Here is a 46,454-nt window from a genome sequence, read left to right as displayed (position 1 = left end):
CAGCGCGGTAGGCGTCGTCACTGAAGTTGGCGGCATCCCCTGCCCCCGACTCCACCGTGACAGTGAAGCCCAGCTTGATCAGCTTCTCCACCACATCGGGCACGGTGGCCACGCGCTTTTCACCGGGAAAGATTTCCCTTGGCACGCCGATACGCTGCGGCTGCGGGACGGGGCTTGTCTGCATCAGAGGTCTCCTCGAGTTTCGTAATCGTTATGCAAGGCCGCCAGGCAGGGGAGGACTGGCGCGCTAGGGTTTGGATGTGGGCGCAGGGAACGGGAAGGGCGGAATGGCCAGGTGGCCGTCCACCATGCCGGAGCTCAGGCGCACGGCCTGGGCCAGGTCACGCCCCCATTGCAGCGCGGGTCTTCCCGCCACAAGGAACTCCTCGTTATTGCGCGTAGCCGGACGCAACAGCCGCTGGTCCACCAAGGCATCGATCTTCACCCAGGCACCCGCCTCCGTCACGTAGCGATAGCTCAGATAGGTATAGGGCTGGGTCAGAGTGATCTGGCGGGTGCTGAGCCACTCGACAAGGTCCGGCCGGTTCTTGTCCAGCCACTGGGAACTGCTTCCCCACCGCTTGAGGCGCAGACAGTCTGCGCGCACGGGGCTGCCTGCAGCGCCATCCTCCACGGTGACGTCCTGCTGGGTGGGGCAATAACCGATGCCCTGCGGAGAACCACTCAGGTCTCCTGCGCGGTTGGTCTGCACGCGCAACACGGCCAGCCAGTCTCCCTGCGCATTCCGCAAGCCCACATCGCGGGTCTGGAGCGCAATACGTCCTCCGGAGCCTGCAATGGCTTCCTCGGAGGTACCCAGGTCCTGCCAGGCCCCCGGCGGCAGTACAAGGCGGGCACGCCCGACTGGATATTCGGACTTGGGAGGAACGGTCAGGGGCGCGCACGCCACCGTGAACACCGTCACAGCCAACACAGGCAACAGCCGCCGGAACTTTGAAATGGTCAGAGTCATAGAGAAAGGTTCATACGAATTCGCCTTCAATCATCCCACGGCACCCAAGTCCGTCCCTCGACGGCTTCTGCCATGCAACAACCAACTCGGTGTAGCTGGTGAAAAATGTGTTGAAAGCGCCCTGGTATCGGACACTTCTTGCGGCGCTGCCGGTGGGCAAGCTGACCACGAGCTTACATGAAGAAAATCTTGTCGCTGTCGCCTTTGTCTGCAGTAGAGGGAACTCCCCAGTCTCCCCCCGCAAACAGGCAAAAAAAAAGCCTGGCAGCACAAAGCAGCCAGGCTGGGCAGCGGCCCCGCAGGGCCTGGTGCCAACGATCAGTTCACCACTTGGGCCAGCGCACCCGAGGCGTACTGGGCGGCCACGGCCTGCAGGCTCAGGCCCTTGATCTTGCTGCCCTGGCCATCGCAGCCGAACTCCAGGTAACGCTGCTTGCACACCTGCTTGGCCGCTTCGCGAGCGGGCTTGAGCCATTCGCGGGCGTCGAACTTGTCGGGGTTTTCAAACAGGAACTTGCGCACCGCGCCCGTCATCGCCAGGCGGATGTCGGTGTCGATGTTGATCTTGCGCACGCCGTGCTTGATGGCTTCCTGGATTTCCTCGACGGGCACGCCGTAGGTTTCCTTCATCTTGCCGCCGTACTGGTTGATGATGGCCAGCAACTCGGCAGGCACCGACGAGGAGCCATGCATTACCAGGTGGGTGTTGGGGATGCGCTGGTGGATTTCCTTCACGCGGCTGATGGCCAGGATGTCGCCCGTGGGCTTGCGGCTGAACTTGTAGGCGCCATGGCTGGTGCCGATGGCGATGGCCAGGGCGTCCAACTGTGTGGCCTTCACAAACACGGCGGCTTCTTCGGGATCGGTCAGCATCTGGCTGTGGTCGAGCTTGCCGACGGCACCAATGCCGTCTTCTTCGCCCGCGTCCCCGGTTTCGAGGTTGCCCAGGCAGCCCAGTTCGCCTTCGACCGTAACGCCCACCTTGTGCGCCATGTCCACCACCTTGCGCGTCACTTCAACGTTGTAGTCGAAGGACGAAGGGGTCTTGCCGTCTTCCATCAGCGAGCCGTCCATCATCACCGAGCCAAAGCCCAGGTCGATGGCACCCTGGCAAATCTTGGGCGAGGTGCCGTGGTCCTGGTGCATCACCAGCGGGATGTGGGGGAAGGCCTCGACCGCCGCCTGGATCAGGTGCTTGATGAAGGGTTCGCCCGCGTACTTGCGCGCGCCAGCGCTGGCCTGCAGGATGACGGGAGCGCCCACTTCGTCCGCAGCAGCCATCACGGCCTGCACCTGCTCCAGGTTGTTGACGTTGAAGGCAGGGATGCCATAGCTGTTGGCAGCGGCATGGTCGAGCAGTTCGCGCATCGAAACGAGGGGCATGGTCGTGGGGTCCGTGGTGGGTTGATGAAGGAGGGGGCGAGGCGCTATAGCGCCCGGCAATGCGGTGGTAACCGCTTGGTAACTCGCAATTTTAACCGGGGGCCGACACGGAGGGCGATGGCAAATCCAACCGGTAGCAGGTGGTAAAGGGCGCCGGTGCAGGGGCTGCGCCAAAGTGCCCCCCGTGAATGTCCGCCACGCGGCGCAGGATTTCGTGCCCCAGATGCAGGCTGTCCACCGGCACCGCCGCCGCACGGCCCGGTGCGCCGCCGGCCTGCGGGCGCGCCCCGTCATCACACACCTGTAGCCACACGCCACCAGCGTCCGCCATGCCCAACTGGACGGCGATCTGGGTGCCTTCGGGCGTGTGCTTGAGCGCGTTTTCCACCAGATTGCGCACTGCGATGTCCAGCAACACCGCATGGCCGGGCACGGTGAGCGCGGGCGGGGCCGACAGGGCCAGGTCGTCGCCGCGTTTCCACGCCGCCTGGGCATAGTCGGCGCACACCGACCGCGCCAGTGCGCTCAGGTCCACGGGCGCCTTGGCTTCGTGCAGCTCGGCCCGGCTGGCGCGGGCCAGGGCCAGCAGCTGGTTGAGAACGTGACCCGCACGCAGAGCATCCTGGCCGATGCGCGCCAGCGACTGGGCCCGGGCCTCTTCCGTCAGCTCCCCCGCCAGGGCGCTGGCCTGCAGCGCGATGGAGGACAGCGGGGTGCGCAATTCGTGGGCCACCTCATTGGCCAGGCGGCGCTCGCGCACCATGGCGACCTGCTGGCGGTCCAGCAAGGTATTGATCGATGCCACGACCGACTCGAACTCGTTCCAGGCATGGCGCGATGCCAGTCGCTGGGTACTGGTCGGGTCCAGCGCTGCCACGTCGGCCGACAGCGCGTACAAAGGCCGCAAGCCGCGCCACAGCGCGAGCCCCAGAGCCAGAGACACCACAGGCAGCAACCACAGACCGGGCTCGATGAGCTGTCCGGCAATGTCATCCGCCAGCTCGTCCCGCTCGCGCAGCTCAAGCATCACCATGATCTTGCGGGTGCGCTCCGCATCCCATTGCGAGAAGCTGCGCCAGGCCACCTTGTCCGGGCCCAGCGTGAGGTCGGCAAACCCCTCGGCATCGCTGAAAGGCGGCTCGGGCACCGAACCCGTGAGGGATAGCACCCGCCCCTGCGCATCCCACTGCACCACGCTGATGGTCTGCTGGTAGTCGTGCGACTTGAGCCAGGGCGTGGGGGTGCGCTCGGTACGCTGCGGGCCTTGCATCGCCTCGGTGGCCCGCAGGTTGAGCAGCAGCGCGGCCACGCTGGCCAGGTGCCCGTCGGTCAGCTCGTCGGCCTCATGCACACCGGTCTGGTAGCCAATGAAGACGAAGCTGCCCCAGACAATGGCCAGTGCCCCCAGGGACCACAGCAACAGTTGCCGGGTCAGCGATGGGCGACGCGCTGGCGCCGGGCGAGGAGCGGTGGGTGCGTTCACGGGGGTTTCTCCTGCGGCATGAAGTAACCCACCCCGCGCATGGTCTGGATACAGGCACTGCCCAGCTTGCGGCGCAAGTGGTGGATGTGGACCTCGACCGCATTGCTCTCCACAGCGGCATCCCAGCTGTACAGGCGTTCCTCGATCTGCTGGCGCGACAGCACCCGACCCCGCGCCTCCAGCAGCACCAACAACACGGAAAACTCGCGCGGAGACATTTCCACGGGTTTGCCTTGCTGGCGCACCGTGCGGGTCGCTGGATCCAGCTCGATATCGCCCAGACGAATGGTGGGCGACGTCCGTCCCGCCGCGCGCCGCAGTAGCGCCCGCAAACGCGCGTCCAACTCATCCACATCAAAGGGTTTGGTCAAGTAGTCATCGGCGCCCTGGTCCAGCCCAGCGATGCGCTGGTGCACCTGGTCACGCGCCGTGACGATGAGGACCGGCGTAGCGGGGTCCGGCAGAGCTGCCGATGCAGCCCCGGTGGCGGGCGGGCTCAGGCGCAGACGCCGTAGCAGTTCGCTACCGTCACCGTCCACCAACCCCAGGTCCAGCAGCACAGCGTCAAAACGCTCGGCGCGCAGGGCACTCCAGGCACTGGCGACGCCGTCACTGACATCCACCGCATAGCCGCGTTGCTGCAGATTGCTGCGCAGGCCACTGGCTATGCCCGCATCGTCTTCGACCACGAGTATTCGCATGCAGGCATTGTCGCAGCCCATCGGACAGGGGCCGGACAAGGGCGGCACCGGCTTTAAGACGGCGTTAAGTACGCCCGCCTATCTTCCGGCACATGCAGCCTTCGCCCGTCGCGCCCTCCATCGCGCCCATCACACCCCACGCCCCCTCTCACCGCCACACGCTGCTTTTCTGGACCCTGGGCGCTCTGGCCTGTGTGGTGGCCTGGGATGCCGCAGGGCAGGACCTGGCGTTTGCGCAGGTGTTTGGATCGTCCAACGGGTTTCCGATGCGGGACCAGTGGTTTTTTGTGCAGGTGCTGCATGAAGGCGCCCGCCGTCTGGGCTGGCTGCTGGTGCTCCTGCTGGCGCTGAGCGTGTGGTGGCCGCGCGGCTTTCTGCGCAAGCTGGACGCCAGCGAGCGCCTGCAGATGGCCGTGAGCGCCCTGCTCTCGCTGGCCGTGGTCAGCATCACCAAGAACCTCAGCGCCACCAGTTGCCCGTGGGACCTCGCACAATTTGGCGGCGTGGCGCGCCATGTGTCGCACTGGGCGCTGGGCGTGCTCGATGGCGGTAGCGGCCGCTGTTTTCCGGCGGGCCATGCGTCGGCGGGATTCGCCTTTTTGGGAGGCTACTTCGCATTGCGCCACAAGGTACCGTCGGCCGCACGCTGGTGGTTGGCGGGTGCGTTGCTGGCGGGATTCGTGTTGGGTGCAGCCCAGCAGGTGCGGGGCGCCCATTTCATGAGCCACACACTGTGGACGGGCTGGCTGTGCTGGGTCACCGGCTGGCTTTGCGACCTGGCGGCCACGGCTCTGCGTCCACGCTTCCCGCATTTCGCCAGCACCACCACGCCACCGGACAGCTCCCATGCTTGAACTCGATCTGGTCCTGTTTCAGGCCCTCAATGCCGACGCCGCGACCTTGCCTGCCGTGGTGACGGTGGCACGGTGGGTGTCACAGCAACTACCCACCGCCATGGGCGGCCTGCTACTCGGCAGCTTTGTGCTGGGCAACGCAGCGCAGCGGCGCGCCCTGGCACTGGCGCTCGCGTCCATGGCCCTGGCGTGGGTAGGAGTACAGATGTTGCGACTGGCGGTGCCGGCGCCGCGGCCTGCGCAGCTGGGCATTGGCGTCCAGTGGATCGAGCACGCCGCGCGCGCAGGCTTTCCCAGCATGCATGTGGCGGGAGCCGCCGCGCTGGCGGCCAGTCTCGCCCTGCGGCCGGTCCGCGGGCTGACCTGGCTGGCCGCGGCGGTCACAGCCGCCATGGTGTGGAGCCGCGTCTGCCTGGGAGTGCACTTCCCGTCTGATGTGCTGGCGGGCCTGGTCACCGGTGGTCTGGCAGCGGCGGCCATCCACGCACTGGCCGCGCGCGCACCGCGCTGGCAAGCAGCCCTGCAGCACAAGTCGCCACAAGGCAACGCGCACTGACCGCCGCCCAGCGCCGCCGGACTCTTGCCCGGGACGCGGCCCCGCAGCGGTGAGGGTACAACCCCTCGATCGGTCAGCTGGCCACGCAGATCTTCAGCATGTTCGTGCCGCCGGGTGCGCCCATGGGCTCACCGCAGGTGATGGCGTACACGTCCCCCTTTTGCACGATGTTGCGGCTCTTGAGGTGGCGCTCTGCCTGATCCAGCGCGGTGTCGCGGTCGGCACTGGTGTCCATCAGCAAAGGGCGCACGTTGCGGTACATGGCCATCTTGCGTTGCGTGGCCACCTTGGGGGTCAGCGCATAAATGGGAATGCGGATGCTGTGCCGGCTCATCCACAGTGCCGTCGCGCCACTGTCGGTCATGGCGACAATGGCCTTGGCGCCCAGGTGGTGGGCGGTAAACAACGCGCCCATGGCAATGGACTGGTCGATGCGGCCAAAGGTCTGGCCGGTGAAGTCGGCATCGAGCTGGTGGTCTTCCGCCGCTTCGGCCGCTGCGCAGATGGTGGCCATCTCTTCCACGGTCTCGAGCGGGTAGCGGCCTGCGGCCGTCTCGGCACTCAGCATCACGGCGTCCGTGCCATCCAGCACGGCGTTGGCCACATCACTCACCTCGGCACGCGTGGGCACGGGGTTGGTGATCATGCTTTCCATCATCTGCGTGGCGGTGATCACGACCTTGTCCAGCTCGCGCGCCATGCGGATCATCTTCTTTTGCAGCGCGGGCACGGCCGCGTTGCCGACTTCTACCGCCAGGTCGCCACGCGCCACCATGATGCCGTCAGAGACGCGCAAGATGGCCTCCAGGTGCGGGATGGCCTCGGCGCGCTCGATCTTGGCGATCAGGCCCGGCTTGTGGCGGTACTCGGACGCGGCCACGTTGCACAGCTGGCGCGCCATCTCCATGTCGGTCGCGTTCTTGGGAAAGCTCACCGCTACATAGTCGGCCTGGAAGCTCATGGCCGTGCGGATGTCTTCCATGTCCTTGGCCGTCAAGGCCGGTGCCGTAAGGCCGCCGCCCTTCTTGTTGATGCCCTTGTTGTTCGACAGCTCGCCGCCCACCTTGACGGTGGTGTGTACTTCTTCGCCCCGCACCGCATCCACGGTGAGCACGATCAGGCCATCGTTGAGCAGCAACAGGTCGCCCGCCTTCACGTCGCGCGGCAGCTCCTTGTAGTCCAGCCCCACGCCTTCGATGTCGCCCAGCTCGGTGCGCGAGGCGTCGAGCACGAATTTGGCACCCGATTCCAGCTGCACCTTGCCCTCGGCAAACTTGCCCACGCGGATCTTGGGGCCCTGCAGGTCGGCCATGATGGCCACCTCGCGGCCTGCGCGCTGGGCGGCGGCACGCACCGTGGCGGCGCGATCGATGTGGTCCTGCGCCTTGCCGTGGCTGAAGTTCAGCCGCACCACGTTCACCCCCGCTCGGATCATCGCCTCCAGCAGCGCCGGGTCGCTCGATGCAGGACCCAGGGTGGCAACAATCTTGGTGGCGCGGCGGGTAGGCATGGACATGTCTCTTTTCTCTCGGTCGTTGGGGATGTAATCGAGTTTCAATTCTCACACGAAGCGGTTACATGCGAGTTACCCCGTGCAGCGGCACCGTGACTCGGCCTCTCAGAGCAGCGGAGATGACAGCAGATGTGCCAGCACGTGCGCAATGACCGCGGCCTCCAGGCCGTGGCGCGCATAGAGCCAGCCCGCCACCAGACCAAAGGCCGTGTTGCCCACCAGCACGAACACCACCACGGACACGGTCAACACTCCGGCCAACGCCTGCGCAGCAGGCAGATGCCCCACGGCAAACAACACAGCGCTCAATAGCACCGCCACAGCCACCAGCCCCTTGCCAGGTCTGCCCTGACCACGCTGCAACAGGCGCCAGCCCAGCCACAGCAGCAGGGTCATCACACCCCAGCGCACCAGCAGCTCTTCAGTAATGCCGCCGTACAGTAGCTTGACCACCAGCGGCATCGCACTGGCAGGATCGGAGGGCTGGAGCGCCGTGGGCGCCAGCCGGGACAGCGCCCACAGCCACGCTGCGCCCGCCACACCGCCCACGATGCCGGGCAGCAGTTGGGCCCCCAGTGCAGGCCCTGCGGGTCGGCCGGTCAACCAGGCAGACACGGCGGGCGCCTGCAGACCCACGCGGGGCGACAGCCACACCCCCAGCGCCACGGCCAGCGTCAAGAGCACCGACGTCTGCAACCCGCTGAGCAAAAGCACAACCTCTGGCGGCAGCGGCAGCAGGGCTGCGTTTGCCTTCAAGGTGGGCAGCAGCGTCCAGACCACCGCCACCACGCCGGGCATGCCCAGCAGCCACAGCGCACCGCCCAGCCGCCACTTGCCGGGTTGCGCCGGAGCGCGCGCCGCGTCTGCCCCGGCAGTGTTGTCCACGGCCCTGGTTTTGCCCACGCTCAGGCGCGCATCAGCGCTTCGATCTCGTCGGCCTTCACCGGGACACCGCGCGTGATCAGCTCACAACCCGTCTCGGTGACGATGGCGTCATCTTCGATGCGGATGCCGATGTTGTGGAACTGCTCGGGCACGCCGTCGGCGGGGCGCACGTAGATGCCGGGCTCGATGGTCAGCACCATGCCGGGCCGCAGGATGCGGCTGGGGCGATTGGTGATCGTTTCGCCCGAGAGCGGGTCTTTGCGTTCGCTGGTCTGGCCCACCTCGCCGGGCTCCACATAGCTGCCGCAGTCGTGCACGTCCATGCCCAGCCAGTGGCTGGTGCGGTGCATGTAGAACTGGAAGTAGGCGCGCTTGTCGATCACGTCCTGCGCGGTGCCCACCTTGTTCTTGTCGAGCAGGCCCAGGTCCAGCATGCCCTGCGCCAGCACGGCCACCGTGGCGTCGTGCGGGTCGTTGAAGCGGGCACCCGCCTTGGTGGCAGCCACGGCCGCGTCCTGGCTGGCCAGCACCAGGTCGTACAGCGCGCGCTGCGGGCCCGTGAACTTGCCGTTGGCGGGAAAGGTACGGGTGATGTCGCTGGCGTAGCTGTCCAGCTCGCAGCCCGCGTCGATCAGCACCAGCTCGCCATCGCGCACCGGGGCTGCATCGGCGCGGTAGTGCAGCACGCAGGCGTTGGCACCGGCGGCCACGATGGAGCTGTAGGCCGGGTACTGCGAGCCCGCGTCGCGGAACGCATGCAGCAGCTCGGCATCCAGGTGGTATTCACGCACATCCTCCCCGGCGCGCAGCATGCGGGCCGAGCGCTGCATGGCGCGGATGTGGGCCTGCGCACTGATGGCGCTGGCACGGCGCATGATGTCCTGCTCATGCGCGTCCTTGAACAGGCGCATCTCGTCGAGCAGCGTGCACAAATCGTTCTGCTCGGCAGGGCAGATGGCGCCGTAGCGCACACGCCCCCGCACCACATTGAGCCAGCCCTCCACGCGCGCGGCCAGACCGCTGTGCGTGGCAAACGGATACCAGACGCAGGCCGTGTTTTCGAGCAGGCGCGGCAGTTTGCTGTCCAGTTCGGCCATCGAATGCGCGGCGTCCACGCCCAAGGCCGCCGGCGCAGCAGCCGGCCCCAGGCGGTAGCCGTCCCAGATCTCACGCTCCAGGTCCTTGGGCTGGCAGAACAGCGTACTGCGGCCATCGTGCGCCAGCACCAGGCAGGCGCCAGGCTCGGTAAAGCCTGTCAGGTAGTAGAAGTAGCTGTCGTGGCGGAACAGAAAGTCGCTGTCCCGGTTGCGCGGGCGCTCCAGCGCCGTAGGAATGATGGCAATGCCCCCGGGGCCCAACTGGGCAGCAAGGCGCGCACGGCGCTGGGCATAGACGGAGGCAGGCACAGTGGTGTTCATGGCGCGTCGTGAGAATAGGAATTGAGTTCGGCCAGCCGCTCTGGCGTGCCCACATCGGTCCAGCGGCCGGTGTAGAGCTGCGCACTGACGCGGCCATTGTCCATCGCCCGGCGCAGCAGCGGCGCCAGCGGGGCTTTGATGCCGCCCGGATTGCCCGGCGGAATGTCACACCAGGGTGCTGCAAACAGCTCGGCGCGCAGCAGGGCGATGGTGCTGTAGGTGTAACGCGGTGCGGCGTCGTCGGCGGGTAGATTCAGCGCCAGGCCGTCGGCCGACAGGCCAAAGTCGCCACGCGGGTTGTGGGTGGGGTTGGGCGCCAGCCACAGGTGGGCCAGATGGTCGCTGGCCTCGAAGGCCGCCACCGCTGCGCTGTCGAACACGAAATCGGGCGCAAACACATCGCCTGCGGCCAGCCAGAACACCGGGCCGAGCTGCGGCAATGCACGGGCGATACCGCCAGCGGTTTCCAGGGCGCCACCAAAGTCCACCCCTTCGTGGGAGTATGAAATTGATAGCTGCTCAGGCATATTTTTCCTGCGCTTGGAGGCAAAAATGCTAGAAAAATGCGCGCTGATCTGCCCACCCAGCCATGCGGTGTTGATCACCGCCCTCTCAACACCCGCATCCAGCAAGGCCTGCAGGTGCCACTGCAGCAGCGGCTGGCCCTGCACCAGAAGCAGCGGCTTGGGCGTGGTGTCGGTCAGGGGGCGCATGCGTTCGCCCCGGCCGGCGGCCAGCAGCAGGGCTGGCACCTGGTGGTGAACAGGACTCATGCAGCCACCCCGCTCAACACACCCCGGTGCAGCGCGTGGCGATCCACGGCCGTGGGCTGGAACAAGGCCAGCAGCGCGTCCATCAGCGCATGTGCCTTGGCCGAATGGTCGGCGCCGAAGTTGCACACATACACATCCAGCGTCACCGCGCATTGCTCGGGCCAGGTGTGCACACAAAGGTGCGACTCCGCTAGCAAAACAGTAGCTGTCACCCCACCAGGGCCATGCGCTGTGGCCGGAAATTCATGAAACAACTGCCCCACGGCCTGCAGCCCGGCGGCGCGCACCGCATCGGTACAGGCCCGGCCCAGGGCGGTGGCGTCCAGCAGCCAGGCACTGGCGCAGCGGCAGCCCTGGAGATCGGCAGTGAGGTGCAGTCCTTGCATGGCCCGCACTGTAGTGCATTGACGCCCTGCGCCCTGCGCGCTGCTGGCCGATTCAGGCGGGTGAAAGCCGCGCCGGTAAAATGCCGGGTTTCCCCTGAACCTCCCACCCTGAACCACTCCCCCATGGCCAACACCCAGCAATCCCAACAGATGGCAAATGCGATCCGCGCATTGGCCATGGACGCCGTTCAACAAGCCAACTCCGGCCACCCCGGCGCCCCCATGGGCATGGCCGACATGGCCGTGGGCCTGTGGGCTCGCCACCTCAAGCACAACCCCATCAACCCCCAGTGGTTTGACCGCGACCGGTTTGTGCTGTCCAACGGCCACGGCTCGATGCTGCTGTACGCATTGCTGCACCTCACCGGCTACGACCTGCCCATCGGCGAGCTGAAGAACTTCCGCCAGTTGCACAGCAAGACCGCCGGCCACCCCGAAGTGGGCATCACCCCCGGCGTGGAAACCACCACAGGCCCGCTGGGCCAGGGCATCACCAATGCCGTGGGCTTTGCGCTGGCCGAAAAGCTGCTGGCTGCCGAGTTCAACCGCGAAGGCCACGCCGTGGTGGACCACCACACCTACGCCTTCCTGGGCGATGGCTGCCTGATGGAAGGCATCAGCCACGAAGCCGTGTCGCTGGCCGGCGCCTGGAAGCTCAACAAGTTGATCGCCCTGTACGACGACAACGGCATCAGCATCGACGGTCAGGTCGCTCCCTGGTTTGCCGACAACACCCCCCTGCGCTTCGTGGCCAGCGGCTGGAACGTGATCGGGCCGATTGATGGCCACGATGCCGACAAGGTGGCCGCAGCCATCGTCGAAGCCAAGAAGCAGACCGAGCGCCCCACGCTCATCGTGTGCAAGACACACATCGGCAAGGGCAGCCCCAACCGCGTGAACACCGCCAAGGCCCACGGCGAGCCCCTGGGCGCCGAAGAAATCAAGCTCACGCGCGAAGCACTGGGCTGGACCAGCGAGCCCTTCGTGATCCCCGAAGATGTTTACGCCGGCTGGGACGCCAAGGCCGCTGGCGCTGCCGCTGAAGCCACCTGGAACGAACGGTTTGCCGCCTACAGCAAGGCTTTCCCCGAGCTGGCTGCCGAATACACCCGCCGCATGCAGGGCGACCTCCCCGCCAACTTTGCGCAAGTGGCCGTGGACACCGTGGTGGCAGCGCACACCAAGGGCGAGACTGTGGCCAGCCGCAAGGCCAGCCAGCTGGCGCTGGAAGCCTTCACCGCTGCGCTGCCCGAACTGCTGGGCGGCAGCGCCGACTTGACAGGCTCCAACCTCACCAACACCAAGAGCACACCCAATCTGCGCTTTGACATGCAGGGCAACGTGGTGCAGACCGCGCTCGAAAACGGCCAAAAGATCGGTGGCCGCCACATCAACTACGGCGTGCGCGAATTCGGCATGGCCGCCATCATGAACGGCGTGGCGCTGCACGGCGGCTTCATCCCCTACGGCGGCACCTTCCTCACGTTCAGCGACTACAGCCGCAACGCCATCCGCATGGCTGCGCTGATGAAGCAACGCGTGATCCACGTGTTCACGCACGACTCCATCGGCCTGGGCGAAGACGGCCCCACGCACCAGTCCATCGAGCACGTGGCCAGCCTGCGCCTGATTCCCAACCTGGATGTCTGGCGCCCCGCCGACACGGCAGAAACCGCTGTGGCGTGGAGCGTGGCCCTGTCCAACCGCAACAAGCCCACCGCGCTGGCCCTGTCGCGCCAGAACCTGCCCTACGCGCCCAAGCGCGACCTGGGCGACATCTCGCGCGGCGCCTACGTGCTGAGCGAGCCTGCCGACGTGGGCCTCAAGAAGAAGCCCGTGGCCGTGATCATTGCCACCGGCTCTGAAGTGCAGCTGGCACTGAAGGCCCAGCGCCTGCTGGCCGACAAGAAGATCGGCGTTCGCGTGGTCTCCATGCCCAGCACGACCACCTTCGACCGCGAAGATGCCAAGTACAAGAGCAGTGTGCTGCCTGCGGGCGTGCCGCGCGTGGCCGTGGAAATGGGCGTGACCGACGGCTGGTGGAAGTACGGCTGCGCCGCCGTGGTGGGCATCGACACCTACGGCGAATCGGCCCCCGCGCCTGTGCTGTTCAAGCACTTCGGCTTCACCGAAGAGAACGTGGCCGACGCAGTGCTGGTGGCCATCGGCGCAGCCCGCCTGAAGCCCGCCAAGAAGGCCCGGTAAAACGCCCTTTGCCCGCTGCGCACCGCTGCCAGCGGGCGCGCGGCGGCCAATTCATGATTTCGACTTTGCAACTTTGAAGAGGCTCCCTATGACGATCAAGATTGGTATCAACGGCTTCGGCCGCATCGGCCGCAACGTGCTGCGCTCGGCCATCCAGAACTTCAGCGACATCGAAGTCGTGGGCATCAACGACCTGCTGGAGCCTGAGTACCTGGCGTACATGCTGCAGTACGACTCGGTGCACGGCCGCTTCAAGGGCACCGTGGCGGTCGAGGGCAACACCCTGATCGTCAATGGCAAGAAGATCCGCCTCACGCAAGAGCGCGACCCCGCCAACCTGAAGTGGAACGAAGTCGGCGCCGACGTGGTGATCGAATCCACCGGCCTGTTCCTGGACAAGGTCACCGCGCAGAAGCACCTGGACGCTGGTGCCAAGAAGGTCATCCTGTCGGCCCCCTCTAAGGACGACACCCCCATGTTCGTGTTCGGCGTGAACCACGACACCTACGCGGGCCAAGCCATCATCTCCAACGCATCGTGCACCACCAACTGCCTGGCTCCCGTGGCCAAGGTGCTGAACGACAAGTGGGGCATCAAGCGCGGCCTGATGACCACCGTGCACGCCGCCACCGCCACGCAAAAGACCGTGGACGGCCCTTCGAACAAGGACTGGCGCGGCGGCCGCGGCATTCTGGAAAACATCATCCCCTCCAGCACCGGTGCTGCCAAGGCCGTGGGAGTGGTGATTCCTGCCCTGAACAAGAAGCTGACCGGCATGTCCTTCCGCGTGCCCACCTCCGACGTGTCGGTGGTGGACCTGACGGTGGAACTGGACAAGGCCGCCACCTACGAAGAAATCAAGGCCGAAATGAAGGCCCAGTCCGAAGGCGCCCTGAAGGGCGTTCTGGGCTACACCGAAGACAAGGTGGTGGCCACCGACTTCCGTGGCGACACCCGCACCTCGATCTTTGATGCCGACGCTGGCATTGCCCTGGACGGCACCTTCGTGAAGGTCGTGAGCTGGTACGACAACGAATGGGGCTACTCGAACAAGTGTCTGGAAATGGTGCGCGTGGTCGCCAAGTAAGCTTTTCTGAAAAGTTGAAAAAGCGCTAGAAGCAACTACCCTGTTCAAGCCGGTCGCCTGCAAAGGCCGCCGGCTTTTTTTCGTCTGCGCGTTTGTGGTGGCTTGCACCGCCTCAGAGCAGGGCAGCGGCAGGCGCCTGCGGCGGCGCGCTGGCAATGTGCACCGTGCGGGTAGGAAACGCAAATTCCACGCCCATGGCTTTGAACTCGCGCAGCAGCCCCAGGTTGATGGACTGCTGCAGGTCCATGTAGAGGTTGTAGGCCGGGTCTTCGACGATGTAGACCACCTCATAGTCCAGCGAGTTGGTGCCCAGCGCCTTGAAATGTGCACGGTCAAAGCGCAGCTCCGGGTGCGCCTCGATGAGCTTGCGCACGACGCCTGGAATGGCCTCGGCCTGCTCGGGGGTGGTGCCATAGGCCACACCAAAGGTGAACACGATGCGCCGCCGCTCCAGCATGCGGAAGTTGCTGATGGTCTGCTTGAGCAGGTCGGTGTTGGACATCACGATCTGCTCGCCCTGCAGACTGCGGATGCGCGTGGTCTTGAGACCAATCACCTGCACGGTGCCCGACACATTGCCCACCACGATGAAGTCGCCCACCTCGAAAGGCTTGTCCACCGCAATCGCCAGCGATGCGAACAGGTCGCCCAAAATGTTCTGTACCGCCAGCGCCACGGCAATACCGCCCACCCCCAAGCTGGCGATGAAGGCCGTGATGTTCACCCCCACGTTGGACAAGATGGCCAGCAGTACCACGCTCCACAGCAGTGTGCGCAGCCCCCACGACATCAGCGTGGCCGAGGCGCTGACCTGCGTCATGCCACTGGACGAGTGCCGCTCCACATAGCGGCGTACGCCAATGCCAATCGCGCGCATGCCCCACAGGCCCATCTGCAGCGCCACGGCCACAAACCACAGCTGGCTCAGGCGGCTCTCCCAGCGGCCCGGCAGGTCGAGCAGGCTTGCGCCCACCAGCAGCGCCACCACCAGCATCAGCGTGCGGCTCGTGCCTTCCAGCACATCCACCAGGGTCAGCGCCATGCCACTGTGCGACTGCGTGGCCCACACCTTGGCGCGGCGGGTCAGCAGGTGCAGCACCACGAGGATGGCTGCGTAGGTGGCCACAGCCGCCGCCAGGGCCACACACAGGCTCCATAGCGGCACGCCCGCAAAGGTGGTCTCCTGGCCCCAGGTGAAAAAGGTGGATGGCGGCATGCAGTAACTCTCCTCTTCGTTGTGTTGCGGTGATGGAGCAGGCGTGCGCAGCGCCCGCGCAGAGGCCCGGCCATGGGACGTGGCGTACGGGTGAAGGGCACCCGCAACAACACGCTGCGTGCGCGTGCTGTCATTGATCGAGACGTGGGGGAGATGAGAGTTCCCGAACGCAACAAGCCACTCTCCTTCACGCAAATGGTGGGCGACTTGTTTGCAAGTGTTCGTAAGACATGCCCCACAGCAATACAGAGGCAGGGCCTACGCCTGCTTGCCGGGCGAGCCCCAACAATGCATCAACACCAGAACCCCCTGGTGGCCCGCCCGATACGTCGGTACGGCCTACCCAACCACCTCCAGAGGAGTCCACCACACCATGCATTCATCCGCATTGATCCGTACCGCCACAGCGGCACTCGCACTGGGCGCACTGGCCGCCTGTTCTTCCACCCCGGCGCCCACCGAACAGATGGCGGTCACCCGCACCACTGTCAACCGCGTGGCGGCTGCCCCGGCTGTGGCCACCAGCTCCCCCGTGCAGCTGCAGCAAGCACGCGAGAAGCTGATGCAGGCCGAAAAAGCGATGGCAGAGAAGGACTATGTGGCGGCACGCCGCCTGGCCGCTGAGGCCGAGGTAGATGCCCGTGTCGCTGAAACCCGCGCAGACGCGGCCAGCAATGCCGCCAACCTAGCCCAAGTGCAAGACGGTATCCGCGCACTGCAAGAAGAAATCAACCGCCGATCGCCCCGCTGAGCCAGCGCCAACCATGGGGCCACCGCGCCCCCTGGCTTCGCCTCAGGCACACACCGTTGAGGCCCCCGCGATTGCCCCACCCCATTTCAAGGAACACCTGACCATGCACCGCTTTTTTCACCGAACCACCGCCCTGTGCACCAGCCTGATTGCCGTTGGCCTGCTGGCCGCCTGCGCCAGCACCACCCCATCGCCCGCGCTGGAAGAGGCCCGTACCGCAGTGAGCACCGCTGCAGGAGACCCGGCCGTCAACCAGTACGCGCAGCTCGAACTGAAGCAAGCCACCGACGCACTGGCCAAGGCCGACCGCGTGTGGGCCGATGACCGCGACACGTCCGAGACCAACCACCTGGCGTACATCGCCCGCCAACGCGCCGAGATCGCCACCAATGCAGCCCGCGCACGCCAGCTCGATGCCAACATCAAACAGGCAGGCAGCGAAGCCGACCGCATCCGTCTGCAGGCCCGCACCCAAGAGGCTGACGCGGCCCGCCTGCGCGCCCAGCAAGCCCAGCAGCAGGCGATGAGCGCCGAGCAACGCGCCGCACAACAGCAGGCGCAAGCCACCGCTGCCATGGCCCAGGCCAATGCGGCACAAGACCGCGTGCGCGCACTCGAAGCGCAATTGCGCGAACTCGAAGCCCAGCAGACCGAACGCGGCCTGCTGGTGACCTTGGGCGATGTGCTGTTTGCCTTCAACAAGGCCGAACTCTCGGCCCAGGCCGGCCCGCGCCTGGACAAGCTGGCGAACTTTCTCAAACAGTTCCCGGACCGCAAGCTGTTGATCGAGGGCTACACCGACAGCGTGGGTGGCGACAGCTACAACCAGGACCTGTCAGACCGCCGCGCGCAGGCCGTGCGCGATGCGTTGGTGCAGCGCGGCGTGGACAGCAGCCGCATCGCCGCACGCGGCTACGGCAAGGCCCACCCGGTGGCTGACAACGCGTCGCCCGAAGGCCGCGCCATGAACCGCCGTGTGGAGATCGTGATTGCCGATGACAAGGGCAATTTGCGAGGCCGTTGAGGCCCCACAAAAAGTCCTACCGTGAAGCCGTATTGAAGCTGCAGTGAACCTGCACTGAAGCCCACAAAGACCGCGCCGCCTACGCTGCGCGGTCTTCAAACGTTTCGGTATCGACTTCGCTCGCGGATTGTGCGTTGTAGCGCTGGCCCACTACCGTGCGCTCGTTGATCAGCGCATCCAGCCGCGCCATGGTGGCGGCGTCCAGCCGCACGTTGGCAGCACCCAGGTCGTCCTGCAAATGCTCCACACTGGTGGTGCCTGGGATGGGAATGATGTGCTCGGCCTTGTGCAGCAGCCACGCCAGCGCCAGCTGGGCGGGGGTGCAACCCATATCGTGCGCAATGGCTTGATAGCCGTCGAGCAGATTCAGATTGGCGGCATAGGCGTCGGGCGCAAAACGGGGCATGGCGCGGCGGATATCCTTGGCATCCAGCGTGCTCACATCGCGCAGATCGCCACACAGAAAGCCCCGCGCCACGGGGCTGAACGCCACAAAGGCGGCGCCCAGTTCTCGGCAGGCGTCCAGCACAGCAATCTCGGGGTTGCGCGTCCAGAGCGAATACTCGGTCTGCACCGCAGCAATGGGGTGCACCGCGTGCGCCTTGCGCAGCGTGGCGGCCGACACCTCCGACAGGCCGATGCTGCGGATCTTGCCCGCACGCACCAGGTCGGCCAGTGCGCCCATGCTGTCTTCAATGGGCACCTTCTTGTCCCAGCGGTGCAGGTAGTACAGGTCGATCACGTCGGTCTGCAGACGGCGCAGGCTGTCTTCGCAGGTCTGGCGCAGCGTGGCGGGGCGGCCGTCGATCACGCGCACCAGCTTGCCGTCGCCATTCACATCCACGCCCTGCATGCCGCATTTGCTGGCCAGGGTGAAACGGCTGCGGTGCTGCTTCAGCACACGGCCCACCAGGGTTTCGTTGGCGCCAAAGCCGTACAGCGTGGCGGTGTCAAACAGCGTCACGCCCGCATCCAGCGCGGCCAGCAGCACGCGTTCGCCCTGCTCGGCAGACACCGGGGCGCCATAGGCGTGCGACAGGTTCATGCAGCCCAGGCCGATGGCCGAGACGGAGAAAGGTCCAAGGTTTCTTTGTTGCATGCCGCGAGCTTACGGCAAGCGAGGCAACCCACCGGGTGGCTCGGGCTTGGAGGCTGGGCTAAGCCTTTGCAACGGGTGGCCGCTTCGCCCACAGCTCAATGCGCTCGCCCGCAGCACAAGCGGCCACCAGCTGCGCAAACCGCGCCTCCCGGGTCGCATCGCGTTTGGCGGATGTGACCCAGTGCAGCATCACCTTGCGGTAGCTGGGCGGTGTGGACTCCTGAAAGTACCGCCACGCGGCCTTGTTGCGCTGGAAAATGCGTTGCAGCGCCACCGGCAGCTCGGCCACCCCCGCCTGCTCGTGCGAGTAAATGGCCGACTTGTCTGCCTTGCGGTGCGCGAAGGCGGCCAGCCCCGCAGGCGTCATGCGGCCTGCCGCCTGCAACTGCTCCACTTTGGCGATGTTGACCGCACTCCAGATCGACGACGGCTTGCGCGGAGTGAAGCGGATCGAATACGTGTGCTCGTCAATACGCCGCCGAATGCCATCGATCCACCCAAAGCACAGCGCTTCGTCCACCGACTCCGGCCAGCCCAAGCTGGGGCGGCCCGAGCCCACCTTGTGAAAACCCACCAGCAGCTCCGTCGCGCTGGCGGCGTGGCGCTCCAGCCAATCGCGGAACGCCTGCGGGGTGGCAAAGAAGGTGGGCGCGGGCTGCTGGATCATGGTGCTGCAAACGTCCTTCCGTCTTGCCTTCTTCCTACCAGTTGCAGCTGCAGGTGCGCGGGTCAGGCCACCACGGCGTCATGCACTTGCTCGGCGTGTGGTCCCAGCGGCACCACGCACAGCGTCACACCATCAAGCGTGAGCACCAGCCCCAACTGCCCGCCTACCTGCACCACCCCACCCACAGTGGCGCTTGCGCGCTGGGCACGCGGTGGCACAAGCTGCATCGCCTGGGCTGCGGCATGCACCGCCCCCGCGCTGACGGGCGGCTGGCGCAGCAGCGCCCACAGTGTCTGTGGGTCTCGCGATTGCAGCGACTGCAGATACAGGCGCAGCACTGCGGCGTTGGCGCCCTTGGGTTCATCGCTGGATTCGTCGCCCTCCTGCGCCTGCCGCAGCCGCTGCAAGGCGCGGCGCAGTTGCTGGCGGCTGGCTGCTTCAGACCGACCGCTGGCCTGCGCCAGCTCGGCATGGCTGGCGTCGAACACAGCATGCAACAGCAACGCAGCGCCCTCCGCAGGCGTCACATACTCGGCAAGTCGCCGCAGCGCCAGCGTGGCCTGCTGCGCAAGAGCCGCATCGGCCTCCGCAGAAGGTGCGACCGCGCCAGCGACATCGGCGTGCGCGCTCTGCACGGCTTCAGCCAGCCATTGCGCCATCCACTGGCGCCGCCGCAAACGGTCGATGGCCAGATTGCGCACCACAGTCAGCAGCCAGGCCTGGGCAGCATTGAGCGCAGGGGCATTGGCCTCCAGCGCGCGCACATAGGCGTCCTGCACCGCGTCTTCAGCATCGGCCGGGCCTAGAAGGCGCGTGGCGGCGCGCACCAAGGCACTGCGGCTGGCGCCTACGAGCGCCACGGTGTGTTCGTCTTTTCGCATCGGAGCATGGTGCCACAGGCAGACCCAAAGCAGACTAGGACAGCAGTTGATGGACGAATGCAAGGATCCGGCGTTGGGTCGAAGGAAGGGCTCAGGCCCAAAGCAGACCTTGCGCGTAGCGTACCAATCGATCGGTGTGGCGGACTTCTGTAAAGTCTCAACATGTTGATCCATCACCCTCGTTCCACGCCCCAACTCCACCGCGATTTCCTCGATCGCGCCGTCTCTATCTTGGCAGCAGACTCCCGGGTTGTCGGTGTTGCAGCGGCCGGCTCCTATTCTGCAGACCTGATGGACGACTACAGCGATCTAGATTTGGTCGTCGTGTGCGAGGGCGCGAGCTTTGACGAGGTGATGCAGAGCCGCAAGCAAGTCGCTTCCAAGCTCGGGCGGCTGGTGGCAGCGTTCACAGGCGAGCACGTCGGCGAGCCACGCTTACTGATCTGCCTTTACGGACCACCCGCCCTTCATGTTGACCTCAAGTTTGTTCGCATTGAGGATCTGAAAGACCGGGTCGACCAACCCACCGTGTTGTGGGAGCGCGATGTGCGGCTGACCGAGGCACTAGCCCACGGGAAGCGAGCATTTCCCCCGCCCGACCACCAGTGGATCGAAGATCGATTCTGGGTGTGGGTGCACTACGGCGCCTCGAAGATTGCCCGCGGAGAACTGCAGGAGGCGTTGGACTTCTTCTCTTTTTTGCGCGGGTGCGTGCTTGGTCCGCTTGGGCTTGAACGTGCGGGCAAGGCACCCATCGGTGTTCGGCGGGTAGAACTAGTGCCAGAGTTGGCGTCATTGCTGGCAAACACGGTTGCTACTCTGAATGCTCCCGCATTGTTGGAAGCGCTGGAGAACACTATCGCGGCGTATCGGACCCTTCGTGCGTCGACGGTCAAAGTGAACACAGACGGCGAATACGTTGCCATGAATTTTTTGCACCAAGTACGCAGCCAAATGGGTTGAAGGCCCCGGGGCGTTCTTCACGTACCCTGGAGCCGCAAGTTCCGGTTCTGGCCGATAGCACCCACCCCAATGTCACCCAGCAGTTGCAATGCAGCCTAACCCTCTGGCCTGGGGGAAACATAGGTAGCTACGCCTGACAAGGCTGGCTGAACGGGCACAACCCGCAGCAAAAAGCCACCCGCTATTCCCCCCCGCGACAAGCTCCACCCGCCGTTCCATGGACAATCTCGGCATGTCTGGCGCACCTACTCCTACTTCACCCCCCTCCTCGCCCCGCCCCGTGCTGATAGCTGGCGGCGGCATCGGTGGCATGGCCACTGCCCTGACCCTGCACCAGATCGGCGTGCCCTGCATCGTCTTTGAAACAGTGCCCGAGCTGCAGCCGCTGGGCGTGGGCATCAACCTGCAGCCCAACGCCGTGCGAGAACTGCACGACCTGGGGTTTGGCAACGAGGTGCTGGACACGATTGGCCTGCAGGCGCGCGAATGGGCGCTGGTGGGTCGCAACGGCAACGAGGTGTACGCCGAGCCACGCGGGCTGGAGGCGGGCTACCACTGGCCCCAGTATTCGGTGCACCGGGGGCAGCTGCAGATGATGCTGTTCAACGCGGTGCGAGAGCGCCTGGGAACCGACGCAGTGCAGCTGGGGCAGCGGGTGGTGGGCTACCGGCAGGATGCAAACGGCGTCACCGCCATTGTCGAGACACGCGACGGAGAGAAGCGTGAGGTAGCTGGCTCGCTGCTGATTGCCGCCGACGGCCTGCACTCGGCCGTGCGGGCGCAGATGCACCCCACGCAGCCGCCCATCCAGTGGGGCGGTGCCATCATGTGGCGCGGCACCACGCCGGGGGTGCCGGTGCGCACGGGCGCGTCGTTTGTGGGCGTGGGCTCGCTGCGGCACCGTGTGGTGTTCTACCCCATCACCCCGCCCGACCCGGCCACAGGCCTGGCCACCATCAACTGGATCGCCGAGATCACGGTCGACAACCAGGGCGGCTGGCAGCAGGGCGACTGGAACCGGCGCGTGGCACTGGAGGAGTTCATCCACCACTTCGAGGGCTGGAACTACAGCTGGCTGGACGTGCCTGCCATGCTGCGCGGCGCCAAGGACATTTTTGAGTACCCCATGATCGACCGCGACCCCGTGCCCACCTGGGTAGACGGCCGCGTGGCGCTGCTGGGCGACGCGGCGCATGTGATGTACCCCGTGGGCTCCAACGGTGCCAGCCAGGCCATCGTGGATGCGCGCGTGCTGGGGGCGCAGCTCATCGCGCACGGTGTGGGCCCGCAGGCGCTGCGTGCCTATGACGACAAGCTGTGCAAGGACATCTCTGCGCTGGTGCTGCGCAACCGGGGCTCCGGCCCGTTTGGTCTGCTGGGGCTGGTGGACGAGCGCTGCGGCGGGGTGTTCGACCACATCGACGACGTGCTGCCGCGCGAGGAACGCGAGGGCTTCATGGCCCGCTACAAGGCGGCGGCGGGCTTTGCGATCGAGACGCTGAATGCGGCGCCGCCCACCATTGCGCCGGGGCAACGCGTGGCCGCAGGCTGAACAGTCCAAAGGGTGCAGTGCGGGCCAGTGGGTCCGCCATGCAGCGCTGGCCTGGATATGCAAGCGCAGAGAAATGTCACGCCCGGCGTCTCTCGTTCGTCAAGGCAGTCCTATCACTCGCAAGGACTTGCCCCATGGACACGCCAGACACCACCACACCCGCTCCAGCCCCAACCCAAGGCGCCGAACCGCGCACGTCTTACCTGGAAGAAAAAGCCTTCAAGGCCCGCACCCTGCTGGTCTTTGGCACCATCACCGACACCCTGGCCGCCGATGTGGCGCGGCGGCTGATTGCGCTGGATGCCGAGAGCGCCGAGCCCATCGACATGCTGGTGAGCTCGCCCGGCGGGCACCTGGAGTCGGGCGACACGATCCATGACCTGGTGCGCTTCATTTCTGCGCCGGTGAACATGATTGGCACCGGCTGGGTGGGCAGCGCGGCCACGCACCTGTACCTGGCGGCACCCCGCGAGCGGCGGTTCTGCCTGCCCAACACGCGCTTTCTGATCCACCAGCCCAGCGGTGGCGCCGGCGGCCCGGCCAGTGACATCGCCATCCAGGCGCGCGAGATGGTGAAAGCGCGTGAGCGGATTGCAGCCACCATCGCTCGGCAGACCGGCAAGCCGCTGGAGGTGGTGCTGGCAGACATCGAGCGCGACCGCTGGCTGTCGGCCGAAGAGGCCGTGGACTATGGTCTGGTCTCGCGCATCATCGAGCACAAGGCGGCATTGAAGGAGTGATGCCAGGCACCCCTAACTATCAAATGCATAGCTGCTGGCGCTTGATATAAAAGCGCCAGCAGCCAATTGGGCTTGCAATCAGCCTGCGTTGAGCTGCAGCTCCAGGTCGTGCAGCACCTGGTAGCACGGCAGCACCTGTGCCACGCTGGCGTTGGGCTCGCGGCCTTCGCGGATGGCGGCGAAGAACTCGCGGTCCTGCAGCTCAATGCCGTTCATGCTCACATCGACCTTGCTCACGTCGATCTTCTCTTCCTTGCCATTCACCAGGTCGTCGTAGCGCGCGATGTACGTGGCCGAGTCGCCGATGTAGCGGAAGAAGGTGCCGAGCGGGCCGTCGTTGTTGAACGAGAGCGACAGCGTGCAGATGGCACCGTTGGCGGCCTTGAGCTGGATGCTCATGTCCATCGCAATGCCCAGCGTGGGGTGGATAGGGCCCTGGATGGCGTTGGCCTTCACGATGGGGCTGCCGGCCTGGTAGGCGAACAGGTCCACCGTGTGGGCAGCGTGGTGCCACAGCAGGTGGTCCGTCCAGCTGCGGGCCTGGCCCAGCGCGTTCATGTTGGTGCGGCGGAAGAAGTAGGTCTGCACATCCATCTGCTGGATGTTGAACTCGCCTGCCGTGATCTTCTTGTGCACGTACTGGTGGCTGGGGTTGAAGCGGCGGGTGTGGCCACACATGGCCACCAGGCCGGTCTGCTTTTGCAGGGCGATGACCTTCTCGCCATCGGCCAGCACGTCGCACAGCGGGATCTCGACCTGTACATGCTTGCCCGCTTCCAGGCAGGCGAGGGTCTGGCTGGCGTGCATCTGCGTGGGCGTGCACAGGATCACGGCGTCCACCTCCTTGATCGCCAAGCTGTCGGCCAGGTCGGTGGTGACATGCTTGATGCCGTACTTGTCGGCCACTTCCTGGGTCTTGGCCAGGTCGCGGCTGATGAGGGAGACGACTTCAACGCCGTCAATGTTCTTGATGCCGTCCAGGTGCTTGATGCCGAAGGCGCCAGCGCCGGCGAGTGCGACTTTGATGGTCATGGTGTGTGTCCTTTGGCGTGTTTTTTAGGTGTTCTCAAGAATCAGGTGGCCCACGGCGGTGTTGGACGCGGGCACATGGTAGAAGCGGTGCGCCAGCTTGGGTGGCTTGCCACCGGCCACATCGGCCATGGCGCCGCGGGCGATGAGCCACATCACGAGTTCAATGCCTTCGCTGCCGGCTTCGCGTACATAGTCGATGTGCGGGATGCTGGCGGCGGCCTCGGGGTCGTTGATGAGCTTGTCGAGGAAGACGTTGTCAAACTCCTTGTTGATGAGACCTGCGCGCGGGCCCTGCAGCTGATGGCTCATGCCGCCCGTGCCCCAGATGTGCACGTTCAGGTCTTCGTCGTAGCTCTCCACGGCCTTGCGGATGGCCTGGCCCAGGTTGTAGCAGCGGCGGCCGCTGGGCACGGGGTACTGCACCACGTTGACGGCGAACGGGATCACCGGGCAGGGCCAGGCGCCCGTCTTAGGATCTTGCTGGCCGCACATCAGCGACAGCGGCACGGTGAGACCGTGGTCCACGTCCATCTTGTTGACGATGGTGAGGTCAAAGTCCTGCTGGATGACCGACTGGGCAATGTGCGCGGCCAGGTCGGGGTGGCCCTGCACCACGGGCACGGGGCGGGGGCCCCAGCCCTCGTCGGCGGGCTGGAACTGCGCGGCCGTGCCGATGGCGAACGTGGGGATCATCTCCAGGCTGAAGGCCGTGGCGTGGTCGTTGTAGACCAGGAAGATCACGTCGGGCTTGTTGTCCTTCATCCATTGCTTGGAGAAGTCGTAGCCCGCGAACAGCGGCTTCCAGTAGTCTTCCTGCGTCTTGCCCAGGTCCAGCGCAGCGCCAATGGCAGGCACGTGCGACGTGAACACGGAGGCGGTGATCTTGGCCATGGTCAGTTTCCTTTCTTGCCGGCAGCGCCTTGTGGCTGGCGGTGAGCCTGTGCGTCGCCGTCTTCGCCGATCACGCGGTTGCCATTGGCCGAGCGGCCGCCGCTGATCATCATGTTGCGGTATTCCTCTTCGGTCATGCCGGTCATGCTGCCCGCCATCTGCTGGAAGCTCTTGCCATCGGTGGCGCCGATCTTGGCCAAAAAGTAGATGTTGCCGCCCAGGCGGATGCACCAGTTCAGGTCGCGTGCCAGCACGGCCTGCTTCTGCTCTTCGGTCATCGCCCATTCATCGAGGTAGGCGCGTTCGTTGGCCTTGAAACGCTCGCGGTTGCCAGCCTTCATCAGGCTCATGCAGAACTGGTTGAGCCAGTAGCCCTTGCGGCTTTGCTCGGCGTCGAAGATGGTCGTGCCGGGCACGTCCAGGTAGGGTTTGTCGAGTGGCATGGCATCAGCCTTTCTTTGTCACTTCTTCAGGCCAGTAGAGGCGCATGGGGTTATCCACCAGCAGCTTTTGCTGCAGCTCGGCCGTGGGGGCGATGTGCGGAATGAAGTCCACCAGCAGGCCGTCGTCGGGCATGTGGTCCTTGAGGTTGGGGTGCGGCCAGTCGGTGCCCCAGAGCACGCGGTCGGGGAACTCTGCGACCACCTTGCGGGCGAACGGGATCACGTCGGTGTAGGCATTTTGCTCTCCGTTCAGGGCCTTGGGGCCAGTCACGGAGAGGCGCTCGGGGCAGCTCACCTTGCTCCACACATTGGGATGCTGGCGCATGAACTTCAGGAACAGCTCAAACTCCGGTCCGTCCACTGGCTTGTTCACATCGGGGCGGCCCATGTGGTCCACCACCACGGTGGTGGGCAGGGCAGTGAAGAAGTCCCACAGCTCGGGAAGGTCCACGGCCTCGAAGTAGATCACCACGTGCCAGCCGAGCTTGGCGATGCGCGCGGCAATCTCCATCAGCTCGTCCTTGGGCGTGAAATCCACCAGGCGCTTGACGAAGTTGAAGCGCACGCCACGCACACCAGCGTCGTGCATGGCCTGCAGCTCTTGGTCGGTGACCGAGCGCTTGACGGTGGCCACGCCCCGCGCCTTGCCGCCAGAGTGGACCAGCGCATCCACCATCGCGCGGTTGTCCGCACCGTGGCAGGTGGCCTGCACCACCACGTTGCGCGCAAAGCCCAGGTGGTCGCGCAGCGCGTACAGCTGGTGTTTGCTGGCGTCGCAGGGCGTGTACTTGCGCTCGGGCGCGTAGGGGAACTCGGCCCCGGGGCCGAACACGTGGCAGTGCGCGTCCACAGCGCCTGCGGGCACCTGGAAGCGGGGTTTGCTGGGGCCGGCGTACCAGTCCAGCCAGCCGGGGGTCTTGGTGAATTCGCTCATGGGCGTGGGTCCTTGGTTGCTGGGTGGGGCAGGTCAGTCGAGGGACACGTTGGCCTTCTTGATCACGTCGCCAAAGCGCTGGCTCTCGTCCTTGACGAACTGGCCGAACTGCGCGCGCGTTGTGGGGAAGGGCTCGTAGCCAAAGCTCTTGAACTTCTCCTGCACATCGGCGCCGGACAGGGCCTGCTCGATGTCCTTGCGGATCTTGTCGGTCACGGCAGGGGGCAGGCCGGGCGGCACCGCGATGGCGTTCCAGCCCGTCACCTCAAAGCCCTTGGGGCCACCCGATTCGCCCACAGTGGGCACATCCGGAAAGCTGGCCAGGCGCTGCGGCGCGGTGACGGCCAGAAAGCGCAGCTTGCCCGCACGTTGCAGCGGCCCGGCTGTGGCGGCGCTGCCCAGCGCAAACGACAGCTCGCCGGTGGAGACCGAGGTGTAGAGCTGCGTGGTTTCTTTGTAGAGCACGTGCTCCATCTGCGTGCCGGTGGCGCTTTCAAACAGCTCGGAGCCCAGGTGCACCGGGTTGCCGATGGACCAGGAGCCGTAGTTGAGCTTGCCGGGGTTGGCCTTGGCGTCGGCCACGATGTCGCCCACGGTTTTGTATTTGCTGTTGGCGGCCACGGTGAAGAAGAAATAGGTCTTGAACAGCGGCAGCAGCGTGTCGAAGTCTTTGGTCGTGTCGTACGGCAGCTTCTTGAACAGGCTGGGGTATGCGGCCAGGTGTACGTTGTCGAGCACGATCAGGTCATGCCCGTCCTTGGCGCCGCGCTTGAACGCATCGATGGCGATGAAGCCGTTGCCACCGGGGCGGTTCTCGACCACCACGGGCTGGCCCCAGCTCTTGGACAACTTGTCGGCCACCAGGCGGGCCACGCCGTCCGGGCCACCGCCCACGGGGAAGGGCGTGATGATGCGCACGGGCTTGGACGGAAACGCCTGCGCCGAGGCGAACTGGGGCACACAGCCCAGGGCTGTGGCCAGGCCCACGGCCAGGCCCACACGGCGGGAGAGAGAAACGGGAGACACGGAACAACGCATGGAAAGAAGAAGCTGTTTGCTATTAATTACATAGCTGCAAGCGCATGATCGAATAGCGCCTGCAGCCCAAAAGACTGAAAAACTGCTCAATCGATGTACTTGAGGCCCGCCTTCTCCAGGCCGGGGCGCATGTTGTACATGTCCAGGCCCAGCACGCCGCTGGCGAGCTTGGCGCGCTTCTCGCCCTCAAAGCTCTCGCGCTTTTGCGCGGCGGCCAGGGTCTCGGCCGCGCGGGCGGCGGGCACACACACCACACCGTCGTCGTCGGCCACGATCACGTCACCCGGCGTGACCAGTGCACCGGCGCACACCACGGGGATGTTGACCGAGCCCAGCGTGGCCTTGATGGTGCCCTTGCTGCTGATGGCCTTGCTCCACACGGGGAAGTTCATCTCCTGCAGCGTCTTCACGTCGCGCACACCGGCGTCGATGATGAGCGCGCGCGCGCCCCGGGCCTGGAAGCTGGTGGCCAGCAGGTCGCCAAAGTAGCCGTCGGTGCACTCCGAGGTGACAGCCGCCACCACGATGTCGCCGGGCTGGATCTGCTCGGCCGCCACATGCATCATCCAGTTGTCGCCAGGCTGCAGCAGCACGGTGACGGCCGTGCCGCTGACCTGCTGGCCACTGTAGATGGGGCGCATATAGGGCTTGAGCAGGCCCACGCGGCCCATGGCCTCGTGCACGGTGGCCGAGCCGAGTGCAGCCAGGCCGTCAGCGGCTGCGCGGTCAGCGCGGGTGATGTTGCGATAGACAACGCCAAGTTCAAACATGTCAGAGCCCCTTTGCCTTCAGGCGTGAATCGAGTCGGGAGAACACGCGGCGCGTGTTGGCTTCGTAGATCTGGTGCTTGTCGTCGGCACTCAGGATGGTGGAGGCCTCGATGTAGCGCTTGGTGTCGTCGTAGTAGTTGCCGGTGGTGGGGTCAATGCCCCGCACCGCGCCGATCATTTCGCTGGCGAACAGCACGTTCTTCACCGGGATCACGGTGTTCAGCAGGTCGATACCGGGCTGGTGGTACACGCAGGTGTCGAAGTACACGTTGTTCATCAGGTGCTCGTCGAGCAGGGGCTTCTTCATCTCCTGCGCCAGCCCACGGAAGCGGCCCCAGTGGTAGGGCACTGCGCCACCGCCGTGCGGGATCAGGAACTTGAGCGTGGGGAAGTCCTTGAACAGATCGCCCTGGATCAGCTGCATGAAGGCCGTGGTGTCGGCGTTCAGGTAGTGCGCGCCGGTGGTGTGAAAGCACGCGTTGCAGCTGGTGCTCACGTGGATCATGGCGGGCAGGTCGTACTCCACCATCTTTTCGTAGATGGGGTACCAGTGCTTGTCGGTGAGCGGGGGGCTGGTCCAGTGGCCGCCGGAAGGGTCAGGGTTCAGGTTGATGCCCACGGCGCCGTATTCGTGCACGCACTTTTCCAGCTCGGGAATGCAGGTGGCGGGGTCCACGCCAGGGCTTTGCGGGAGCATGGCCACGGGCACAAAGTGGTCGGGGAACAGCGTGGAGACGCGGTAGCACAGCTCGTTGCAGATGGCCGCCCAGGTGCTGGACACGTTGAAGTCGCCAATGTGGTGGGCCATGAAGCTGGCGCGCGGGCTGAACAGCGTGATGTCGCTGCCGCGCTCTTTCATCAGCTTGAGCTGGTTGGTCTCGATGGACTCGCGCAGCTCGTCGTCGCTGATGTGCAGGTCTGCCACTTTGGGCATGGCTGCGGGGTCTTTGATGCCGGCGATCTGCGCATTACGCCAGTTCTCCAGCGCCTTGGGGGCCGTGGTGTAGTGGCCGTGGCAGTCGATGATGAGGCTCATTTTTGGGTGCTCCTGGAAGGTGTTCTTGTGATCGTCAGGCGGGGGTCATGCCCTGCTTTTGCTTGGCTTCTGCGGCAGCGGGCGAGGCCAGGTAGGCCAGCAGCGAACGCGCGGCATCCGCCTGTTGTGAATGCAAGCCAACGCCTGCGGAAAACGTGGTGGTGATCTGGATGGCCGGTGGCAGCGGGCCCACGATCTGGATGCCCTGCACGTGCAGCAGCTCGCTCAGTTGCTGAAAGCCCAACGCCACCTCGCCCTTGGCCACCAGCGAGCCCACGGGCACACCGGGGGGCGCCTGCACCATGCGTGGGGCGATCTGATCGGCAATGCCCCAGCGCTCGAACAGCTTGGCCAGCGCCACGCCGCTGGGGCCGGTGGACAGGCTGATGCTGGGCGCAGCCAGCACGGCATTGCGCACCGCATCTCCGCTCGACAGGTCGGGCAGCGGCGCGCCCGCAGGCACGGCCACGGCCACGCCGGAGTGCACCCAGTCCACCTTGCTGCCGGGCACCAGATGGCCTGCCACCATGAGCTTGTCGATGGCATCGGACGCAAGGATGACGACATCGAATGCCTCCCCCGCCGCCACGCGCTTGGCAGCGTCCACACCGCCCACCGATTCGATGGCGGCCTGCGTGCCCGACTGCCGCGCAAAACCGGCCACCAGATCGGCCAGCACCTGGCGCGTGGCCATGGAAGAAATGCCACGGATCACGGTCTGCGTCATGCGTTGTCTCCTGCCGGGCTGCGGGTGGCCCAGGCGGTGCGTGCAGTTGTATACATGCCGCCGATTGTGGGCAGCGGCGGACCAAACATGAAGGCGGCCCCGGCACTACCAGATATATCATTCCGTGATCGTTGACCCACAGCTATTGCAAATAGCAGAGAGCCTTGCCATGGACCTCAAGCAGATCGAATACTTTGTGCGGGTTGCTGAGCTGGGCAGCTTTACCCGCGCCTCGGTGGTACTGGACATCGCCCAGCCCGCCCTGAGCCGCCAGGTGCGCCTGCTGGAGGTGGAGCTGCGCCAGAACCTGCTGGTGCGCAATGGCCGGGGCGCCACACCCACTGAGGCGGGCAAGCTGCTCCTGGAGCACGGGCGCGGCATCCTGCACCAGGTCGAGCGCGCGCGCGAGGAGCTGGGCCGCGTGCGCGGCGCCCTGGCCGGGCGTGTGGCCATCGGCCTGCCGCCCAGCATTGCCAAGGTGCTGACGGTGCCGCTGACCCGCGCATTCCGCGTGAAGATGCCGGACGCGGCGCTGGCCATCAGCGAGGGCCTGTCGGTGGCCATGCGCGAATCGCTGACCACCGGGCTGCTCGACATCGCATTGCTTTACAACACCACGCCCGCGCCGGGCATCGAGACCACGGCGCTGCTGGAGGAAGACCTGTTTCTGGTGCAGCGCCGCGCCCCCGGCCAGAGCGAGGCAGAGGCCGATGCCCTGGCCCGAACGCCCCTGCCGCTGGACGAGCTGCCGCGCTTTCCGCTGGTGATTCCCACCCGCCCCAATTCCATCCGCATGCTGGTGGAATCCGAACTGGCCGCACGCGGCAAGCGCCCGCAGATCAGCCTGGAGATCGACGGCGTGGCCGCCATTCTGGACCTGGTGGCCGATGGCGCGGGCTGCGCGGTGCTGCCCATGAATGCGGTCACCACGTCGGGCAAATCGGAAGTGTTCAGTACCCGGCCCATCCACGGCGCGGGCAGCGATGGGGACGGCGAGGGGGAAGGCGGCAGCACCCGCCTGCGCAGCAAGCTGTTCATGGCCGTCAGCTCGCAACGCCCGGCCACACTCACACAGCAGGCGATGGCGGAGCTGATTCGGACGACGCTGCAGGCTTTGTATAGAAGCCCCCCCTGAGGCGCTGCGCGCCTTCCCCCCGAGGGGGACGACGCCCTCGCTGCGGGGCGGCCCTTGCTCGGCGTCCCTCGCTTTTTGAGCCGCGCCAGTTTCAATAGGCTGCAGTGGTAGCAGCGACCGCAGAAGCGCGTTGTCAGTTCCCGCCGGACAGGTATGACTCGCTGCCCAGCACCCGGTCCGCATAGTCCTGCCAGCGCGCGTCCTTGGGCAGGCCGTGAAAGACGCCTTCGCGCGCGAGGTCGGCCACCCACTGCTGCTTGGCGGCGATGGCCGAGGCCATCAGTGGCTCCATGCCGGCCTCGTGCACCGTGTGGGCCGATTCGCGCATCTCTTCGGCGCGGCGCTGGCCGTGCTGCACGACGCGGCTGAAGAAGTAGCGACCCTGTTCGTGCCAGTCGATGGAGGGAAAGGTCTCGGCCAAGGTGGGCAGCACATGGTCTTCCACGCCGTAGTGGCGGGCGGTGGAGTAGCTCTCAATCACCAGGGCTTCGAGGCCCTTGATCATGATGCTGCGGCACATCTTGATGGCACTGGCCACGCCCAGTTGCTCGCTCACGGGTTGGGCATCCGATGGCACTGGCCACGCCCAGTTGCTCGCTCACGGGTTGGGCATCCATGCCCCAGCTGGTCAGCACAGTGGCCAGCGCGGCAGCCTGCACGCCGCCCAGCAGCATGGGCACGCGGATGCCGTAGGGGGGCACCGAGGTCATCACGCCCGCCTCGACATAGTGCGCACCCCGCGCCTCGATGAGCGCAGCGGCCTGCTGCTTGGTGCCGGGCGATGCCGAGTTGAGGTCTAGGAACACGGTGCCGGGGCGGATGTGCTGCGCGGCCTCCTGCGCCACGGCCAGCGTGTTCGATGCGGTGACGGCCGAGATGATGCAGTCACAACGCGCGCACAGTGCCTGCATCCCATCCACGGCCACCACGCCCGCTTGCGCGGCGTGCTTCTGCAGGGCGTCGCGGTGCGCGGGGTCGGCCAGCTTCAGGTCCCAGGCAGCGACCGAGGCCACGCCGGGCTGGACACGCAAGCCCGCACTGAAGATCTTGCCCACCTCGCCATAGCCCACGAGGCCGATGTGTGTGATGTTCATCCGATTTGCCTTTCGGTCACAAAAGCCGAAGCGCAGTAACCGTCACTGCCGCGCGATCTTGGCCCGGGCGATCACGTCGCTCCAGCGGCGCACGTCGGCCGCCAGGTGCTCGCCCAGTTGCGCGGGGGTGCTGCCCTGGGCATGGAGGTTCAGTTCCAGCAGGCGCTTTTTCACATCGGGCTGGGCCAGTGCGGTCTGCACTTCGCGCGACAGACGCTCCACCACGGCAGCAGGTGTCTTGGCGGGCACGGCCAGGCCGTTCCACGACGTGACGTTGAAGCCCGCCAGTGGCCCGCCGCTTTCGCGCACCGTGGGCACGTCGGGCAACTGCGGCGCCCGCTGCGCGCCCATCACAGCCAGCGGCCGCAGGGCCTTGGCGCCGATCTGTGGCATGAGACCACCCAGGATGTCGATCATCACGTCGATCTCGCCACCCCGCAGCGCCGTGATGACCGGCGGCGTGCCGTTGAAAGGCACCACCTGCGCGTCGATGCCCGCCGTCACCTTGAACAGCTCGGCCGCCAGGTTCTGTGTGGTGCCGATCTGTGGCGTGCCGATATTGAGCTTGCCCGGGTGGACACGCGCATAAGCCAGAAGCTCGGCCAGGGTGGCAAAACGCCCGCCTTCTTTCACCACTACGGCCAGATCAAACGTGGCCAGCAGCGAGACAGGCGCAAAGTCCTTGAGTGTGTCGAACGGCAGCGACTGGAACAGCGCGGCGCTCACCGCCGTGCCACTGCTCACCAGCAGCAGCGTGTGGCCGTCGGGCTCAGCCCGCGCCACCAGGTCTCCCGCCACCACGCCGCCTGCGCTGGGCTTGTTCTCAATGACCACGCTTTGCCCCAGCGGGCCGGCGATCTTCTGGCCCACGGTGCGCGCCGTGATGTCGGCCGCACCGCCCGCCGCATTGGGCACGACGATGCGCAGCGGGCGTGAGGGGAAAGCGGCCTGCGCGCTGGCCGCACCGCCGAACGACGCTGCCAGCCAAGCCAGAAGGGTTCTGCGATGCACGGCTTGCATGGCGCGCGTTACCGTGCCACGCCCAGCAGGCGGTCCAGCAGCTCGGGTTGGGCGCTCAGCTCGGCGGCACTGCCGGTGTGCACCACAGTGCCCCGGTCCAGCACGGCGGCGTGGTCCGAGATGGCCAGGATGGCCTGCGGATGCTGCTCCACGATGATGGCCGACAGGCCCTCTTCGCGCGTGATGCGGCGGATGGCGCGCAGCAGCTCTTCCACGATGATGGGAGCCAGGCCTTCGAGCGGCTCATCCAGCAGCAGCAGGCGCGGGTTGAGCACCAGCGCGCGGCCCACGGCCAGCATCTGCTGCTCGCCGCCAGACAGCTGTGTGCCCAGGTTGGTCTTGCGCTCGGCCAGGCGCGGGAACATTGCGTACACGCGCTCGGGCGTCCAAGGCCGTGCGGTCGATCCTTTGCGGCCCGGGCGCACCACGGCCGTGAGGTTCTCGTGCACCGTGAGCGACTTGAAGATGTTGCGCTCTTGCGGCACCCAGCCGATGCCGGCCGCTGCGCGTTCGTGCGGGGGCAGCTTGTGCAGCGCCACGCCGGCCAGGCTTACCGTGCCGGCATGCTGGCGCGTGGCTCCGGCCAGCGTGTTGATGAGCGTGGTCTTGCCCGTGCCGTTGCGCCCCAGCAGGGCCAGCGTGTCGCCTTCGGGCAGGGCCAGCGAAATGCCTTGCAGCACCACGGCCTCGCCGTAGCCCGCGCTCAGGCCCTCGATGCGCAGGAGTTCTGTCTTAGACATGCGCATCCTCCCCATGACCGAGGTAAACCGCCTTCACCTGCGGGTCATTGGCGATCGTGTCCGGGTCGCCCTCGGTGAGCACCGTGCCGTTGACCAGCACCGTCATGCGGTTGGCAAAGCTGAAAACCAGGTCCATATCGTGTTCGATCAACAGCACCGAGACATCGGCGGGCAGGGCCGCCACGGTCTGCAGCAGCTCCTCGCGCTCGCCGGCGGGCACACCGGCCACGGGTTCGTCGAGCAGCAACACGCGCGGCTCGCAGGCCAGCGCAATCGCAATCTCCAGCAGGCGGCGCTTGCCGTAGGCCAGCACACGCGTTTCCTCGGCCATCACCGAGGTCAGGTGGAACTGCTCCAGCAGTTGCTCGCAGCGCTCGGTGACCGCCTTGCGCGCACCCAGCGGTTGCCACCACTTGCCGCCCAGGCCCTGGTGCTGCGACACGGTGAGCGCCAGTGTCTCCAGCGGCGTGAGCGTGTCGAACAGCTGGTTGATCTGGAAGGTGCGCACCATGCCGCGCTGCACACGCTGGTGCGGCGCCAGGCGCGTGATGTCCTGGCCTTCGAGGGTGATGAAGCCTTCGGTGGGCTCCAGCACGCCAGTCAGCAGGTTGATGAGCGTGGTCTTGCCCGCGCCATTGGGGCCAATGAGCGCATGGCGCGCGCCCTTTTGCAGGTTCAGCGTGACGTTGTTGGTGGCCGTGATGCCGCCAAAACGCTTGACCAAGCCCTTGGCCGACAGCACGGTGGTGGAGGTTGTCGTGTTCATATCAATGGCCTCCCGCTTTGGAGGCAACCCCAGCCTTGCGACAGGCGCCAAACCAGGACCAGGGGCGGAACAGACGATCACGCCCGACCAGTACCAGCACCACCAGGAACAAGCCCACCCAGAAGGTCCAGTACTGCGGTGTGATGGACGAGATCACGTCCTGCAGCAGCTTGAAGCCAATGGCGCCGAGGATGCCGCCGTACAGCCAGCCCACGCCGCCGATCACCAGGATCAGCATCACGTCGGCCGAGCGGTGGAACTCGAACAGGTCGAGCGAGGCAAAGCCCGTGGTCTGCGTGAGCAGTGCGCCCGCGGCACCGGCCAGCGCAGCGGCCAGCGTGTACACCTGCGCCAGCTTGGCCGTCACGGGGATACCGATGGCCATGGCGCGCAGCCGGTTGTCGCGGATGGCCTTGAGCGTGGCACCAAAAGGCGACTGCACGATGCGGCGCGCGATGAGGAAGAACACCAGCAGCACGGTGAGCGAATACCACGCGGCCGTGCGGCCGTACAGGTCAAACTCGAACTGGCCAAGCACCGGCCCCATCATCACGCCCTGCAGGCCGTCGGCGCCACCGGTCAGCCAGTCGAGCTTGTTGGCCAGCTCCAGCATCACCAGTCCCACGCCCAGCGTGACCATGAGGCGGGTGAGATCGGTGCCGCGCATGATGGTGAGCGACGCCACGGCGCCCAGCACGGTGGCCGCGCCAATGCCCACGGCCAGGCCCACCAGCGGGTCGGGCATCACATGCTTGGCAAACAGCGCGGCCGCGTAGCCGCCCAGCCCGAAGAAAGCCGCATGGCCCAGCGAGACGATGCCCGTGTAGCCCAGGATGAGGTCCAGCGAAATCGCGAACAGCGCCACGATGGCGATCTCGTTGATGATGAGTGCGTGGCTCGGCAGCGCCAGCGGCGCGGCAAAGGCCAGCAGCCACAGCACGGGCTCCCACCAGCGAAAGTGCCGGGCCTGCAGCAAGGTGTTTTGCAGGTTTGACATCACTTGCCCCCCTTGCGCACAAAGAGGCCCTGGGGGCGCCAGATGAGGATCAGGATCATGAGGCTGTACACAATGAAGGCGCCCAGCTTGGGGATGTAGTACTTGCCTGCCACGTCGGCAATGCCGAGCAGCAGTGCGGCCAGCAGCGGGCCGGTGATGGACGAGGTGCCGCCCACCGCCACCACGATCAAAAAGTAGATCATGAACTTGAGCGGGAAGCTCGGGTCGAGACCCAGCACCTCCGCGCCCAGCGCACCGCCCAGGCCAGCGAGGCCGGACCCGAAAGCGAAGGTGGACAAAAACACGATGTTCACGTTGATGCCCATGCCAGCGGCCACGCGCTGGTCGTCCACACTGGCGCGCAGGCGGCTGCCGAAGCGGGTTTTGGTGAGCACATACTGCAGGCCCACGGTGAGCGCAGCGCACACCGCGATGATGAACAGGCGGTAGTGCCCCATGCCCAGCATGAGGGCACCGGTGCCGATCTCGGTACGGCCCTTGAGCCATTCAGGCAGCTGCATGATCTGCTGCGTGGAGCCCACAAAGTAGTCCACGCTGGCCACGGCCATGAACACTAGGCCAATGGAGAACAGCACCTGGTCCAGGTGGGCCTTGTGGTACAGCGGGCGGTACAGCGTGCGCTCCAGCACGCCGCCCAGCACGGCCGTACCGACAAAGGCGATGGGCAGGCAGACGAGGAAGGGCACATCCAGCCGCTGCATGAGCAGCACGGTGATGTAGCCCCCCGCCATGGCAAAGGCCCCGTGCGCGAGGTTGATGAAGTTCATCAGCCCCATGGTTACGGCCAGGCCTACTGCCAGGATGAACAGCAGCATGCCGTAGGCAACGCCGTCGAAAAGAATGGTCAGCATGAAATCACTTCATTGAAGACAAAAGTGCACCACCCTGCTCAGGGCTGTGGAAGTGCGACGAATCACCAAAGCCGGACGTTCAACCTGCGGCCCCCGGTTTCGACAGGCTCAGCCCGAACGGATCGAGAGGGAGCCTGCCCGTAAATACTGGCGCGGCCCAGACCAGCGGCCGCCGCGCAAGGGCCGCCCCGCCGCGCTGGCGGCGTCCCCCTTGGGGGCTGAGTGCCGCGGCTCCGAGCCTGCCTGCGCAGGCTTGGACGGCAACGAAGAGTGGCCGCATCTGGCGGACACACCGAGCGAGTCGCGGCTCAGGGGGGCTTATTTAGTCTTGCCGGGGTCCTTGACGTCCTTGATCACGTCGAACTCCACGTTGTACAGCTGGCCGTTCACACGCTCCACCTTGCGCAGGTACACGTCCTGCACGATGTCGCGGGTCTGCGCATCGATGAACACCTTGCCGCGCGGGCTTTCAAAGATCTGGCCCTTCATGGCGGCCAGCAGGGCGTCACCGCCGCCGGCACCCTTGGTGGTCTTGAGCGCTTCATAGATCACGCGCATGCCGTCATAGCCGCCCACGGCCATGAAGTTGGGACGCAGGCCCTTGTTGGCCTTCTCGAAGGCTTCCACGAACTTCTTGTTCATGGGCGAGGGGTGCGCAGCCGAGTAGTGGTGCGAGGTGACCACGCCCAGGGCGCCATCGCCCATGTCGTTGAGTTGATCGTCGTCCGTCACGTCGCCGGTGCCGATGAGCTTGATGCCGGCCTTGTCCATGCCGCGCTCCAGGAACTGCTTCATCACCGCAGCGCCCGCGCCCGAGGGCACAAAGACAAACAGCGCGTCGGGCTTGGCGTCGCGCACCTTCTGCAGGAAGGGAGCGAAGTCGGGGTTGCGCAGCGGCACGCGCAGGGCTTCGGTCACCTGGCCGCCGTTGAACGTGAGGCGCTGGTTGAAGAACTTTTCGGCGTCGATGCCGGGGCCGTAGTCGCTCACCAGGGTCACGACCTTCTTGATGCCGTTCTTGGGTGCCCAGTCGGCCAGGGCCACCGACACTTGCGGCAGCGTGAAGCTGGTACGCACCACATAGGGCGAGGCCTCGGTGATGCTGGACGTGGCGGCAGCCATCACCACCAGGGGGGTCTTGGACTGCGTGGCCAGCGGGGCGGTGGCCATGGCCGAGGGCGTGATGCCCATGCCGGCGAGCACGTTGACCTTTTCGTTGACGACCAGCTCCTGGGCCAGGCGGCGGGTCACATCAGGAAGACTGGTGTCGTCCTTGATGATGAGCTGCACCTTCTTGCCACCCACCATGTCGCCGTTCTGGGCCATGTACAGGCGCGCCGCGGCTTCGATCTGCCGGCCGGTGGTGGCTTGCTGGCCGGTCATGGGCAGAACCAGGCCGATCTTGAACACGTTGTCCTGCGCCACGGCGGGCAACACGGTCAGGCCGGTGGACAGCGCGATGGCGGCGGCAGCCGAGGCACGAAGAAGGTGGCGTTTTTGCATCGTTGTCTCCTGTGGAAAGTCGTTGTATACAGAAAATGCTGGCGGGAGTTTGGCGTGGGCTGGGTTATTTCACAAGCGCAAATTCAAGCATTCAGGTATCGCCAAATGCAATAACCCAAGGAGCCCCGGACGCTTGCACCGGCCGTTATGCCCGCTCGCGGATCAGCTGTACACCGGGCAAGCCCTGCACCTGCGACGCCTGCACCGCCGCCAGCAGGTTGCGCCGGGTGATGCGCGAGTGCTCTCGCAGGATGGCCTCGGCCCGTGCACCCTCGCGCCGCTCGATGGCGTCGAGCGCCTGGCGGTGCTGGTCTTGCGCCACCACCAGCATGTCGCGCGCCTGGGCCGAATGCGTCTGCACCACCACAAACGCAGAGGGCGACGCAAACGGCAGGCCCTTGACGCGGTCCAGCTCGCGCGCCACCACGTCGCTGCCCACCATGCGGCTGAGCAGCAGGTGAAACCGTGCATTCAACTCCACATAGCGCGAAAAACCTTCGTCATCCAGCGTGGGCGGTGCCAGGGCACTGTCGATGGCGTCCAGGCAGGCATGGGCCTCGGCCAGCAGGGAGGGGGCCACGCCCCGCTCGGCCGCCAGGCGCGCGGCCAACCCCTCCATGGTGCCGCGCAGTTCAATGGCGTCGGCCACATCGGTTTCAGAGAACGTGCGCACGGCGTAGCCGCCACCGGGCAGGCGGTGCAGCAGGCCCTCCTGCTCCAGCCGCATCAGCGCGGCGCGAATGGGCGTGCGCGACACCCCCAGCTTCTCGACGAGGGTCAGCTCGGCAATGCGGGCGCCGCCGGGCAGCTCGCCCGCCAGGATCATCTCGCGCAGGCGCAATTGCGCCTTGACGGCCTGCGAGGTACCTGCCTCGGCGGCCTCGGCCGGTAGAGCAATGGTCAGGGGTTCGGGAGGGTTCATGGCGATAGGGAGCGATACGACCAGCGAGGGGAGAGAGTCAGTCAGCGCAATGTATACACAAACCAAAACAACATCCACTCAAAAACACTTCAACACATTACAAAACAACAAGTTAGAAGATATGCCAGAGTGCAATAGCTGCTTTACGCCTTTACTATGTATACATAAACTCGCCTTTTTCGCACAATCGCCCCACCTAGCCTGCGATCTGCGAGCGGGCTGTATACCAAGCCTGCAACGACACCATCCACCCACGGAGAGAGACAACCATGTATCCCAAGAACGCCTGGTACGTAGCCTGCACGCCCGACGAGATCGCGGACAAGCCCCTGGGCCGCACCATCTGCGGCGAGAAGATCGTGTTCTACCGCCCCGCGCCCGACCAGGTCGCCGCACTGGACGACTTCTGCCCCCACCGGGGCGCCCCGCTGTCGCTGGGCACGGTGTGCGAAGGCCACCTGCAATGCGGCTACCACGGCCTGCGGGTGGAATGCACGGGCAAGTCGGTGTCCATGCCCGGCCAGCGCGTGCAGGGGTTCCCCAAGGCGCGCAGCTTTCCGGTGGTGGAGCGCTATGGCTTCATCTGGGTGTGGCCCGGCGACGCCGACAAGGCCGACCCCGCCACCATCCACCACCTGCCCTGGGCCAACAACCCTGAATGGGCTTACGGCGGCGGGCTGTACCACATCGCCTGCGACTACCGCCTGATGATCGACAACCTGATGGACCTGACGCACGAGACCTATGTGCACTCCACCAGCATCGGCCAGAAGGAAATCGACGAGGTGCCCTGCAAGACCCGCGTGGAGGGCGACGAGGTGATCACCAGCCGCTTCATGGAAGGCATTGAAGCCCCCCCGTTCTGGAAGATGGCGCTGCGCATGAACGGCCTGCCCGACGACCAGCTGGTGGACCGCTGGCAGATCTGCCACTTCACGCCCCCCAGCCATGTGCTGATCGAGGTGGGCGTGGCCCTGGCCGGCAACGGCGGCTACAACGCCCCGGCCGACAAGAAGGCATCGAGCATCGTGGTGGACTTCATCACGCCCGAGACCGAAACGTCGATCCACTACTTCTGGGGCATGGCGCGCAACTTCAAGCCACAAGACCCGTCGCTCACCACCCAGATCCGCGACGGCCAGGGCAAGATCTTTGCGGAGGACCAGCAGATGCTGGAGCTGCAGCAGGAGAACCTGCTGCGTTACCCCGACCGCAAGCTGCTCATGCTCAACATCGATGCGGGTGGCGTGCAGTCGCGCAAGATTCTGGACCGCCTGCTGGCGGCAGAACACGCGCCTGCCACAGCACAGGCGGTGGCCGCATGACCGCGCAGGAGACCCTGCAGGTCCGCGTCGTCAAGAAGCAGGCCGAAGCGGAGGGCATCGCCAGCTATGAGCTGGCGCGGCTGGACGGCGCCGCACTGCCGCCGTTCAGCGCGGGCTCGCACATCGATGTGCACCTGCCGGGCGGGCTGACGCGGCAGTACTCGCTGTGCAATGCCTCGCACGAGTCGCACCGCTACCGCATCGCCGTGTTGCGTGACCCGGCATCGCGCGGCGGCTCGGTCGCCATGCACGACAGCGTGCACGAGGGCGACGTGATCACCATCAGCACGCCGCGCAACCACTTTGCGCTGCACCCTGCACAGCGCACGCTGCTGCTGGCGGGCGGCATTGGTGTGACGCCATTGCTGTGCATGGCCGACCGGCTGGCGCGCACGGGCGCTGACTTTGCGCTGCACTACCGCACCCGCTCTGCCGAACGCACGGCGTTTGCTGCCGAAATTGCCGCATCGGCCATTGCGCCCCACGCCCACTTTCACTTTGATGCGGGCGCTCCCGAGCAGAAGCTGGACACCGCCGCCGTGCTGGCGGCCCCCGGCCCCGACAAGCGTCTGTACGTGTGTGGCCCGGCAGGCTTCATCGACCATGTGGTGACCACCGCCAAGGCCCTGGGCTGGGCGCAGGACCACATCCACCTGGAATACTTTGGCGCCCCGGCGCAGGACACCTCGGGCGACCAGGGGTTTGAGGTGCGCATTGCCAGCACGGGCAAGGTGTACCCCATTGCGCCCGATGTGTCGGTGGTGGAAGCGCTGCGCAAGGAGGGCATCGACATCCTGACCTCGTGCGAACAAGGCGTGTGTGGCACCTGCCTCACGCGCGTGCTGGAAGGCGAGGTGGACCACCGCGACATGTACCTGACCGACGAGGAAAAGGCGGCCAACGAGCAGTTCATGCCCTGCTGCTCCCGCGCGCGCAGCAAGCTGCTGGTGCTCGACCTGTAGGCGACCCCAACAAAAAGGCGCTGCAACCTTCGGGCTGCAGCGCCTTTTTCATTACTCCTGAATTGATAGCTACCAGCACATGAAAATCATGCGCTATAAGCCCATTTCACTTCGAATTCACTTCAATCCCGTTCGTCGGCGGCCACACGGATGGTGTCACGGCCATTGCGGTCCTTCACACGGCCCAGGTCAGTGTCGAGGGCGCGGGCCAGTTTGTCGGCCGCGCCGATGAAGGCGTTGGCCATCTTGTCGGCCTCATCAGTCACGGTGATGGGCTGGCGGCCCGTGACGCGCGCTTCGATGCGGCAGCGCTTGTCATTGGCACCGGACTTGCCCGCATCCAGGTCGGTGAGGAACACCTCCAGCCGCGTCACATGGTCCTGAAAGCGGGACAGCCGGCTCTTGCACTCGTCCGTGATCCAGCGCGCCAGCGAATCGCCGCCGTGGATGTGGTCGTCGGTGTTGACTTGTACTTGCATGGAGAGGGTCCTTCCTGATGAAGTTGCGAAGTCCCCATCATGGCACCTGCATTCATATCCCCGGTAAACACATGTCAAAGGATGTTTACAGCTTGTCCAGCGCCACGGCGGGTTGCCAGGGGGCCTCGGTGGGCAACGCTCGCGCCTCGGCCACGCGCTCCAGCAGGCGGGTGGCGGCCGGGTCGCCGGGCAGCCGCTCCAGCACCTGCGCCAATTGCGCCTCGGCGCCGGTCCAGTCGCGCGCATGGAAGGCGGCCAGCGCTGCGCTGCTGGCATCGCGCACCGTGGCGTCGTCGCAGGGCGTGAACACGCGCACGGGCTCGGTCTTGCCCTTGACGATCACATCGTCCAGCGCGCGCAACGCCATCGTGGGCGGCAGCTGCGCTGCGGTGGCGGCCGACAGCAGGATGCCGGTGCCAAACGCCTTGTTGGCGCCCTCCAGCCGCGCGGCCAGGTTCACCGCGTCGCCAATGGCCGTGTACGAAAAGCGCTGGTCCGAGCCCACATTGCCCACCACCACACGCCCTGTGTGCAGCCCGATCCGCATGTGGATGGGCGGCAGTCCGCGCGCGCGCAGGTCGGCCACCAGCGCCTGCATGGCCTGCTGCATGGCGATGGCGGCGGCCACGGCGTGTTCGGCATGCCGCGGGTCGTCCAGCGGCGCGCCCCAGAAGGCCATCACCGCGTCGCCAATGAACTTGTCCACGGTGCCGCCCGTGGCGTGCACGATCGGCGTCATGGCGTTGAAGTAGCCGGTGAGCACCTCCACCGTCTGCTCGGCACTGAGCTGCTCGGACAGCGTGGTGAAGTTGGCTAGGTCGGTGAACATGAGCGTGACCTCGCGCGCCTCGCCACCCAGGCGCATCAGCTCGGGCTGCGCAATGAGGCGCGAGACCACGGCAGGCGGCACGTACTGCGCAAACATCGCCCGCGTCTGGCGCGCGCGCTGGCGCACCACGGCATAGCCCACCAGCGCAGCCGCCCCATAAATGGCGACTGCCGCCGCCGCAGGCAACAGCGGCGGCCACCACAGGCGCGGGCCGGCAAACAGCCCCCACGACACGGCGCCCATGGCCACCACCAGCGCCGCCGTCAGCGCCGCCGCGCCCGCCGGGTGCAGCCGCCGGCTCGCCCCCAACAGCACCGGCAGCAGCAGCACGGTGATCACCAGGGTCCACGCGTCCGACACGCTGCGCAGCCCGCCGCCGGTGAGGTAGTTGTCCAGCAGCGTGGCCTGCAGCTCCACCCCCGGGAAAAGCCGCTCACCGCCCGCCGTGCCAAACGGCGAGTTGAACAGGTCGGCCTGCGAGTGCGCCAGCTCGGTGGCGGTGCGCGCCGAGCGCCCCACCAGCACGATCTTGCCCTTGAAGAAACCTGCAGGCAGCAACCCCGGCTCCAGCGCCTGGTAGTACGAGCGCGTGTCAAACGTGCCACGCGGGCCCCGGTAGCCGATCCAGTCGAAATGGTGCAGCGCCGGGGTCTGGCCGCGCGCCTCTGTCACGCGCTGGGCCAGCCGCAGCGCAAAGCCTTCGCGCGCGACGGGGGCGCGGCGCACCACGAAGTCGTCGTCCGGCTCGACCCCGGCATCGCCCGCGTCGGCGCCAGCGTCCAGAAACCGCTGCAGCGGCTGGATGTCCATCCACAGCGCGGCATTGGCGCTGTCGATCTTCTCGCGGGTGGAGGCCAGCACCACGGGCAAGCCCTGCCCCACCTGGGCCATCGTGCGGTCCAGAGTGGCGTCTTCAGCCTCGGTGGTGGGGTCGGCAAAAACAATGTCCAGCCCCACGGCCAGGGCACCGTCTGCGCGCAGCCGCTCCAGCAGGGCCGCATGCACGCTGCGCGGAAATGGCCAGGTCTGTTGCAGCTCCTGAAACGTCGGCTCGTCGATCGCAAGAATCACCACCGGCACGGTCGTGCGGTGGGGGGCGGCCAGCGCCGTCAGCACGTCAAAGGTCTTGAACTCCAGCGCATGCCATGTGCGGCTGAGCGTGGCTGCCCCTACCAGCAGCAACGCCAGCACCCCCGCCGCGAGCGAGAGCCACCGCGGGCGCTGCCGAGCCTGCGGCAGCGCAGCCCGATCAGAAGCGATAGCGCGCATCCAGGACATAGCGGGTCTTTTGCCGGTCGGACTTGGGCGCCCACAGGTTCATGGCCGCAACGCCCACCACCCAGCGTTTGTCCTGCGTTTCCCAGAAACCCATCAGGTCCACGCCCCAGCCCGGCGCACGGCGCGTGAGGTTCTCCTTGTCCTCAAACCGCTCCGAGCGGTACACCGCGCGCGCGCTCAGGTACAGGCGCTGCGCGCTGGCCCAGGTGGCACCCAGCGCCACGGTATGGCGCGGAATGTAGGGAATGCGCCCCACCACCTCGGCACCGCCGTCGAGCATGCGGCTTTCACTGTGCTGGTACAGGTACTTGGCGTAGCCCGACCAGCGGCGGCTGAACATGTGGTTGACCGTGCCACCCAAGGTCTGCAGCGTGCCGCGCTCAAAACTCGGCGTGTCCTCCAGCAGGTCACTGGTGGACAGGTTGACCAGCTGCGCGTTGCGCATCTCTTCGAGGAACGGCAGGCTGGGCGTGCGCAGGTCCACACCAATCGTGCCGGGGTTGTTCACCCGCAGGTGGTCGGCCCGCAGACCCACGAAGGTGTTGGCGCCCACCTCCATGCCCAGCTGTGCCACTGTGCGTTTGTGGCGCCCTCCGGCCTCCACCAGTCGGTCCTCGACAGGGATGCCTGCGGTCTCCACGCTGGCAAGGGTGGAGACGCTGAGAGGCCGCAGCCAGTCCTGATAGGCCACGCGCAGCGTGGTGCCCGCAGCAGGCTGCCACACCGCCCCCAGGCGCGGCGTGACCACGCGCTCGGTGTCCGCGCGGCGGGCCTGGTCTTCGCTCAGGGCATCCAGCCCCACCAGGTAGCTCTGCGTGAGGCCGTCCACGCGGTGGCGGATTTGCTGCAGCCCCAGGGCTGCGTCCAGGCTCAGCGCCTGGTCCAGGCGTTGCGTGGTGGCCAGGGTGAGGCCGGTGTAGCGGCGGTCAATGCGGTTGTAGCCTGCCAGGACGAGGTAGTCGCGGTACAGGCCCACGCCTGGGATGTCAGCCACCACGGCGGCCTCGCCCGCCAGCAGGTTGTTCTGGCGCTCGCGCACATGCTCCAGCGTCACGCTCCAGCGGCTGCCGGGGGTGGTGTCCACGGTGTGGCGCAGCTGAATGTCGCTGAAGTCCTTGCGCGGGGCACTGCTCACGCCCATGACGGTCAGGAACGGTGGCTCGATGTAGGCCGTGGGGTAGCGCAGCAATTGCAAGTTGTCCACGCTGCGGCCCAGCTTGATCCAGGTTTGCTCCGTCGGCCCCCACCGGTAGGCCATGCCCAGGGCGCCCTGGGTGACGGTATCGTCCAGCGCAGTCTCCTGCGCGTTCTGGCCGCGCAGGCGCATGCTGAACTGATTGGCGTAGGCAAACAGGTTGATGCGCTCGGTGGGCTGCATGCCCACCCCAGCGGTGATGGCATGGGCACGCAGGTCTCCCTCGCCCGCACGCATGGCAGGAAGGCGGTTGACCTGCAGGTCGAACGGATAGGCACTCACATCCGCCGTCTGCGCCTTGAAGAACCACGACACCGGCACATGGCTGTTGTCCAGGCCATTGAGCGTGACCGCTGGCGCACGCATCCGGTAGAACTCGCGGTCCAGCGTCACACCCACCGATCCGTGGCTGCCGGGCTGCTGCAGCAGCGGCGAATAACGCTGGCTGCCCCCAAACGCCATGGGGTCGGTCAGAAAGCCCTGGAACAGCGCCGAGTTCTTGTTGAATTCGCCCGCATAGCGGTCTGCCATGAACAGGTGGCTGCCGCCCCAGTAGGGGTAGAAGCTCTGCTGCGCCATCTCCAGCGCCCAGTCTTCCATGCCAAAGAACGCCAGCGATGACCCCAGGTTCGCACTGCCCTTCTGGTCGTTGGCCACCTGGTTGAGCGACTTGAGATATGGCATGCGCCCCACGGCGGCGCGCGCAGCCTCCACCGCTTCGCCGGGCTGGAACAGATCGGTGTGGATCTGCGCCAGCAGCATGTAGGGCACAGGGTCCTTGTCGTCCAGTACGGTCGCCTGCTGCAAGGTGGTCAGCGCATCCTGATGGCGGCCCAGCTGGTAGTAGGCCACGGCAGTCCAGGTCTTGGCGCGGGCATAGCGCGGCTCCATCACGCCCGCCCGCAAGAACGCATCCAGCGCGGCATCCGGCTGCCCTTGCTTGAGGTGCAGCAGCCCCTGGCCGGTGAGCGCGACGTAGTCTGCCGGGTTGTCACCCAGCGCGGTGGCAAACGCCTGACCCGCTTCGGTGAACTGGTTCACAAAGGTTTCCAGCGTGCCCAGCTCGCCCCAGGCACCGGGCGATTGCGGCGACAGCTGCAACGCGCGACGCAGGTTCTCGCGGGCGGGGCGCGGGTCTTCGCGCTCGGCATGCGCACTGCCCAGGCCTTGCCAGGCGCGTGCATCGCCTGGCGCCAAAGTCTGGGCCTCGGCATAGGCGGCCAGGGTGCCAGGCGCATCGCCCCGGCGCCGGGCCAGCTCGGCGCGCACCAGCGCCAGGTCGGCGTGGGCCGTGCCTTGCGCGGGGGCCAGGGTGGCAGCCGCTTCGTCCACCCGGTCGCTCAGGATCTGCACGCG

The 46,454-nt window shown here is 66.2% G+C and carries 45 protein-coding genes and 1 pseudogene; 12 read left to right on the top strand and 34 right to left on the bottom strand.

Annotated features, from left to right (window positions below):
- The 5 genes and pseudogenes from pntA to AC04MI_RS05980 all read right to left on the bottom strand — a co-directional run.
- Positions 1-184, bottom strand: a pseudogene (gene pntA / locus AC04MI_RS06000) (Re/Si-specific NAD(P)(+) transhydrogenase subunit alpha); the annotation flags it as partial.
- A 63-nt stretch (positions 185-247) separates the two neighbouring features.
- On the bottom strand, positions 248-973 hold the full coding sequence (locus AC04MI_RS05995) for a hypothetical protein (protein ID WP_436076838.1): 726 nt from the start codon (positions 971-973) through the stop codon (positions 248-250).
- A gap of 318 nt (positions 974-1,291) precedes the next feature.
- Positions 1,292-2,356 (bottom strand): class II fructose-bisphosphate aldolase, encoded by a 1,065-nt coding sequence (gene fba, locus AC04MI_RS05990; RefSeq protein WP_436076837.1) that lies wholly within the window; start codon positions 2,354-2,356, stop codon positions 1,292-1,294.
- Between the two features lie 91 nt (positions 2,357-2,447).
- Positions 2,448-3,839 (bottom strand): histidine kinase dimerization/phospho-acceptor domain-containing protein, encoded by a 1,392-nt coding sequence (locus AC04MI_RS05985; RefSeq protein WP_288850790.1) that lies wholly within the window; start codon positions 3,837-3,839, stop codon positions 2,448-2,450.
- Entirely contained in the window at positions 3,836-4,540 is a 705-nt protein-coding gene (locus tag AC04MI_RS05980; RefSeq protein ID WP_056068151.1) for a response regulator, read from the bottom strand. The genes AC04MI_RS05985 and AC04MI_RS05980 overlap by 4 nt, the downstream gene beginning before the upstream one ends.
- 92 nt (positions 4,541-4,632) lie before the next feature.
- Between AC04MI_RS05980 and AC04MI_RS05975 the strand changes: the two genes are divergently transcribed.
- Entirely contained in the window at positions 4,633-5,394 is a 762-nt protein-coding gene (locus AC04MI_RS05975; protein WP_436076836.1) for a phosphatase PAP2 family protein, read from the top strand.
- Positions 5,387-5,950 carry a phosphatase PAP2 family protein gene (locus AC04MI_RS05970; protein ID WP_436076835.1) on the top strand — a complete coding sequence of 188 codons (564 nt, stop codon included), beginning with the start codon at positions 5,387-5,389 and terminating at the stop codon, positions 5,948-5,950. The genes AC04MI_RS05975 and AC04MI_RS05970 overlap by 8 nt, the downstream gene beginning before the upstream one ends.
- Positions 5,951-6,023: 73 nt before the next feature.
- Here AC04MI_RS05970 and pyk read toward each other — a convergent pair whose 3' ends face one another.
- The 5 genes from pyk to speD form a co-directional block, all read right to left on the bottom strand.
- Positions 6,024-7,460, bottom strand: coding sequence for a pyruvate kinase (gene pyk / locus AC04MI_RS05965; protein ID WP_056743254.1), 1,437 nt, complete (start codon positions 7,458-7,460; stop codon positions 6,024-6,026).
- A gap of 108 nt (positions 7,461-7,568) precedes the next feature.
- Positions 7,569-8,348, bottom strand: a complete 780-nt coding sequence (locus AC04MI_RS05960; protein ID WP_436076834.1) for a CPBP family glutamic-type intramembrane protease — start codon at positions 8,346-8,348, stop codon at positions 7,569-7,571.
- A gap of 20 nt (positions 8,349-8,368) precedes the next feature.
- Positions 8,369-9,766 carry an aminopeptidase P N-terminal domain-containing protein gene (locus AC04MI_RS05955; RefSeq protein ID WP_436076833.1) on the bottom strand — a complete coding sequence of 466 codons (1,398 nt, stop codon included), beginning with the start codon at positions 9,764-9,766 and terminating at the stop codon, positions 8,369-8,371.
- Positions 9,763-10,539, bottom strand: coding sequence for a nucleotidyltransferase family protein (locus AC04MI_RS05950; protein WP_436076832.1), 777 nt, complete (start codon positions 10,537-10,539; stop codon positions 9,763-9,765). The genes AC04MI_RS05955 and AC04MI_RS05950 overlap by 4 nt, the downstream gene beginning before the upstream one ends.
- Positions 10,536-10,925 carry an adenosylmethionine decarboxylase gene (gene speD / locus AC04MI_RS05945; protein WP_436076831.1) on the bottom strand — a complete coding sequence of 130 codons (390 nt, stop codon included), beginning with the start codon at positions 10,923-10,925 and terminating at the stop codon, positions 10,536-10,538. The genes AC04MI_RS05950 and speD overlap by 4 nt, the downstream gene beginning before the upstream one ends.
- Before the next feature lie 123 nt (positions 10,926-11,048).
- Here speD and tkt point away from each other — a divergent pair, with 123 nt between their 5' ends.
- A complete protein-coding gene (gene tkt, locus AC04MI_RS05940; protein ID WP_436076830.1) occupies positions 11,049-13,130 on the top strand; it encodes a transketolase in 2,082 nt (693 codons plus the stop codon).
- Between the two features lie 88 nt (positions 13,131-13,218).
- On the top strand, positions 13,219-14,217 hold the full coding sequence (gap, locus tag AC04MI_RS05935; protein ID WP_099731861.1) for a type I glyceraldehyde-3-phosphate dehydrogenase: 999 nt from the start codon (positions 13,219-13,221) through the stop codon (positions 14,215-14,217).
- Positions 14,218-14,329: 112 nt separating this feature from the next.
- Here gap and AC04MI_RS05930 read toward each other — a convergent pair whose 3' ends face one another.
- The gene (locus AC04MI_RS05930; protein WP_436076829.1) at positions 14,330-15,433 is read right to left on the bottom strand and encodes a mechanosensitive ion channel family protein; all 1,104 of its coding nucleotides are present in this window, start codon (positions 15,431-15,433) and stop codon (positions 14,330-14,332) included.
- Between the two features lie 373 nt (positions 15,434-15,806).
- Between AC04MI_RS05930 and AC04MI_RS05925 the strand changes: the two genes are divergently transcribed.
- Both AC04MI_RS05925 and AC04MI_RS05920 read left to right on the top strand, forming a co-directional pair.
- Entirely contained in the window at positions 15,807-16,184 is a 378-nt protein-coding gene (locus AC04MI_RS05925) for a DUF4398 domain-containing protein (protein WP_108499265.1), read from the top strand.
- A 103-nt stretch (positions 16,185-16,287) separates the two neighbouring features.
- Positions 16,288-17,208 carry an OmpA family protein gene (locus AC04MI_RS05920; protein WP_108499268.1) on the top strand — a complete coding sequence of 307 codons (921 nt, stop codon included), beginning with the start codon at positions 16,288-16,290 and terminating at the stop codon, positions 17,206-17,208.
- Positions 17,209-17,287: 79 nt separating this feature from the next.
- Here the strand turns inward: AC04MI_RS05920 and AC04MI_RS05915 are convergent, their stop codons facing one another.
- The 3 genes from AC04MI_RS05915 to AC04MI_RS05905 form a co-directional block, all read right to left on the bottom strand.
- Entirely contained in the window at positions 17,288-18,307 is a 1,020-nt protein-coding gene (locus AC04MI_RS05915) for an aldo/keto reductase (RefSeq protein ID WP_108499264.1), read from the bottom strand.
- Positions 18,308-18,365: 58 nt separating this feature from the next.
- A complete protein-coding gene (locus AC04MI_RS05910; RefSeq protein WP_108499263.1) occupies positions 18,366-18,974 on the bottom strand; it encodes a YdeI/OmpD-associated family protein in 609 nt (202 codons plus the stop codon).
- Between the two features lie 62 nt (positions 18,975-19,036).
- The gene (locus tag AC04MI_RS05905; RefSeq protein ID WP_260668843.1) at positions 19,037-19,855 is read right to left on the bottom strand and encodes a sigma-70 family RNA polymerase sigma factor; all 819 of its coding nucleotides are present in this window, start codon (positions 19,853-19,855) and stop codon (positions 19,037-19,039) included.
- Between the two features lie 162 nt (positions 19,856-20,017).
- Here AC04MI_RS05905 and AC04MI_RS05900 point away from each other — a divergent pair, with 162 nt between their 5' ends.
- From AC04MI_RS05900 to AC04MI_RS05890, 3 genes are all read left to right on the top strand, one after another.
- Complete coding sequence (locus AC04MI_RS05900) at positions 20,018-20,818, top strand: nucleotidyltransferase domain-containing protein (RefSeq protein ID WP_108499261.1); 801 nt, start codon at positions 20,018-20,020, stop codon at positions 20,816-20,818.
- Positions 20,819-21,050: 232 nt separating this feature from the next.
- Positions 21,051-22,370 (top strand): flavin-dependent oxidoreductase, encoded by a 1,320-nt coding sequence (locus tag AC04MI_RS05895; RefSeq protein ID WP_436076828.1) that lies wholly within the window; start codon positions 21,051-21,053, stop codon positions 22,368-22,370.
- A 134-nt stretch (positions 22,371-22,504) separates the two neighbouring features.
- Complete coding sequence (locus AC04MI_RS05890; protein WP_436076827.1) at positions 22,505-23,110, top strand: ATP-dependent Clp protease proteolytic subunit; 606 nt, start codon at positions 22,505-22,507, stop codon at positions 23,108-23,110.
- A 78-nt stretch (positions 23,111-23,188) separates the two neighbouring features.
- Here the strand turns inward: AC04MI_RS05890 and AC04MI_RS05885 are convergent, their stop codons facing one another.
- From AC04MI_RS05885 to AC04MI_RS05850, 8 genes are all read right to left on the bottom strand, one after another.
- Positions 23,189-24,142 (bottom strand): Gfo/Idh/MocA family oxidoreductase, encoded by a 954-nt coding sequence (locus tag AC04MI_RS05885; RefSeq protein ID WP_108498508.1) that lies wholly within the window; start codon positions 24,140-24,142, stop codon positions 23,189-23,191.
- 24 nt (positions 24,143-24,166) lie between these two features.
- Positions 24,167-25,033 carry a class III extradiol dioxygenase subunit beta gene (locus tag AC04MI_RS05880; RefSeq protein WP_108498509.1) on the bottom strand — a complete coding sequence of 289 codons (867 nt, stop codon included), beginning with the start codon at positions 25,031-25,033 and terminating at the stop codon, positions 24,167-24,169.
- Between the two features lie 2 nt (positions 25,034-25,035).
- A complete protein-coding gene (gene ligA / locus AC04MI_RS05875; RefSeq protein WP_056067994.1) occupies positions 25,036-25,476 on the bottom strand; it encodes a protocatechuate 4,5-dioxygenase subunit alpha in 441 nt (146 codons plus the stop codon).
- Between the two features lie 4 nt (positions 25,477-25,480).
- The gene (locus AC04MI_RS05870) at positions 25,481-26,410 is read right to left on the bottom strand and encodes an amidohydrolase family protein (RefSeq protein WP_108498511.1); all 930 of its coding nucleotides are present in this window, start codon (positions 26,408-26,410) and stop codon (positions 25,481-25,483) included.
- A 33-nt stretch (positions 26,411-26,443) separates the two neighbouring features.
- Positions 26,444-27,448, bottom strand: a complete 1,005-nt coding sequence (locus AC04MI_RS05865; RefSeq protein WP_436076826.1) for a Bug family tripartite tricarboxylate transporter substrate binding protein — start codon at positions 27,446-27,448, stop codon at positions 26,444-26,446.
- A gap of 86 nt (positions 27,449-27,534) precedes the next feature.
- On the bottom strand, positions 27,535-28,218 hold the full coding sequence (gene ligK, locus AC04MI_RS05860) for a 4-carboxy-4-hydroxy-2-oxoadipate aldolase/oxaloacetate decarboxylase (protein WP_015016178.1): 684 nt from the start codon (positions 28,216-28,218) through the stop codon (positions 27,535-27,537).
- Position 28,219: 1 nt separating this feature from the next.
- A complete protein-coding gene (locus tag AC04MI_RS05855; protein ID WP_056742987.1) occupies positions 28,220-29,254 on the bottom strand; it encodes an amidohydrolase family protein in 1,035 nt (344 codons plus the stop codon).
- 34 nt (positions 29,255-29,288) lie between these two features.
- Positions 29,289-29,981 carry a substrate-binding domain-containing protein gene (locus tag AC04MI_RS05850; RefSeq protein WP_436076825.1) on the bottom strand — a complete coding sequence of 231 codons (693 nt, stop codon included), beginning with the start codon at positions 29,979-29,981 and terminating at the stop codon, positions 29,289-29,291.
- Between the two features lie 169 nt (positions 29,982-30,150).
- Between AC04MI_RS05850 and AC04MI_RS05845 the strand changes: the two genes are divergently transcribed.
- Complete coding sequence (locus AC04MI_RS05845) at positions 30,151-31,116, top strand: LysR substrate-binding domain-containing protein (protein WP_288850879.1); 966 nt, start codon at positions 30,151-30,153, stop codon at positions 31,114-31,116.
- Positions 31,117-31,249: 133 nt separating this feature from the next.
- Here the strand turns inward: AC04MI_RS05845 and AC04MI_RS05840 are convergent, their stop codons facing one another.
- The 9 genes from AC04MI_RS05840 to AC04MI_RS05800 form a co-directional block, all read right to left on the bottom strand.
- Entirely contained in the window at positions 31,250-31,621 is a 372-nt protein-coding gene (locus AC04MI_RS05840; RefSeq protein ID WP_436076824.1) for a DUF1932 domain-containing protein, read from the bottom strand.
- Positions 31,590-32,210 (bottom strand): NAD(P)-binding domain-containing protein, encoded by a 621-nt coding sequence (locus AC04MI_RS05835; RefSeq protein ID WP_436076823.1) that lies wholly within the window; start codon positions 32,208-32,210, stop codon positions 31,590-31,592. Before AC04MI_RS05835 ends, AC04MI_RS05840 begins: the two co-directional genes overlap by 32 nt.
- Before the next feature lie 42 nt (positions 32,211-32,252).
- Entirely contained in the window at positions 32,253-33,230 is a 978-nt protein-coding gene (locus AC04MI_RS05830; RefSeq protein WP_436076822.1) for a tripartite tricarboxylate transporter substrate binding protein, read from the bottom strand.
- 8 nt (positions 33,231-33,238) lie between these two features.
- Positions 33,239-33,970, bottom strand: coding sequence for an ABC transporter ATP-binding protein (locus tag AC04MI_RS05825; protein ID WP_436076821.1), 732 nt, complete (start codon positions 33,968-33,970; stop codon positions 33,239-33,241).
- A complete protein-coding gene (locus AC04MI_RS05820; RefSeq protein WP_436076820.1) occupies positions 33,963-34,736 on the bottom strand; it encodes an ABC transporter ATP-binding protein in 774 nt (257 codons plus the stop codon). The genes AC04MI_RS05825 and AC04MI_RS05820 overlap by 8 nt, the downstream gene beginning before the upstream one ends.
- A gap of 1 nt (position 34,737) precedes the next feature.
- Positions 34,738-35,733, bottom strand: a complete 996-nt coding sequence (locus tag AC04MI_RS05815; RefSeq protein WP_436076819.1) for a branched-chain amino acid ABC transporter permease — start codon at positions 35,731-35,733, stop codon at positions 34,738-34,740.
- Positions 35,733-36,605: a branched-chain amino acid ABC transporter permease gene (locus AC04MI_RS05810; RefSeq protein ID WP_110960851.1), complete on the bottom strand. Its 873-nt coding sequence runs from the start codon at positions 36,603-36,605 to the stop codon at positions 35,733-35,735. Before AC04MI_RS05810 ends, AC04MI_RS05815 begins: the two co-directional genes overlap by 1 nt.
- A gap of 318 nt (positions 36,606-36,923) precedes the next feature.
- The gene (locus AC04MI_RS05805; RefSeq protein ID WP_056067970.1) at positions 36,924-38,108 is read right to left on the bottom strand and encodes an ABC transporter substrate-binding protein; all 1,185 of its coding nucleotides are present in this window, start codon (positions 38,106-38,108) and stop codon (positions 36,924-36,926) included.
- A gap of 145 nt (positions 38,109-38,253) precedes the next feature.
- Positions 38,254-39,030 (bottom strand): GntR family transcriptional regulator, encoded by a 777-nt coding sequence (locus AC04MI_RS05800; protein ID WP_056067968.1) that lies wholly within the window; start codon positions 39,028-39,030, stop codon positions 38,254-38,256.
- Between the two features lie 269 nt (positions 39,031-39,299).
- Between AC04MI_RS05800 and AC04MI_RS05795 the strand changes: the two genes are divergently transcribed.
- Together AC04MI_RS05795 and AC04MI_RS05790 are read left to right on the top strand one after the other, a co-directional pair.
- Positions 39,300-40,355, top strand: a complete 1,056-nt coding sequence (locus AC04MI_RS05795) for an aromatic ring-hydroxylating dioxygenase subunit alpha (RefSeq protein WP_056742972.1) — start codon at positions 39,300-39,302, stop codon at positions 40,353-40,355.
- Complete coding sequence (locus tag AC04MI_RS05790) at positions 40,352-41,317, top strand: PDR/VanB family oxidoreductase (RefSeq protein WP_436076818.1); 966 nt, start codon at positions 40,352-40,354, stop codon at positions 41,315-41,317. Before AC04MI_RS05795 ends, AC04MI_RS05790 begins: the two co-directional genes overlap by 4 nt.
- Before the next feature lie 122 nt (positions 41,318-41,439).
- Here the strand turns inward: AC04MI_RS05790 and AC04MI_RS05785 are convergent, their stop codons facing one another.
- From AC04MI_RS05785 to AC04MI_RS05775, 3 genes are all read right to left on the bottom strand, one after another.
- Positions 41,440-41,796 (bottom strand): HPF/RaiA family ribosome-associated protein, encoded by a 357-nt coding sequence (locus AC04MI_RS05785; RefSeq protein WP_056742968.1) that lies wholly within the window; start codon positions 41,794-41,796, stop codon positions 41,440-41,442.
- 85 nt (positions 41,797-41,881) lie between these two features.
- Positions 41,882-43,903 (bottom strand): CHASE2 domain-containing protein, encoded by a 2,022-nt coding sequence (locus AC04MI_RS05780; RefSeq protein WP_476497329.1) that lies wholly within the window; start codon positions 43,901-43,903, stop codon positions 41,882-41,884.
- Positions 43,875-46,454, bottom strand: a 2,580-nt coding sequence (locus AC04MI_RS05775; RefSeq protein ID WP_476497327.1) for a TonB-dependent receptor domain-containing protein, incomplete at its 5' end; no start/stop codon positions are given. The genes AC04MI_RS05780 and AC04MI_RS05775, both read right to left, overlap by 29 nt.

This window comes from Acidovorax sp. LjRoot204, from assembly GCF_056175785.1.
This window is presented reverse-complemented; position numbering and strand designations above follow the sequence as displayed.

Bases quoted from the DNA above. Each gene is read 5' to 3' on its own strand.
- ligA (WP_056067994.1), bottom strand. From the start codon at position 25,476: ATGCCACTCGACAAACCCTACCTGGACGTGCCCGGCACGACCATCTTC.
- AC04MI_RS05850 (WP_436076825.1), bottom strand. From the start codon at position 29,981: ATGACGCAGACCGTGATCCGTGGCATTTCTTCCATGGCCACGCGCCAG.
- AC04MI_RS05930 (WP_436076829.1), bottom strand. From the start codon at position 15,433: ATGCCGCCATCCACCTTTTTCACCTGGGGCCAGGAGACCACCTTTGCG.
- AC04MI_RS05805 (WP_056067970.1), bottom strand. From the start codon at position 38,108: ATGCAAAAACGCCACCTTCTTCGTGCCTCGGCTGCCGCCGCCATCGCG.
- gap (WP_099731861.1), top strand. From the start codon at position 13,219: ATGACGATCAAGATTGGTATCAACGGCTTCGGCCGCATCGGCCGCAAC.
- fba (WP_436076837.1), bottom strand. From the start codon at position 2,356: ATGCCCCTCGTTTCGATGCGCGAACTGCTCGACCATGCCGCTGCCAAC.
- AC04MI_RS05920 (WP_108499268.1), top strand. From the start codon at position 16,288: ATGCACCGCTTTTTTCACCGAACCACCGCCCTGTGCACCAGCCTGATT.
- AC04MI_RS05880 (WP_108498509.1), bottom strand. From the start codon at position 25,033: ATGGCCAAGATCACCGCCTCCGTGTTCACGTCGCACGTGCCTGCCATT.
- AC04MI_RS05840 (WP_436076824.1), bottom strand. From the start codon at position 31,621: ATGATCAAGGGCCTCGAAGCCCTGGTGATTGAGAGCTACTCCACCGCC.
- AC04MI_RS05800 (WP_056067968.1), bottom strand. From the start codon at position 39,030: ATGAACCCTCCCGAACCCCTGACCATTGCTCTACCGGCCGAGGCCGCC.
- AC04MI_RS05975 (WP_436076836.1), top strand. From the start codon at position 4,633: ATGCAGCCTTCGCCCGTCGCGCCCTCCATCGCGCCCATCACACCCCAC.
- AC04MI_RS05785 (WP_056742968.1), bottom strand. From the start codon at position 41,796: ATGCAAGTACAAGTCAACACCGACGACCACATCCACGGCGGCGATTCG.
- AC04MI_RS05890 (WP_436076827.1), top strand. From the start codon at position 22,505: ATGGACACGCCAGACACCACCACACCCGCTCCAGCCCCAACCCAAGGC.
- AC04MI_RS05810 (WP_110960851.1), bottom strand. From the start codon at position 36,605: ATGCTGACCATTCTTTTCGACGGCGTTGCCTACGGCATGCTGCTGTTC.
- AC04MI_RS05980 (WP_056068151.1), bottom strand. From the start codon at position 4,540: ATGCGAATACTCGTGGTCGAAGACGATGCGGGCATAGCCAGTGGCCTG.
- AC04MI_RS05845 (WP_288850879.1), top strand. From the start codon at position 30,151: ATGGACCTCAAGCAGATCGAATACTTTGTGCGGGTTGCTGAGCTGGGC.
- AC04MI_RS05815 (WP_436076819.1), bottom strand. From the start codon at position 35,733: ATGTCAAACCTGCAAAACACCTTGCTGCAGGCCCGGCACTTTCGCTGG.
- AC04MI_RS05865 (WP_436076826.1), bottom strand. From the start codon at position 27,448: ATGCGTTGTTCCGTGTCTCCCGTTTCTCTCTCCCGCCGTGTGGGCCTG.
- AC04MI_RS05870 (WP_108498511.1), bottom strand. From the start codon at position 26,410: ATGAGCGAATTCACCAAGACCCCCGGCTGGCTGGACTGGTACGCCGGC.
- AC04MI_RS05885 (WP_108498508.1), bottom strand. From the start codon at position 24,142: ATGACCATCAAAGTCGCACTCGCCGGCGCTGGCGCCTTCGGCATCAAG.
- AC04MI_RS05780 (WP_476497329.1), bottom strand. From the start codon at position 43,903: ATGTCCTGGATGCGCGCTATCGCTTCTGATCGGGCTGCGCTGCCGCAG.
- speD (WP_436076831.1), bottom strand. From the start codon at position 10,925: ATGCAAGGACTGCACCTCACTGCCGATCTCCAGGGCTGCCGCTGCGCC.
- AC04MI_RS05790 (WP_436076818.1), top strand. From the start codon at position 40,352: ATGACCGCGCAGGAGACCCTGCAGGTCCGCGTCGTCAAGAAGCAGGCC.
- pyk (WP_056743254.1), bottom strand. From the start codon at position 7,460: ATGCCTACCCGCCGCGCCACCAAGATTGTTGCCACCCTGGGTCCTGCA.
- AC04MI_RS05830 (WP_436076822.1), bottom strand. From the start codon at position 33,230: ATGCAAGCCGTGCATCGCAGAACCCTTCTGGCTTGGCTGGCAGCGTCG.
- tkt (WP_436076830.1), top strand. From the start codon at position 11,049: ATGGCCAACACCCAGCAATCCCAACAGATGGCAAATGCGATCCGCGCA.
- AC04MI_RS05970 (WP_436076835.1), top strand. From the start codon at position 5,387: ATGCTTGAACTCGATCTGGTCCTGTTTCAGGCCCTCAATGCCGACGCC.
- AC04MI_RS05820 (WP_436076820.1), bottom strand. From the start codon at position 34,736: ATGAACACGACAACCTCCACCACCGTGCTGTCGGCCAAGGGCTTGGTC.
- AC04MI_RS05895 (WP_436076828.1), top strand. From the start codon at position 21,051: ATGTCTGGCGCACCTACTCCTACTTCACCCCCCTCCTCGCCCCGCCCC.
- AC04MI_RS05955 (WP_436076833.1), bottom strand. From the start codon at position 9,766: ATGAACACCACTGTGCCTGCCTCCGTCTATGCCCAGCGCCGTGCGCGC.
- AC04MI_RS05825 (WP_436076821.1), bottom strand. From the start codon at position 33,970: ATGTCTAAGACAGAACTCCTGCGCATCGAGGGCCTGAGCGCGGGCTAC.
- AC04MI_RS05995 (WP_436076838.1), bottom strand. From the start codon at position 973: ATGACTCTGACCATTTCAAAGTTCCGGCGGCTGTTGCCTGTGTTGGCT.
- AC04MI_RS05925 (WP_108499265.1), top strand. From the start codon at position 15,807: ATGCATTCATCCGCATTGATCCGTACCGCCACAGCGGCACTCGCACTG.
- AC04MI_RS05855 (WP_056742987.1), bottom strand. From the start codon at position 29,254: ATGAGCCTCATCATCGACTGCCACGGCCACTACACCACGGCCCCCAAG.
- AC04MI_RS05950 (WP_436076832.1), bottom strand. From the start codon at position 10,539: ATGAGTCCTGTTCACCACCAGGTGCCAGCCCTGCTGCTGGCCGCCGGC.
- AC04MI_RS05900 (WP_108499261.1), top strand. From the start codon at position 20,018: ATGTTGATCCATCACCCTCGTTCCACGCCCCAACTCCACCGCGATTTC.
- AC04MI_RS05915 (WP_108499264.1), bottom strand. From the start codon at position 18,307: ATGCAACAAAGAAACCTTGGACCTTTCTCCGTCTCGGCCATCGGCCTG.
- AC04MI_RS05835 (WP_436076823.1), bottom strand. From the start codon at position 32,210: ATGAACATCACACACATCGGCCTCGTGGGCTATGGCGAGGTGGGCAAG.
- AC04MI_RS05905 (WP_260668843.1), bottom strand. From the start codon at position 19,855: ATGCGAAAAGACGAACACACCGTGGCGCTCGTAGGCGCCAGCCGCAGT.
- AC04MI_RS05910 (WP_108499263.1), bottom strand. From the start codon at position 18,974: ATGATCCAGCAGCCCGCGCCCACCTTCTTTGCCACCCCGCAGGCGTTC.
- ligK (WP_015016178.1), bottom strand. From the start codon at position 28,218: ATGTTTGAACTTGGCGTTGTCTATCGCAACATCACCCGCGCTGACCGC.
- AC04MI_RS05795 (WP_056742972.1), top strand. From the start codon at position 39,300: ATGTATCCCAAGAACGCCTGGTACGTAGCCTGCACGCCCGACGAGATC.